General features: G+C 42.3%; 44 protein-coding genes and 1 other RNA gene (1 of these 45 running past the window's edge). 24 read left to right on the plus strand and 21 right to left on the minus strand.

From position 1 onward, the window contains the following. Window positions 1–191: 191 nt before the first annotated feature. The gene (gene purL, locus L3V37_RS16995) at window positions 192–4,085 is read right to left on the minus strand and encodes a phosphoribosylformylglycinamidine synthase (protein WP_237306685.1); all 3,894 of its coding nucleotides are present in this window, start codon (window positions 4,083–4,085) and stop codon (window positions 192–194) included. A gap of 299 nt (window positions 4,086–4,384) precedes the next feature. Here purL and mltF point away from each other — a divergent pair, with 299 nt between their 5' ends. Further along, window positions 4,385–5,962: a membrane-bound lytic murein transglycosylase MltF gene (gene mltF, locus L3V37_RS17000; protein ID WP_237306651.1), complete on the plus strand. Its 1,578-nt coding sequence runs from the start codon at window positions 4,385–4,387 to the stop codon at window positions 5,960–5,962. A gap of 588 nt (window positions 5,963–6,550) precedes the next feature. Here mltF and tadA read toward each other — a convergent pair. From tadA to L3V37_RS17030, 6 genes are all read right to left on the minus strand, one after another. Beyond that, window positions 6,551–7,099, minus strand: a complete 549-nt coding sequence (gene tadA, locus L3V37_RS17005; protein ID WP_031780849.1) for a tRNA adenosine(34) deaminase TadA — start codon at window positions 7,097–7,099, stop codon at window positions 6,551–6,553. A gap of 212 nt (window positions 7,100–7,311) precedes the next feature. Continuing rightward, on the minus strand, window positions 7,312–8,871 hold the full coding sequence (locus L3V37_RS17010; RefSeq protein WP_237306652.1) for an AbgT family transporter: 1,560 nt from the start codon (window positions 8,869–8,871) through the stop codon (window positions 7,312–7,314). Between the two features lie 397 nt (window positions 8,872–9,268). Further along, window positions 9,269–9,682 (minus strand): prepilin-type N-terminal cleavage/methylation domain-containing protein, encoded by a 414-nt coding sequence (locus L3V37_RS17015; protein ID WP_237306653.1) that lies wholly within the window; start codon window positions 9,680–9,682, stop codon window positions 9,269–9,271. Then, window positions 9,672–10,982 (minus strand): hypothetical protein, encoded by a 1,311-nt coding sequence (locus L3V37_RS17020; protein ID WP_237306654.1) that lies wholly within the window; start codon window positions 10,980–10,982, stop codon window positions 9,672–9,674. The genes L3V37_RS17015 and L3V37_RS17020 overlap by 11 nt, the downstream gene beginning before the upstream one ends. After that, on the minus strand, window positions 10,979–11,569 hold the full coding sequence (locus L3V37_RS17025) for a PilW family protein (protein ID WP_017635697.1): 591 nt from the start codon (window positions 11,567–11,569) through the stop codon (window positions 10,979–10,981). Before L3V37_RS17025 ends, L3V37_RS17020 begins: the two co-directional genes overlap by 4 nt. Further along, the gene (locus tag L3V37_RS17030; RefSeq protein WP_017635698.1) at window positions 11,550–12,056 is read right to left on the minus strand and encodes a GspH/FimT family pseudopilin; all 507 of its coding nucleotides are present in this window, start codon (window positions 12,054–12,056) and stop codon (window positions 11,550–11,552) included. The genes L3V37_RS17025 and L3V37_RS17030 overlap by 20 nt, the downstream gene beginning before the upstream one ends. A gap of 103 nt (window positions 12,057–12,159) precedes the next feature. On the opposite strand from L3V37_RS17030, the gene L3V37_RS17035 reads away from it, so the two are divergent. Next, complete coding sequence (locus L3V37_RS17035) at window positions 12,160–12,591, plus strand: type IV pilin protein (RefSeq protein ID WP_047102120.1); 432 nt, start codon at window positions 12,160–12,162, stop codon at window positions 12,589–12,591. 68 nt (window positions 12,592–12,659) lie between these two features. Here L3V37_RS17035 and dnaJ read toward each other — a convergent pair whose 3' ends face one another. From dnaJ to grpE, 4 genes are all read right to left on the minus strand, one after another. Next, window positions 12,660–13,808 carry a molecular chaperone DnaJ gene (gene dnaJ, locus L3V37_RS17040; RefSeq protein WP_237306655.1) on the minus strand — a complete coding sequence of 383 codons (1,149 nt, stop codon included), beginning with the start codon at window positions 13,806–13,808 and terminating at the stop codon, window positions 12,660–12,662. A gap of 204 nt (window positions 13,809–14,012) precedes the next feature. Then, complete coding sequence (gene dnaK, locus L3V37_RS17045; RefSeq protein WP_005381623.1) at window positions 14,013–15,926, minus strand: molecular chaperone DnaK; 1,914 nt, start codon at window positions 15,924–15,926, stop codon at window positions 14,013–14,015. Between the two features lie 347 nt (window positions 15,927–16,273). After that, the gene (locus L3V37_RS17050) at window positions 16,274–17,548 is read right to left on the minus strand and encodes a dicarboxylate/amino acid:cation symporter (RefSeq protein WP_005381625.1); all 1,275 of its coding nucleotides are present in this window, start codon (window positions 17,546–17,548) and stop codon (window positions 16,274–16,276) included. Between the two features lie 417 nt (window positions 17,549–17,965). Then, on the minus strand, window positions 17,966–18,562 hold the full coding sequence (gene grpE, locus L3V37_RS17055) for a nucleotide exchange factor GrpE (RefSeq protein WP_021034134.1): 597 nt from the start codon (window positions 18,560–18,562) through the stop codon (window positions 17,966–17,968). 146 nt (window positions 18,563–18,708) lie between these two features. Here grpE and nadK point away from each other — a divergent pair, with 146 nt between their 5' ends. From nadK to bamE, 5 genes are all read left to right on the plus strand, one after another. Then, window positions 18,709–19,593, plus strand: a complete 885-nt coding sequence (gene nadK / locus L3V37_RS17060) for an NAD(+) kinase (RefSeq protein ID WP_005381631.1) — start codon at window positions 18,709–18,711, stop codon at window positions 19,591–19,593. Window positions 19,594–19,858: 265 nt separating this feature from the next. Then, entirely contained in the window at window positions 19,859–21,049 is a 1,191-nt protein-coding gene (locus tag L3V37_RS17065; RefSeq protein ID WP_005383752.1) for a DUF3103 domain-containing protein, read from the plus strand. A gap of 166 nt (window positions 21,050–21,215) precedes the next feature. Then, window positions 21,216–22,880 carry a DNA repair protein RecN gene (recN, locus tag L3V37_RS17070; RefSeq protein WP_005383750.1) on the plus strand — a complete coding sequence of 555 codons (1,665 nt, stop codon included), beginning with the start codon at window positions 21,216–21,218 and terminating at the stop codon, window positions 22,878–22,880. Between the two features lie 21 nt (window positions 22,881–22,901). Then, window positions 22,902–23,384: a GNAT family N-acetyltransferase gene (locus tag L3V37_RS17075; RefSeq protein ID WP_154204810.1), complete on the plus strand. Its 483-nt coding sequence runs from the start codon at window positions 22,902–22,904 to the stop codon at window positions 23,382–23,384. Window positions 23,385–23,626: 242 nt separating this feature from the next. After that, window positions 23,627–23,986, plus strand: a complete 360-nt coding sequence (gene bamE, locus L3V37_RS17080; RefSeq protein ID WP_017820585.1) for an outer membrane protein assembly factor BamE — start codon at window positions 23,627–23,629, stop codon at window positions 23,984–23,986. A 101-nt stretch (window positions 23,987–24,087) separates the two neighbouring features. On the opposite strand, the gene L3V37_RS17085 is transcribed toward bamE, so the two are convergent. Beyond that, window positions 24,088–24,447: an RnfH family protein gene (locus tag L3V37_RS17085; RefSeq protein ID WP_025768875.1), complete on the minus strand. Its 360-nt coding sequence runs from the start codon at window positions 24,445–24,447 to the stop codon at window positions 24,088–24,090. Continuing rightward, on the minus strand, window positions 24,437–24,880 hold the full coding sequence (locus tag L3V37_RS17090; protein ID WP_005381641.1) for an SRPBCC family protein: 444 nt from the start codon (window positions 24,878–24,880) through the stop codon (window positions 24,437–24,439). Before L3V37_RS17090 ends, L3V37_RS17085 begins: the two co-directional genes overlap by 11 nt. Before the next feature lie 119 nt (window positions 24,881–24,999). Here L3V37_RS17090 and smpB point away from each other — a divergent pair, with 119 nt between their 5' ends. The 6 genes from smpB (at window position 25,000) to hsdR (ending at window position 33,177) form a co-directional block, all read left to right on the plus strand. Continuing rightward, window positions 25,000–25,485: an SsrA-binding protein SmpB gene (smpB, locus tag L3V37_RS17095; RefSeq protein ID WP_005381642.1), complete on the plus strand. Its 486-nt coding sequence runs from the start codon at window positions 25,000–25,002 to the stop codon at window positions 25,483–25,485. Between the two features lie 66 nt (window positions 25,486–25,551). After that, window positions 25,552–25,919: a transfer-messenger RNA gene (gene ssrA, locus L3V37_RS17100) on the plus strand. Between the two features lie 183 nt (window positions 25,920–26,102). After that, window positions 26,103–27,329, plus strand: a complete 1,227-nt coding sequence (locus L3V37_RS17105) for an integrase domain-containing protein (RefSeq protein WP_237306656.1) — start codon at window positions 26,103–26,105, stop codon at window positions 27,327–27,329. Window positions 27,330–27,727: 398 nt separating this feature from the next. Then, the gene (locus L3V37_RS17110) at window positions 27,728–28,006 is read left to right on the plus strand and encodes an AlpA family transcriptional regulator (RefSeq protein ID WP_000115789.1); all 279 of its coding nucleotides are present in this window, start codon (window positions 27,728–27,730) and stop codon (window positions 28,004–28,006) included. A 136-nt stretch (window positions 28,007–28,142) separates the two neighbouring features. Next, window positions 28,143–30,563 carry a DEAD/DEAH box helicase gene (locus L3V37_RS17115; protein ID WP_237306657.1) on the plus strand — a complete coding sequence of 807 codons (2,421 nt, stop codon included), beginning with the start codon at window positions 28,143–28,145 and terminating at the stop codon, window positions 30,561–30,563. A 169-nt stretch (window positions 30,564–30,732) separates the two neighbouring features. Next, window positions 30,733–33,177 (plus strand): EcoAI/FtnUII family type I restriction enzme subunit R, encoded by a 2,445-nt coding sequence (gene hsdR, locus L3V37_RS17120; RefSeq protein WP_262655681.1) that lies wholly within the window; start codon window positions 30,733–30,735, stop codon window positions 33,175–33,177. Between the two features lie 61 nt (window positions 33,178–33,238). On the opposite strand, the gene L3V37_RS17125 is transcribed toward hsdR, so the two are convergent. After that, on the minus strand, window positions 33,239–33,901 hold the full coding sequence (locus L3V37_RS17125; RefSeq protein WP_237306659.1) for a site-specific DNA-methyltransferase: 663 nt from the start codon (window positions 33,899–33,901) through the stop codon (window positions 33,239–33,241). A 685-nt stretch (window positions 33,902–34,586) separates the two neighbouring features. Continuing rightward, window positions 34,587–34,952, minus strand: a complete 366-nt coding sequence (locus L3V37_RS17130) for an elongation factor Ts (protein WP_237306660.1) — start codon at window positions 34,950–34,952, stop codon at window positions 34,587–34,589. Between the two features lie 75 nt (window positions 34,953–35,027). Between L3V37_RS17130 and L3V37_RS17135 the strand changes: the two genes are divergently transcribed. Continuing rightward, window positions 35,028–35,174: a hypothetical protein gene (locus L3V37_RS17135; protein WP_237306661.1), complete on the plus strand. Its 147-nt coding sequence runs from the start codon at window positions 35,028–35,030 to the stop codon at window positions 35,172–35,174. A 133-nt stretch (window positions 35,175–35,307) separates the two neighbouring features. Here the strand turns inward: L3V37_RS17135 and L3V37_RS17140 are convergent, their stop codons facing one another. Beyond that, window positions 35,308–35,706, minus strand: a complete 399-nt coding sequence (locus tag L3V37_RS17140) for a hypothetical protein (protein ID WP_237306662.1) — start codon at window positions 35,704–35,706, stop codon at window positions 35,308–35,310. A 165-nt stretch (window positions 35,707–35,871) separates the two neighbouring features. On the opposite strand from L3V37_RS17140, the gene L3V37_RS17145 reads away from it, so the two are divergent. From L3V37_RS17145 to L3V37_RS17155, 3 genes are read left to right on the plus strand one after another with little or no spacing between them, the layout of a single operon-like run. Further along, the gene (locus tag L3V37_RS17145; protein ID WP_237306663.1) at window positions 35,872–37,362 is read left to right on the plus strand and encodes an N-6 DNA methylase; all 1,491 of its coding nucleotides are present in this window, start codon (window positions 35,872–35,874) and stop codon (window positions 37,360–37,362) included. Then, complete coding sequence (locus L3V37_RS17150; RefSeq protein ID WP_237306664.1) at window positions 37,362–39,101, plus strand: restriction endonuclease subunit S; 1,740 nt, start codon at window positions 37,362–37,364, stop codon at window positions 39,099–39,101. Before L3V37_RS17145 ends, L3V37_RS17150 begins: the two co-directional genes overlap by 1 nt. 2 nt (window positions 39,102–39,103) lie before the next feature. Beyond that, window positions 39,104–40,099: a hypothetical protein gene (locus L3V37_RS17155; RefSeq protein WP_237306665.1), complete on the plus strand. Its 996-nt coding sequence runs from the start codon at window positions 39,104–39,106 to the stop codon at window positions 40,097–40,099. A 911-nt stretch (window positions 40,100–41,010) separates the two neighbouring features. Here the strand turns inward: L3V37_RS17155 and L3V37_RS17160 are convergent. The 3 genes from L3V37_RS17160 to L3V37_RS17170 form a co-directional block, all read right to left on the minus strand. After that, the gene (locus L3V37_RS17160; RefSeq protein ID WP_237306666.1) at window positions 41,011–41,982 is read right to left on the minus strand and encodes a hypothetical protein; all 972 of its coding nucleotides are present in this window, start codon (window positions 41,980–41,982) and stop codon (window positions 41,011–41,013) included. Window positions 41,983–42,183: 201 nt separating this feature from the next. Continuing rightward, window positions 42,184–42,774, minus strand: coding sequence for a recombinase family protein (locus L3V37_RS17165; protein WP_237306686.1), 591 nt, complete (start codon window positions 42,772–42,774; stop codon window positions 42,184–42,186). Window positions 42,775–43,404: 630 nt separating this feature from the next. Beyond that, window positions 43,405–43,692, minus strand: coding sequence for a hypothetical protein (locus L3V37_RS17170; RefSeq protein ID WP_237306667.1), 288 nt, complete (start codon window positions 43,690–43,692; stop codon window positions 43,405–43,407). A gap of 683 nt (window positions 43,693–44,375) precedes the next feature. Between L3V37_RS17170 and L3V37_RS17175 the strand changes: the two genes are divergently transcribed. Beyond that, entirely contained in the window at window positions 44,376–44,915 is a 540-nt protein-coding gene (locus L3V37_RS17175) for a type IV toxin-antitoxin system AbiEi family antitoxin (protein ID WP_130349332.1), read from the plus strand. A 297-nt stretch (window positions 44,916–45,212) separates the two neighbouring features. Here the strand turns inward: L3V37_RS17175 and L3V37_RS17180 are convergent, their stop codons facing one another. Both L3V37_RS17180 and L3V37_RS17185 read right to left on the minus strand, forming a co-directional pair. After that, window positions 45,213–48,260, minus strand: coding sequence for a DEAD/DEAH box helicase (locus L3V37_RS17180; RefSeq protein ID WP_222754712.1), 3,048 nt, complete (start codon window positions 48,258–48,260; stop codon window positions 45,213–45,215). Between the two features lie 424 nt (window positions 48,261–48,684). Continuing rightward, complete coding sequence (locus tag L3V37_RS17185) at window positions 48,685–51,282, minus strand: DEAD/DEAH box helicase (protein WP_237306668.1); 2,598 nt, start codon at window positions 51,280–51,282, stop codon at window positions 48,685–48,687. A gap of 173 nt (window positions 51,283–51,455) precedes the next feature. On the opposite strand from L3V37_RS17185, the gene L3V37_RS17190 reads away from it, so the two are divergent. From L3V37_RS17190 to L3V37_RS17215, 6 genes are all read left to right on the plus strand, one after another. Next, the gene (locus L3V37_RS17190) at window positions 51,456–51,842 is read left to right on the plus strand and encodes a transcriptional regulator (RefSeq protein WP_130349329.1); all 387 of its coding nucleotides are present in this window, start codon (window positions 51,456–51,458) and stop codon (window positions 51,840–51,842) included. 565 nt (window positions 51,843–52,407) lie between these two features. After that, window positions 52,408–53,199, plus strand: a complete 792-nt coding sequence (locus L3V37_RS17195) for a metallophosphoesterase (RefSeq protein ID WP_237283634.1) — start codon at window positions 52,408–52,410, stop codon at window positions 53,197–53,199. Window positions 53,200–53,487: 288 nt separating this feature from the next. Continuing rightward, entirely contained in the window at window positions 53,488–54,819 is a 1,332-nt protein-coding gene (locus L3V37_RS17200) for an ATP-binding protein (protein ID WP_237283633.1), read from the plus strand. A 114-nt stretch (window positions 54,820–54,933) separates the two neighbouring features. After that, entirely contained in the window at window positions 54,934–55,395 is a 462-nt protein-coding gene (locus L3V37_RS17205) for a helix-turn-helix transcriptional regulator (protein WP_237306669.1), read from the plus strand. A gap of 1,024 nt (window positions 55,396–56,419) precedes the next feature. Then, complete coding sequence (locus tag L3V37_RS17210) at window positions 56,420–56,971, plus strand: DUF6795 domain-containing protein (RefSeq protein WP_237306670.1); 552 nt, start codon at window positions 56,420–56,422, stop codon at window positions 56,969–56,971. A gap of 3 nt (window positions 56,972–56,974) precedes the next feature. Beyond that, window positions 56,975–57,671 carry the 5' portion of a lipase family protein gene (locus L3V37_RS17215; protein WP_237306671.1) on the plus strand. It continues 443 nt past the right edge of the window, so 697 of the gene's 1,140 nt are visible here — the first part of the coding sequence; the start codon lies at window positions 56,975–56,977; the stop codon falls past the right edge of the window.

Consider the following 57,671-nt stretch of genomic DNA (forward strand, 5'->3'; position numbering starts at 1 on the left):
ACCTCATCAACTACAGTGAGTTTAAAAGCGAGGGAGTAATCGCGCTGAGTTCTTTTAGTTGTTGATTTCATAACACTCTCCAATTTTGGGGGTGGAAAGTGTCAACCTTATTTAGGACGGCACAATAAGAAAAAAGAAAGCGCTGGTCTCTCAACCAACGCTTTACTTAAGCTAGATTAACCTGAGGTTAATTAACCGATATTCTTACGTGCATTTTGGAACATACGCATCCAAGCACCATTTTCACCCCAACCTTCCGGAGCCCAAGAGTTTGCAACTGTGCGGAATACGCGCTCTGGGTGAGGCATCATGATAGTTACGCGACCGTCTGCTGTTGTTAAACCGGTAATCGCGTTTGGCGAACCATTCGGGTTGTTCGGGTATTGTTGTGTTGGGTTACCGAGGTTATCCACGTAACGAACCGCAACCGTACCTGATGCCTCGATCGCTGCTAGGTGCTCTGCATCACGTACTTCTACACGCCCTTCTCCGTGGGAAACCGCGATTGGCATACGCGAACCAGCCATGCCATCAAAGAATACAGAATCAGATTTCTGAACTTCAACTAGACTAAAGCGCGCTTCAAAACGCTCAGATTCGTTGCGCACAAAACGTGGCCACAAGTCTGCACCTGGGATCAGCTCTTTCAGGTTTGATAGCATCTGACAACCGTTACATACACCTAAAGAGAACGTCTCTTCACGGTTGAAGAAGGCTTGGAACTGTTCACGAGCTTGTGCGTTAAACAGGATAGACTTAGCCCAACCTTCACCCGCACCTAGTACGTCGCCGTAAGAGAAGCCACCACAAGCTACTAAGCCATGGTATTCATCCAGTACCGCTTGGCCTGTTAGGATATCGCTCATATGGATGTCGGTTGCTTCAAAACCTGCGCGGTCAAACGCTGCTGCCATTTCGACGTGGGAGTTAACGCCCTGCTCACGTAGGATTGCCATCTTAGGTTTAGCACCTTTCGCAATGTACGGTGCTGCAACGTCTTCATTTACGTCGAAGCTGAGTTTAACGTTTAGACCCGGGTCAGAGTTGTCTTTCTTAGCTTCGTGCTCTTGGTCTGCACACGCTGGGTTATCACGTAGGCTTTGCATCTTATGCGTTGTTTCAGCCCAGATAACGCGTAGTTCGGTACGTGAACGTTCAAGCACAACTGCATCACCAGAAGTGATAACAAAGTCGTCTGAAGCTTCAACAGAACCAATCACATGTGAGCATGCCTCTAAGCCGTTTGCCGCCAGAGTAGATAGAACTGAATCTAGATCATCATTCTTAACTTGAACAACCGCACCTAGCTCTTCGTTAAATAGAACGGCCAGCGCATCGTCACCCAGCTCTGCGATGTTCGCTTTTACACCACAGTGACCCGCGAATGCCATCTCAGCCAGTGTAACAAACAGACCGCCGTCGCCTTTATCGTGGTAAGCCACTAGCTTGTCATCACGTACTAACGCTTGCATTGCATCAAAGAAGCCTTTTAGCTGCTCTGCATTATCTACGTCAGCAGGTTTGTCACCCAGCTGTTTGTATACTTGTGCCAATGCTGTCGCACCTAAGCGGTTTTTGCCGTTACCCAAGTCAACAAGAACTAGAGAAGTATTTCCTTTGTCAGTGCGTAGTTGTGGAGTCACGGTCTTACGTACGTCTTCCACACGACCAAATGCCGTGATAACTAGCGACAGTGGAGATGTGACTTCTTTGCTCTCGCCGTTTTCTTCCCACTTGGTTTTCATCGACATGGAGTCTTTACCAACTGGGATAGTCAAACCTAAAGCAGGACACAGTTCTTCACCCACCGCTTTCACTGCTTCGTAAAGACCCGCATCTTCACCTGGGTGACCCGCTGGAGACATCCAGTTCGCAGACAGTTTAATGTGTTTAATATCACCGATGTCTGTTGCCGCAATGTTCGTTAGTGACTCACCAACTGCTAGGCGAGCCGATGCACCAAAGTCTAGTAATGCCACTGGCGTGCGCTCACCCATCGACATTGCTTCGCCATGGTAAGTGTCGTAGCTTGCCGCTGTTACTGCGCAGTTTGCTACTGGTACCTGCCAAGGACCAACCATTTGATCACGAGCAACCAGACCCGTTACTGTTCGGTCACCGATAGTAATTAGGAATGTTTTTTCTGCAACAGCAGGAAGACGAAGTACGCGATCCACCGCTTCATTAAGCTCAATACCATCACGAACAATGGCAGGGCTTTCCACTTTTAGTGTGGTTGCGTCACGGTGCATCTTCGGTGGCTTACCAAGCAGGATATCCATTGGCATATCGATTGGCGTATTGTCGAAGTGAGAATCTTCTAACGTTAAATGACGCTCTTCTGTCGCCACACCCACCACTGCATATGGCGCGCGTTCACGCTTACAGATTGCGTCGAATGCTTCCATGTTTTCTGGCGCTACCGCTAGAACGTAACGTTCCTGTGATTCGTTACACCAGATTTCCAGTGGGCTCATGCCCGGCTCATCGTTTGGTACATCGCGTAATTGGAACTTACCGCCACGCTCACCGTCGTCGACGAGTTCAGGCAATGCGTTAGAGATACCGCCTGCACCCACATCGTGGATAAATGCGATTGGGTTGTCGTCGCCTAACTGCCAACAACGGTCGATCACTTCCTGACAGCGACGTTCCATCTCTGGGTTTTCACGCTGTACTGAAGCGAAGTCCAGATCTTCTGCTGACTGACCAGATGCCATGGAAGATGCCGCACCACCACCAAGACCGATGTTCATTGCCGGACCACCAAGAACGATTAGGCTCGCACCCACTGGAATCTCTTTCTTCTGCACGTGTTTATCGCGGATGTTACCCATACCACCAGCAATCATGATTGGTTTGTGGTAACCACGAATTTCTTCACCCGCATGAGAAGTGACTTTTTCTTCGTAAGTACGGAAGTAACCCAATAGATTTGGACGACCAAATTCGTTGTTGAAAGCCGCGCCGCCAAGAGGGCCTTCAAGCATGATGTCTAACGCATTCACAATACGACCCGGCTTGCCGAAGTCGGTTTCCCATGGCTGTTCAAAACCAGGAATACGTAAGTTAGAGGTTGTAAAACCAACCAGACCCGCTTTTGGCTTACCGCCGATACCCGTCGCTCCTTCGTCACGGATTTCACCGCCTGAGCCAGTCGATGCGCCCGGCCACGGAGAGATTGCCGTTGGGTGGTTGTGCGTTTCTACCTTCATCAAGATGTGCGTATCTTCATGGTGGTACGTGTATTGACGAGATTTAGGGTCAGGGAAGAAACGCCCCGCTTTAGAACCTGTCATAACGGCTGCGTTGTCTTTGTATGCAGACAGCACATAGTCAGGTGTCGTTTCAAAAGTGTTTTTGATCATTTTGAACAAAGACTTAGGTTGATCTACCCCGTCGATAGTCCAATCTGCGTTAAAAATTTTGTGGCGACAATGCTCTGAGTTCGCCTGAGCAAACATCATCAATTCAATGTCGTTTGGGTTACGCCCAAGCTTAGTAAAGTTCTCTACCAAGTAATCAATTTCATCTTCTGCGAGTGCCAAGCCAAGGGAAACGTTTGCCTCTTCAAGCGCAAGACGACCGCCAGCTAAGATATCAACATGTGCGACAGGCTTAGGCTCTGCAACAGTAAATAATGCTGATGCGGCTTCAAATTCTGTGAATACTGTTTCCATCATGCGGTCGTGAATTAACGCTTTAACAGCGTCAGCTTGAGCTTCTGATAGAACAACTGCAGATTCGACATAATAAGCCGTACCACGCTCTAGACGTTTCACTTTATCCAGACCACAGTTAACAGCGATATCGGTAGATTTAGAAGACCAAGGCGAGATAGTGCCAGGACGAGGCGTGACAAGAAGTAGAAGACCTTCAGGCTCATGCTCTTCGATGGTTGGGCCGTAAGTTAGTAACTTTTCAAGTTTTTCTAACTCTTGGTCATCAAGGTCTGACTTTAGATCGGCAAAGTGCATAAACTCGGCATAAATGCCAGTTACAGGCAGATCTTGTTCACGACAAAGTTCCAGTAGTTTATTAACACGAAACTCAGAAAGAGCTGGGGAGCCACGCAAAATTCTCATGTGCTTAGGTCTCTTATGCAATTGATTAAGGTGATATTGGAATAAATTCAGACACTTAAAATAAGCCCTGTCGAACCTATGCCGATTCCACCTCGTCATTGCGAGCGCATTATATAGTAATTGTTTTTGTGATGTAACACCAAAAGCAACCGTTTGCGTCATTTTTTTTGTCAAATTTGAATTACAACTAAAATGTCGATAAAACACACAATGTCACGTTATAAGTGTGTGATTCACTTTGCCCCATGAGCTCGCTTTGATATAAAGGCAAATAGAAATTTTCCAAGATGTACCTATTAATGCAAATAAGTCACTTCAACCGGCTCAAGCGCAGTGCTCTAATTTTAGTTTCTGTTCTTTTGCTCTCTGCTTGCCAGATTGAGTCGGAGCCCAAAAGTGAATTTGAAAAAATTCAAGAACGTGGTGTGCTTCGTGTTGGCACGCTAAACAATCAGCTTTCCTACTACATAGGTCCCGATGGTCCCGCAGGGTTGGATTACGAATTGGCGCGTCAGTTTGCGGAGCAGCTCGGCGTCAAACTCGAGATTAAACCAGCCTTTCGCCAGGCTGAGCTTTTTCCTGCTCTTAAGAAAGGAGATATCGATATCATCGCTACGGGTTTAAATCAAACGTCACAAGCAGTCAAACGATTTAGACCAGGCCCGGCCTATTATTATGTAAGCCAACAAGTGGTATATAAAAAAGGGCAACTTCGACCACGAGATATCGAACAACTCATTGAATACCAAGCCTCGAAAGACGACGAGTCCGACGAAGATACAAATGCAGGCGCTCAAACATTAAAGATCGTTGAACAATCGCAATATGTTCCGACCCTAACAGCGTTAAAGAAGCAGCATCCAGAACTGCAGTTTGAAATTGTTGGTGATGCTGACACGAGAGACTTACTCAAATACGTATCGACGGGTGAGTTACGTTTTACTGTGACTGATTCGGTGGAACTTTCCCTAGCTCAACGCCTTTACCCCGATCTTGCGCTCGCGTTTGAACTTACAGAAGATCAACCAGTGTCTTGGTTTACTCGACGTTCTGAAGACGAAAGTTTGTATGCGATGCTGATAGAGTTTTTCGGTAACATCAAACAATCAGGAGAACTGTCCACTCTCGAAGAAAAGTACATTGGTCATATTGAAGCATTTGACTACGTTGATACTCGCGCATTCATTCGAGCTCTGGATGACAAATTGCCTAAATGGGCACCTTTATTCCAAAAATACAGCGAAGAGTTCGACTGGCGATTAATTGCAGCATTGGCTTATCAAGAGTCACACTGGAAACCAACAGCAAAATCGCCAACGGGTGTTAGGGGGATGATGATGCTGACTCTGCCAACGGCGAAAAGCGTCGGGGTAACAAACCGTTTAGACCCTGAGCAATCTGTTCGTGGTGGTGTCGAGTACTTACGTCGCATTGTAGGTCGCGTGCCTGATAGCATCAACGAGCATGAAAAAATATGGTTTGCGTTAGCTTCATACAATATTGGTTACGGCCACATGATGGACGCACGACGACTCACCAAAGCACAAGGTGGCGATCCGAACTCTTGGGCCGATGTAAAAGATAGGCTGCCTTTACTGCGTCAGAAGCGCTATTACAGCCAAACTCGCTATGGGTACGCCAGAGGCGATGAAGCGCGTAATTACGTAGAAAATATTCGACGTTACTACCAATCCATCATTGGTCATGTCAGCCAACAGCCAGCGATTGATGAGAATAGCGATGACTTGCAAGTGATTCCGCCGCTCAACCCCGACATTTTGATATCGGGCGCAGTAGAGACCGTCGTAGAACAAGTCTCTGGCGCTTCTGACGTCACGGTTGAAGAAGACACCGAACAAGAAAGCATTGAAGAATAAACCCGCGGTAAACTAAAAAATGACGAGCCTATGAAGCTCGTCATTTTTATTGAGTCCTAACGAAAACTTATCTAGAATCCAATATTCTGAGTGACACTAACCACACTCAACCATTCCTTTGGTTGGTCGCCTTTTCTTCATCGTTAGTAAAACTGATTGCTTTGTAACAGATTACTTTACAACCACATGGTTTAGCTCACTTGATGAAGCGGCGCTTTCGGCTACACTCTGCCGAAATAACGTCACTCCTATTATTAAGCATCGTATTGAAATTGTTTGCTGGCTCTGTGCAATGCAGAAGTCAAATGAAGAACGTTTAAACCATACAATGTTTAGTGCGATTATCGAGCCTATTGCCAAGCATCGATGAGCCGCACTTTACTGGTAAAAGTCTTGTCTGCAGGAGGTTTTGAATATGAGAAGACGTAGAGTGCAGTCAAAGCGTTTAAGTAACACAGTAGCTGCTATCCGACGTAAACGTAAACTGACATGTATGAAAAAGAAAGTAAGTTCACGTAATCGTGTTTTTGTACATTTAGTCAATCACTAGTGCGTCCAAGCAAACATCTACCACGTTGTAGGTGTTTGCTAGCCCTCACTACTCCTACTACCTTGTTCGCTCTCTCCATTTTCTAATGCTTTTTGTGCTTGCTTCTTCGCTTTAATTTCCTTTCGGCGGCGCTTAAAAAACGCTTGTAGCTGAGTACGGCACTCATCTTCTAGCAGCCCCTTTTCAACTAAGGCGTAATGGTAAGCGGCTTGACTTTCAAACAAATTAAGCACTGTTCCTGCTGCTCCAGCTTTTAAATCTGGCGCTCCAAAAACAACCCGCTTAACGCGGCTATGCAATAAGGCTCCGGCACACATTGGGCATGGCTCAAGTGTTACATATAACGTCGTATCCAGAAGGCGGTAATTTTCTAGCTTTTGGCCTGCTTTACGCAGCGTTTGGATCTCAGCATGTGCGGTAGCGTCATTAGTACCAATAGAGCGATTCCACCCCTCAGCGATAATTTCACCATCTTTGACAAGCACTGCGCCAACAGGTACTTCCCCCTCAGCTTCTGCTTGCTCAGCAAGCTCCATCGCTCTGCGCATAAACAATTCATCTTGAGGGGAAAACGGATGGTTAGACAAAGGAGGCTCCAAAGAAACAAAAAACGATTGAAGTCAGGAATTTTATCACCAACTTCGGTTTCACTACAGCAACACATCACGGGACAAAGTCTGCAACTCCAAAAAACTAGTTACAAGACCTATCGATGTTCGTTTTACGAGAACAAAAAAACGCAGATCGAAGACCTGCGCTTTTTGGCTGCCAATTAGCGGCTTTCACACCCTACACGTTTTTACATTATGTAAGTGTAAGGAGCTTGAATGCCTAGCGGGATACCTACCATCCAATAAGCAACTAGGAAGATAGACCAACCGATCAGCATTGCGATCGAGAATGGCATCATTAGTGACGCAAGCGTACCGATACCAGCCGACTTCACATAACGCTGACAGTAAACCACTACAAGAGGGAAAAATACCATTAGAGGCGAAATGATGTTCGATACAGAGTCACCCACACGGTAAGCCGCCTGAGACAGCTCAGGCGAGATACCAACCGCCATTAGCATTGGCACTAGGATTGGACCAATTAAAGCCCATTTTGCCGATGCCGAACCAATAAGTAGGTTTACAGACGCGGTTAGAAGGATCATACCGATGATGGTCACTTCACCTGGTAGGTTCATCGCTTTTAAGCCTTCTGCGCCATACAACGCTAGCATCGTACCGATGTTTGACTGAGCAAATGCAGATAGGAACTGAGCACAGAAGAACGACATAACAATGTATGCGCCCATGGTTGACATAGTATCAGCCATCGCTTTGATAATGTCGTTGCTGGTCTTGAACGTTCCAGACACTTTACCGTAAACGTAACCAGGAATGATAAACAGAATAAAGATCAACGGCACGATAGACTTCATTATCGGTGCTGAGAAGGCAGTAATTTCACCTTCAGGCGAGCGAAGTGCTGATGTTTCTGGAATTAACGCTGCAACAAGTAAAGCAATACCCGCCATCATTGCCCAACCTGCATAACGGAATGCTTTTGATTCCAGTTCAGTAAATGAACCTAGGTTTGGCGCGGTTTCCGCATCCTCATCAATTGGCATTTTTGATAAACGAGGCTCGATGATTTTCTCTGTCACGTACCAACCAATCCCCACAATAATGATGGAGGATAGGCCAGTGAAGAAGATGTTCGCTAATGGGTTAACCACATATTCAGGATCAAGAACCTGCGCCGCGGTTTGCGTAAAGCCTGCTAGTAGTGGATCGATACCTGAAGGGATAAAGTTTGCAGAGAAGCCACCAGATACACCTGCAAATGCTGCCGCAATACCTGCTAAAGGGTGACGACCTGCCGCATGGAAGATAATACCGCCAAGAGGAATAACCAGAACATAGCCTGCATCTGCCGCAGTATGCGATACAATGGCAACCAAAATAAGCATTGGAGTAAGAAGCTTAGCTGGCGTGAAGTTCAGCATCTTTTTAAGACCCGTCGTAATAAAACCCGAAGAATCTGCAACACCCACACCTAGCATTGCGACAAGTACGATACCCAGTGGCGCAAAGCCAGTAAACGTCGTCACCATGTTAGCAAGGAAACTTGCTAGCGCTTCGCCCGTAAGTAAGTTGGTGATAGTAAGAGCTTCGCCCGTTCGAGGGTTTGGAAGATCGAATGATACATTCGACAAAAGTGCTGACGCCGCCCAAGTAATGATCAATGCCCAGAAGAACAAAATCGCAGGATCAGGAATTTTGTTACCTGTCCTCTCGATAAAGTTTAAAAAGCGCTCCATCCCGCTCGGCTTCGATGATGGTGCCTTATTTACAGCTTGGTTACTCATGGTAACTCCATAGTGAATGATGTTGGTGCCAAGGCCTATTTGAATAATTATAACGACCTACTATCCAACGAGTATTCTAGTAAACACTAATGGGGAAAGCACAAGGTTCTAGATTTTTTTTCATAATTGGAGACATATTTTGCAAAAAAACAAAACCAAAGATACAAGCCTGAAACATTATGGAAAAATCAACATATACATTTAGTAAACGAGCTGGTAAAAACAAAGGTTGCATAGAGCGATGAATAGATAGTTTTAAGAAAAGAAACTATACGTGATGAGAAGCAAGAAATAATTCTCTTCAATATAAAAAAGGGCTACGCGGACAGTGAACACCTTATCCAAAGAACTCCAATCGGTTTTGATTGAATCGGCATAAAACAGGAACCTAGACTATTTAATCAAATTCGCTATGTTTAGAGATCATGGTTTTCAGCTCTACCGATTGTATTTTACCGTGGCGATCTTGCCATAGAGCTTCCATATGTATCGTTTTAAGTGCGCCCGACAGAGTTGCCGTTGGCACAGACCAAGATAAAGTATACAAGGGGTGCTTAGTATCTTCCCCAGAGACAATATTTGTATCAAAATTAGCGGCGGGCATCGAGGGGACTGCAGAAAGAGCCCCACGCGTACGAAACCACTCTAATTTCTGCTCAGCAAGATTTAGCGCTTCAATGCTATGCATCGCATAATCTGCCCGCAGCTCAATGTAAGCTTGCAACTTAACCAATCCAAGAGCACCGACACCAATTAAAATAAAAGAAATCATTATTTCAATTAAACTAAAACCATGTTGTTTACTTGGCATTCCAACTTCCCTCTTGCCAACGAACATCATTTCTCCCTGTTGTAGGTCTTTTGCTGGAATCAAATAGTAACTCCATTGAGCCCGCAATTGAGGTTTTTAACCCATCAGTATCAAAACCATAACCACCCGTTGCGTGAAATGCCCCTGCATCAACATAAACAGTTTGTGTAAGATCAGTATATTGTTTACCAATGGTAAAATTAGTCGGTGAGCCATCAGCATTCGAGAACAAACTTTCCCAATAGCTTTTTAACTCATCAGGAGCAAACTGTGGTTTAGTTTTATCGACTAAATGAAAAAGCGAACCCTGAAATGTTGTTGAACCAGTATTGATAAAAATACCATCTTGAATAACTAACGTATATTTCTCATGGTTGCCTTGAAGTGCTAAATTCCCGTGAATGGCGCAGTCACCAGTAATCCAAACCTTATCTACTTCCTTAAAAGCATTTTCGATAGCTGATTTACACTGTGTCGCATTTGACAAATTGATTTTCCCAGCTTTCGGAAATGAAGCTTTGACTTTATCAATATTTTCCGGTGTTTTTTTGTAATCAAAAAAGGTTTGGAATGGATCGACTTCAGAGTCATAAACAAAATCGCCTTTTAGCTGCGGATCAGAAGTTTCAGGTTTATTAGTTTTCGTAATTGCATTCCCAGCTTTTACTGTAACATTGGTTGTCGTTGCAGCGGTACACCCTCCAGCAGGAGAAGCATCATATAAGCTATTCGCTCTTATTGATGCCGTATTATATTTTGATCCTGTGCTTCCGCCTTCCATGGTATAACTATACCGATAAGTCAGTGATATGCATTCATACAGATTATCAGAATTAAGATCACCTTTCGCATCTGGATGAACCTTTAAATCACCATAAGTAGTTAACTTGGATGTGGTTTGTATCGCTCCTTTTCCACGATTACTTAGTGTACTGAAAGTTTTATTGAGCTGGGCCCAACCATTGTGAGATATAGAATTAATACGATAGACTCCTGCCCCTATATCAGTAACGTTCAGCTGGCTAAGGTTTAATTCCCTCTTACATAAGGTATTTAAATTATTGTGATTAATTGGGATGAGCTCGTTCACTATGGATACATCATCTGTGACATAAGCAAATAGACACTCAAGCCCTCCTTCCGCTTCCCAGTGCTGTTGCCGAGAACTAACTTCATTCTGCGCACGCTTAATTTGATAAAATAGATTCTTATATGAGCCTAACGTCACAACCAAAGCGACAGAGAGCAGTATGGAAGTAATAAGTAACGTGGCCACTCCTTGTTGATGCTTACGTATCATTGCCAATTCCTTTGCTGAACTTGTAATAAAATGGCGTGAGAAATTGCCGGATCATTTTTTAATTCAGCGGCCATTGAAATAGAAATAAACGCACTCTCTATTGACGAACCTGATAGTAATGTTCGACTAACACCAAATTGAGTTACTTTAATTTGCTTAGGATCAAAAAGATCAAAACATCCACTAGCAGCAGACACGACACTTAAAGGTGATGGTGAATCATCCTGGCAATATTCCAACATATTATCCTTTAACCGATATATCGTATTACTCACAGAGCTTGCTGTGTTTCGATAAACATAACCGATTTTTTCGGATTGTTGATATAGAACGCTAGGAGAACCGGAAAGCATCATTGATTTTGTCGTAATACCATCAAACCCTGCTCGCTGAATATCCTCTTTCACTTGTTGAATTACACTACTCATCTGCTGAAGTAGCATTATTTCCTTGCTTCGCTGCACAGCTGTTTTTTGGTTAGAAAGAAACACTGCACCAACAATGCCCAAAGCGACAAGTCCTAACAACGCAGCAATCATAAACTCAACAAGTGTACTACCCTGCTGTTTAGCATTGTTCAAAGCCATATTTTGCCTTATTCATAGCGCACACTTTTACTCGCCCTGCTCCGTTATGAACAGTTACTTTTATCGGACTGGTATCCGCTTGAGATTTCTTCAGGTGAATACTTCCCGCATTTTTGGGATTCCCCATAACACGATCAAACTTGACGCTAGTTATATTACTCGACACCACCAGACCCCGATATAGATGACCTTGCAGCTCAGCAACAGTATTCATTGAAGTAATGTCAGTGACATTCGATACACTCGAGAGTGTGAGCTTCCAGCTTCCGGTGGATGAAGGCAAGCCTTGAATATGAACCCAAAAATCTTGATTTCTCATCACCGATTCCGATTTCGCTTGGATCAAAAAACCCTGTAATTCGTTGGCTAAATTCACTATTTTCATGTGTTGGCTAACTTTTGAAAAACTTGGGGCGACAAAAAGTAGTAGTACTGACAAGACAGCAACAGTAATAAGAAGCTCCAACAACGTAAACCCGCGAGGCATTTCCCAAATTCCTATGTAAACGGCAAAAGGGCCGTAATTCATCTTGCACAGATGCTATCACCTGCCAAAAATAGGCGGAAAAGTGAAAAGGAAACTACTCGTGATGATTCGAATTTCTCGTTGTAACGGCTACAAAAAAGGATTGAGAGGGATGACATTGATCGAATTACTGGTAGCTGTAGTGATTGTCGGGATCATTGCGGCTGTCGCCTACCCTTCTTACACCAATCATGTGCTCAAGTCTCATAGGACGGTTGCCTTGAGCGATCTTAGTCGAATTCAGCTAGAGCTAGAGACATCTTATGATGGTGGGTACGACTGGAGTCATATTATCTCTGGAGGCACATGCACTCTATGCGATTCAGACACAGATAGATTTTCTTTCAATATTGCGAGCTCTGCAAGTACGGCCTATACCATTACAGCAACAGCAAAATCGGCTCTGGGACAAGACGACGACGAGTGCTTGACTGGCGCTAAAACGATTACTTTAACGTCAACAAATGTCGAAGAACCAAGTGATTGCTGGAATTAGAAGAACACCGAGATGCAAAAAGGCCTGCATTTTAGCAGGCCTTTGTATTTGTGCTTTTCACTAACGTCTTAGCTGGTTAAATCATCAAAGAACTTTTTCACACCGTTGAAAAAGCCTTCTGATTTAGGCTTGTGCTTAGTTGCCGCTTCACCACCACAAGACTCTTCAAACTCTTTGAGCAGTTCTTTTTGGCGTGAGCTTAGGTTTACTGGTGTTTCAACAACCAACTTAACAATAAGATCACCAACACCGCCACCGCGAACGCCTTTCACACCTTTACCACGCATACGGAACATACGACCTGTTTGCGTTTCTGAAGGCACTTTTAGGCTTACGCGACCATCTAGGGTTGGTACTTCAACTTCACCACCTAGAGCTGCCATCGCAAAGCTTACTGGCACTTCACAGTATAGGTTGTTGCCATCACGCTCGAAGATATGGTGCTCTTTCACGTGCACTTGTACATACAAGTCGCCAGCAGGTGCTCCCATTTCTCCCGCTTCACCTTCGCCAGATAGACGAATACGGTCGCCAGTATCAACACCTGCAGGGATCTTAACATTAAGTGTTTTTGTTTTCTGCTTACGACCTTGACCATGACACTCATTACAAGGGTCTTTAATGATTTTACCTTTACCGTGACAGGTAGGACAGGTTTGCTGCACTGCGAAGAAGCCTTGGCGCATCTGTACTTGACCATGACCATGACAGGTACCACATGTTTCAGCAGATGAACCTTTCTTCGCGCCACTACCATCACAAGTATCACAGTGTACTAGTGTCGGTACTTCGATCTCTTTCGTTACACCACGAACTGCTTCTTCTAGCGTTAATTCCATGTTGTAACGTAGGTCAGCACCTCGCTGGGCACGGTGGCCACCACCGCCACGACGACCACCACCAAAGATGTCACCGAATACATCGCCAAAGATGTCGCCGAAATCAGCACCGCCGCCGCCAAAGCCGCCGCTACCGAAACCACCGCCGCCTTGTTCAAAAGCAGCATGACCGTATTGGTCGTACGCCGCTTTCTTTTGAGGGTCGGTCAGAACTTCGTACGCTTCTTTTACTTCTTTAAACTTGTCCGCCGCAGAATCATCACCCTGGTTTCGGTCTGGGTGGAATTTCATCGCTAGACGCTTATACGCCTTTTTGATATCGCGCTCTGAGGCATCACGGCTTACGCCTAATACTTCGTAAAAATCACGTTTTGACATGTTCTTCGTCACCAGTTAATTACTACAAACGGCATCGATTCACCGCTTGGTGTTTGTATCGTTCTAGGTAAGTGCACTTGTCTGCAACATACTTAACTAGAAAGACAGCGTTTACAAACAGACGGGCGTAAGAGTTGCCCCAAACGCCCGCAAACGAAGTCTTATCGACCCCAGATGGCTATGCAGCCATCTGGTTAAGAAATATTATTTCTTGTCGTCTTTAACTTCTTCGAACTCAGCATCTACAACGTCGTCTTCTTTAGACTGTGCACCTGCGTCAGCACCTTGTGCTTGCTGCGCTTGAGCTTGTTGTTGAGCGATTTCCATCAGCTTTTGAGAAGCAGTCATTAGTGCTTGAACTTTAGCATCGATAGCTTCTTTGTCTTCGCCTTTACGTGCTGTTTCTAGCTCAGAAATTGCTGCTTCAATCTTCTCTTTCTCTTCTGCAGGTAGAGCTTCACCAGCTTCTTCTACTTGCTTACGAGTACCGTGAATCATTTGGTCAGCTTGGTTACGTGCAGTCGCTAGCTCTTCGAACTTCTTGTCCGCTTCTTTGTTAGCTTCTGCTTCTTGAACCATTTTCTCGATGTCTTCATCGCTTAGACCGCCAGAAGCTTGGATAGTGATCTTCTGCTCTTTACCAGTCTGCTTGTCTTTCGCAGACACGTGTAGGATACCATCCGCATCAAGGTCAAAAGTAACCTCGATTTGTGGCATACCACGTGGTGCAGGCTGGATGCCTTCTAGGTTAAATTGGCCTAGAGACTTGTTGTACATCGCTTGCTTACGCTCACCTTGTAGAACGTGGATAGTTACCGCGCTCTGGTTGTCTTCCGCTGTAGAGAAAACTTGGTTCGCTTTAGTTGGGATAGTTGTGTTCTTCTCAACTAACTTAGTCATCACGCCACCCATTGTCTCGATACCTAGAGACAGTGGAGTTACGTCTAGTAGTAGTACGTCTTTAACGTCACCAGCAAGTACACCACCTTGAACTGCAGCACCCATTGCTACTGCTTCGTCAGGGTTTACGTCACGGCGCGCTTCTTTACCAAAGAACTCAGCAACTTTCGCTTGAACCATTGGCATACGAGTCTGACCACCAACTAGGATTACGTCAGTGATGTCGTTTACTGATAGGTCAGCGTCAGCTAGAGCTACTTTTAATGGCTCAAGAGAGCGTTGTACTAGGTCTTCAACTAGAGATTCTAGTTTTGCACGAGTCACTTTAATGTTCATGTGCTTAGGACCAGTTGCATCTGCAGTAACGTAAGGTAGGTTTACGTCTGTTTGAGAAGTAGAAGAAAGCTCGATTTTCGCTTTCTCTGCTGCTTCTTTAACACGCTGCATTGCTAGTGGGTCGTTCTTAAGGTTGATGCCTTGCTCTTTGTTGAACTCATCAACCAAGTAGTTGATTAGACGGTTATCAAAGTCTTCACCACCTAGGTGAGTATCACCGTTAGTTGCTAGAACTTCGAATGTTTTCTCGCCTTCAACTTCATCGATTTCGATGATTGAAATATCGAATGTACCACCACCAAGGTCGTATACCGCGATAGTGCGATCGCCGCCTTTCTTATCAAGACCGTAAGCTAGCGCAGCTGCCGTTGGTTCGTTGATGATACGTTTAACTTCTAGACCTGCGATACGGCCAGCATCTTTTGTCGCTTGACGCTGAGCATCGTTAAAGTAAGCAGGTACTGTGATAACTGCGCCAGTTACTTCCTCACCAAGGAAGTCTTCAGCAGTTTTCTTCATTTTCTTAAGAACTTCAGCAGAAACCTGAGGAGCTGCCATTTTTTGGCCTTTCGCTTCTACCCAAGCATCACCGTTGTCAGCCTTAACGATTTTGTAAGGCATGATTTCGATGTCACGCTGAACTTCTTCGTCTTCAAAACGACGACCGATTAGACGCTTAATTGCAAATAGCGTGTTTTCTGGGTTAGTTACTGCTTGACGTTTCGCTGGTTGACCTACTAGCGTCTCACCGTCAGTGTAAGCAATAACCGATGCAGTAGTACGTTCGCCCTCTGCGTTTTCAATTACACGTGGTTTGTCGCCGTCTAATACAGCAACACATGAGTTAGTAGTACCTAAGTCAATACCAATGATTTTACCCATCTGGCTATCTCCGAATAAATTCTATTTTCGTTTGGTTATAACCCCAATGTGGGGGGAGGAGAATCGGGTTTCAACCCTTGCTCACAAACAAAAATAATCAATGTTTGCTTCTCTATGCCACATAGATAAGGGCGGCAAAATGCTTTTCAAGGGCAGAATTAAAAAAAAGCGTCTTTTTTCGAAATTTATGTGTTTCTTTCTGATTAGTTGGGAACTCGTCACACTGCTGTAGCGCAACAAAACGTCATTTCCCAGATAAATTTATTTATGCCCGACTCTTCCTAAATAAAAAACGAGCTCATAAGAGCTCGCTTCAATATTAGGGTTAAAATAAATTATTCAAGGTATTAGGCGTTCGCTTGAGCAGGCTCAGCATCAACACCTTCTTCTTTACCTATCTCACCTTCTGTTTTTGCAACAATGGTGTTCACTGCCGTATCGCCGACAACGTTAGATGATGTACAGAACATATCATTGATACGGTCGACCGCTGCAATGATTGCTAAACCTTCAGGTGGTAAACCTAGCTGGTGAAGCAAAACGCCTACCATTACCACGCCACCCCCAGGAACGCCGCCCGCACCAATAGATAACAGAAGAATAGTTAAGCCAAGTGTGAAGATGTCTGCGGTGTTAATTGGCTGGCCAAAAGCGTTCGCAACAAACATCGTTGCTAGAGCAATATAGATAGACACACCAGACATATTCATCGTTGCGCCCAGTGGTACACCGAAGCCAGCAACCGATTTAGAGACCTGAAGCTTTTCTGTCAGTGTGCGCATCGTTACCGGGATAGTCGCGTTTGAGCTCGCGGTAGATAGAGAGAAAAGAATCTGCTCACGAGTTGCACGTAGGAAAGTCTTTGGAGAGGTTCCTGTCGCAATACTCACTGCCATTGGGTAGAAGAAGAAGATCCAGAACACCAACATCGCAACCACCAAAGCCACGTAACCGGCAACGGACATTAATGTATTGGCGTTTAGCGTTGCACCTAGTTGAATCATTAGTGCGAACACACCATATGGTGCAAGACTCATCACTAATCCAACCAATTTCATCATGATTTCATTTGCCATTTTGAATGTGCGAATAGCTGGGCCACCACGAGAATCCAAAGCTTGAATTGCAAGCCCCGTCAAAATTGCCATAAAGATGATTTGCAGCATGTCGCCGCTAGCAAACGCTTGTACAGGGTTGCTAGGAACAATGTTAACAACTAAAGAGAAAATGTCCGGCGTCTCTGTCGTTGTCAGTTGCACAGCCTCAGATACCGTTCCTGCTAGATTAGCGCCCGCTCCTGGCTGGAAGATCAAGCCGACAGTCAAAGCCGCCGTAATCGCAATGATGGTGTTAAGAATGTAAAGGGTAAAGGTTTTTCCACCAAGACGACCAAATGCACTGATGTCTTTCAAGTCAACAATGCCGCATACGATTGAAACGTAAACTAAAGGAACAACAAGTAATTTGATCAGTGAGACGAACATGCCGCCAACACCTTCTGCTGCTCCAAGTAGGTATGTATCAAAAATCGCAATACCGCTAAATAAGTACTGAATTGCTGTCCCCAGCACAAGGCCGGCAAACAAGCCTATAAAAATCTTACTAGAAAGCGATTTATCCATTATAAATCTCCGATATGTTGTGTTTGCTATTTACATTTTTGTAGTTATATATGCTTACTTTTAAAGCATTAGTCGCAAATCATACACACCGAAGTTACAAAATAAAGTGATAATTTACATTTTTGTTAACGAAATTGTTTTAGAAAAAATGACTATATTTACATTCCTATGCAGAACAAACATTCACACAACGAATGATTACAATCACTTATAGCCCTTCCCATTAATAAACACGCAGCGAGATGAGAGAAAATCTCCTATAGGAAAATAATTAACCAATAGGAAAAAATATGAAGGGGATCAAATTTTCATTTATCGATATACAACGAAGTTCGATGCAGTCATTTATGTTTAAAACAAAAAAGCGCCCATCAAAAATGATGGGCGCTTTTATACTTAAAAAACAGGTAGTTAAAGTTACTTAGCAACCATTACCATTGCCGGACGAATCACACGGCCGTTTAGTTCGTAACCTTTTTGCATAACAAACATAACAGTGTTTGATTCATGATCAGGGCTCTCCTGAATCGACATCGCTTGATGGAACTCTGGATTGAATGCTTCACCTTCAGGGTTGATTGCTTTCAAGCCAAATTTCGCTACAACGTCTACAAACGTTTTATGGGTTAGTTCAACGCCTTCTAGGAACGGCTTCACAGTTTCATTCTCTGTATCTGCCGCTTGAATTGCACGCTCTAGGTTATCAATAACAGGAAGCAGCTCTTCTGCAAACTTGTTCAACGCAAACTTACGTGCTTTATCGATCTCTTGCTCAGTGCGACGACGCATGTTTTCTACTTCAGCTTTAGAACGCAACACCGCATCTTGTTGCTCTTTTACTTTTGCCTCGCTAGACAATAGTGCCGCTTCTAGTTGAGCAATCTTAGCGTCTGTCTCATCACCAAGCTCTTCAAGCTCAGCTTCAACTTCTTGTGCTTCAGCTTCTACTTTTTCAGCCTCTTCGATGATTTGATCAAGCTCTTCTTCTGTAACTTTGTTTTCTTCGTTGCTCATGATATCTCCAGAATTCAACATAATGCCCTTAAAGCCATGCGCGTTTTTGCGGGCTTTAACCACATAAAAATTCGCATATTTAGGTGACTTGCCATTATTATGGGGATGAAGATTCCTGATTCAAGCCTCTTTAATGCGGAAATGCTATGAAAAATCCATGTAACGTGATCGCGATTATCGGAAAACCAAGAGATCAACAAGCAATTCAAACTCATAAAGAGTTGTACCAATGGTTGACCTCTGAGGGCTATAAAGTATTCATTGACGATCGCCTTGCCGCAATACTGGATGATATCCCACAGAGTCAGTTTGCTAGCTTAGTTGAACTAGGAAAAAATGCCGATCTAGCCATTGTGGTTGGTGGCGATGGCAACATGCTAGGTGCAGCAAGAATTTTATCCCGATTTGATGTACCAGTTATAGGCGTGAACCGTGGAAATCTGGGCTTCTTAACTGACTTGAACCCAGACGACTTCCAAGCGTCTCTGCAAGCGGTACTCGACGGTGAGTATATTGAAGAGGAGCGTTTTCTTTTAGAGGCGGAAGTACACCGCCACGGACAAATAAAGAGTCATAACGCTGCGCTAAACGAAGCCGTACTTCACCCAGGGCAAATTGCCCATATGATTGAATTTGAAGTGTACATAGATGAAAGCTTCGCCTTCTCTTTACGGGCCGACGGTTTGATTGTCTCCACTCCGACTGGCTCGACGGCATATTCACTTTCTGGCGGCGGCCCAATTCTTTCTCCTAGCTTGAATGCCATTTCACTCGTGCCAATGTTCCCGCATACATTGTCGAGTCGACCTTTGGTGGTTGATGGAAAACGTCGAATTAAATTGGTGGTATCACCAGAAAACCGTGGAACACAAGAAGTTAGCTGTGATGGACAAGTCTCACTTCCAGTTACCCCTGGCGACGAAATTCACATCTATCAAAGTCCAAATGTACTAAAGCTCATCCATCCAAAAGACTACAGCTACTATCACGTCTTACGGAATAAGCTTGGCTGGTCTAGTAAATTGTTCTAACACTTGTTACTCAGGGTAATAACTTCAATAAAAAAGCCAGCAGCTCAATTGCTACTGGCTTTTGGCTTTCTTAGACAAGAAATAGACACAAAGTAGTGAGGCGACACGATATTTGTCATCATTAAAGAGAAGCTTATAAATTTTGATCCTGTGGGCAAACTTTACACAAAAGATAGAAAAGCAAATTCAATGATCTATGTCCGGTGATATTCTCACCATGAATAGAGTATTAACTCTATTTCATACAATCAATAAAGGACATATTATGAAGAAAACCATCATTCTGTCTGTTCTCAGTACATTAGCACTTATTGGCTGCCAATCAGAGGAAACGCAAGTCAACAGTGTATCCAACGCAAAAGCGGAAGATATCACTAAGACGAAGCGTGCCCTAGCTCAACAATTGAGTGAGAACTATGCTGCCATTGAACCCATGTTGAGAAGAGATATTACTCCGCAACAGACTAACGTGTCTGTATCAGCATTTGTTAAGCAAAACCCTAACTCAGAGTTCAGCCGCCAGCTTGTACAAGCTGACACTCAAATTCGTAGCTGGAAAGGTATTTCTGAATACTCAGATCAGTTGTTAGAAGTTCGCTTGGCAAATGAAGCCATGATAACAGCATGGCAAAGTGGCGAGGTCGAGCCATTATTTGCGTTTGAACCAAGTGGTGATGATGAGAATTGGCAATACATCGAAGCATTTGATGTTTATGGCAACATCCATCAACTCGATGTTTACCAGCTCCCTGAGGTACCTGTACTTGTCGTTGATAACAATAGCTCTGCAGAGCTAAAAGCAGGCTTGCAAGCTATGCAAGCTGAGATGAAAAAACTCGGTCAACCAGCTTTAGTTCAACCATATATTGCTGATGAACAACGCCAAAATACACCGTTATTGTCAAGTAGCGCAGTGGGCGAAGCGGCTCCAATTCAAACCACGCAGTTGAAAAAGATCCGTCTAGCCGATGACAAAGAACCTTGGATCTCTGGCAAGGCAGAAATCTACGCTATCGTAACGGGCGTCAATCCAAGTCGTGATGAACCTACTCTCGATTTGGTGGAGCTTCCATACTTAGACTACGATAACCAAGATTACTATCCAAATCAGATCATTATTCACTGGTCTCGTTACCGCTGGGGTGCGGCAGACATTGTGCTCATGGAGCAAGATGACGGCACAGACTATAAACAATTGGCAAAACTCCTTGTTCAAGTTGCCGAAGAAGTATTGAAAGCGATTCCAGATCCAGAAGTTCAGGCTTACGCGATTATTCCGCAAATCACGAACAAGATCATCGACACTATCCCCGATGGTGTACTCACGAATGATGATGACTTCGTCGACGTTTACTACACTCTAATGCAAGATACTTCATACGTAGATCACCCAGGTGCAGGTGTGAATGCAGTCGTCACACTAGAACCACTAACGATTAACCCAACTCGTCCGTAACCTGTTCAATTTTAATGAGTCGTTGTAATCACATCGGCTCATTTTTCCCACTTCATCACAAAAAAACAGCCTACAAAGAAAATTTTCCTCACCTGACTTTACTGTATAAAGAAACAGTATATACTGTTCTCTTATACAGTATTGTTCAGTTATACAGGTAAATAAAATGCTGGCTCATCTAAGTGTTAATAATTTTGCGATTGTTAAGTCTTTACAACTCGAGCTTTCTAAGGGCATGACCACCATTACAGGTGAAACAGGCGCGGGTAAATCCATTGCTATCGATGCTTTAGGGCTCTGCTTAGGCGGACGAGCCGATGCCGGCATGGTGCGACAAGGTGAAGAGAAAACCGAAGTTAGCGCCGCTTTTTTATTGGACAACAACTTACATGCAACACGTTGGTTAGAAGATAACGATCTGCTAGATGGTAGTGAGTGTATTTTGCGTCGTATTATCACAAAAGAAGGCCGCTCAAGAGCCTTCATTAATGGCAGCCCTGTTCCACTATCACAACTCAAATCTCTAGGGCAGCTACTTATCAATATCCATGGGCAGCACGCTCATCATCAATTGATGAAAAGTGAGCACCAAATGGCCATGCTCGACCAATATGCTGGGCATTTAAACCTACTAAAAAGCACACGAAGTGCTTACCAGCATTGGCGTCAGGCAGACAATAACCTCAAGCAACTAAAAGAAAATAGCCAGCAAAACCAGGCGCAAAAACAATTGCTTGAATACCAAATCAAAGAACTAAATGAGTTATCGCTAGGTGAAGAAGAATTTGCAGAGCTCGAGCAAGAGCACAAACGACTATCCAACAGTGGTGAACTCGCCACTACCTGTCAGCAAGCCATCGAACTTATTTACGAAGGTGAAGAAGTCAATGCGCTTGGTATTTTGCAATCGGCCAATCACTCCCTAATTCAATTAGCCGAATTAGATGAAAAGCTATCTGAGCTACCTAACATGCTGTCAGAAGCGATGATTCAACTTGAAGAAACGAAGAATGAATTACGCAGCTACTTAGACGGCATCGATGTTGATCCAGCTCGTATGGCTTATGTAGAAGAACGTTTTTCTAAAGTGATGTCTGTAGCTCGTAAACACCACGTAATGCCAGAAGAACTCTACCAGCATCATCAAGATCTTCTGGCCCAAGTAGAAGCGTTAGATTGCTCCGATGAACGTTTAGATGAGCTTGCTCAAGAAGTAGAACACAAGTACCAAAGCTTTCTAACACAAGCAGAAAAACTGCACAAATCACGCAGCCGTTACGCAAAAGAACTGAACAAACTGATCACACAAAGCATGCACGAATTGAGCATGGAGAAAGCAGTATTCAGTATCGAAGTTAGCAATGACAACACGCACCCATCGCCGCTTGGCATGGACAGCGTGTGCTTCTTAGTATCGACCAACCCGGGACAACCATTACAACCTATAGCAAAAGTTGCGTCAGGCGGTGAGCTATCACGCATCTCTCTAGCGATCCAAGTGATCACCGCTCAGAAAGTAGATACACCAAGTTTAATCTTCGATGAAGTGGACGTAGGTATTAGTGGCCCAACAGCTGCCGTAGTGGGCAAAATGCTACGCAAGCTTGGCGAATCTACTCAAGTATTGTGTGTCACTCACCTCCCTCAAGTTGCCGGATGCGGCCATCAACAAATGTTTGTTGCTAAGCAAACCAAAGCAGGCCAAACCGAAACCCAAATGCACGCATTAGATGAACAACAACGTGTGGCAGAATTAGCTCGCTTACTTGGTGGTAGTCAAATAACCGACTCAACGTTGGCAAACGCAAAAGAACTGCTTATCGCCGCTTAATAAATCGACAAGGGATGAGATATGGATATCAGAGCAATACACAAAACCAACTGCTTAGATCTCATCCCTATTTTTATTGAGTTAGAACATTACTACTTCAAAGAAAAAGCTTCATCAAAACACGATCTGGTCCATTATCTAAAGAGCCAAGTCTTTTCTGAACATTCTGGTGTTAATATCATTGCGGTTTACGATAATGATGACGTCGTAGGCTTTGCATCTTATACCGTCATGCTCCCTGCCCCAAAACTCTCAGGACAGATGTACTTAAAAGATCTGTTCGTATCTTCGAAGGTTCGAGGAAAAGGGGTTGGTCTCAAGTTAATGAAGTATCTGGCATCTTTGGCGATCAAGTGTGGATGCCAAAGGTTGGACTGGACAGCTGAAAGTAGTAACCCTACCGCAGGTCAGTTTTACCGCTCAATTGGTGCAACACTAATTCATGAAAAAGAGTATTATCGTTTTTCAGGTGATGCATTACGCGAATTCGCCAAAACCGACTAACGAGTCACTAGGCTTGGCTCACCGCTGAAAGCGTCCATCACCCTACCTCCGATTGAAATGTGCTCTTCGTCACCTAACTAATACGTCATGTGGTGACATTTACCGCCTAATATCGGTGAATAAATGCAACTCAACTCAAAATTCGTTGTCAGATTGTCTACCATACGACGCATAGCTTTTTACATCTGCGTCGAGCTTGTTTATTATCAGCGCAGTATTTTAAAGGTTACTAAGAAATTATTATGCAATTAAAGAAGTGGTTAGTTGCCGTACCATTAGCAATGACATTGCTGACAGGATGTTCGGTATTGGAAAGACTGGTTTATCGTATTGATATCAACCAAGGCAACTATGTAGAACAAAGTGCGGTTGATAAATTAAAGTTTGGGATGACTAAAGCACAGGTTCGCTTCGTATTAGGGTCGCCAATGCTTATTGAAAACGGCTATCCAAACACTTGGTATTACATCTATCATCATACTCCTGGCCATGGCGAACCAGTACAGAAAGATCTGATTGTAAACTTTAATGACCAAGGCACACTCGCAGACATCAGTGGTGACTTTCCAAAAAGTGACGCATTTTACGAGCAAATTCAGTAAACTGACTTTTGCAAAAAAACCTCCCGTTTGGGAGGTTTTTTATTATATAGAAATCATGTTAGTCAAACTTTGAGTAACTCACATGAGCTATTGGGTTAATATTAATCCTGCTTATTTTTACGTACAGAACTAGGCTTGCCACCGGTGACTGGGTCTGCACTCCCCTCGGTTTTAGCCTGCTCCGCCCGCTTACGGCGAATCTCTTTCGGATCGGCGAGTAACGGACGATAAATCTCTATTCGATCTCGATCTCGAACAGTCGCATCTAACTTCACGTTACGACTAAACACACCCACTTTGTTCTTGGACAAATCAATTTCAGGGTACAACTCCAATACACCGGATTGTCGAATGATCTCTTCTACCGTTGCGTGATTATTTACCACTAAGTTAAATACACGCTGTTCATGAGGAAGAGCATAGACAACCTCAACGTGAATCATATCTGACTCAATACTCATAACACTCGTAGACCTGTTTTGCGCGTTTAGTAAATGCATTTACCATATTACTAGTAAGCTCGTTAAAAATCTTACCGAAGGCCATCTCAATCATTTTACTCGAGAATTCAAACTCAAGCTTTAGTTCAACCTTGCAAGCTTGCTCATCTAACGCGGTAAAAATCCAACCACCACGCAACGTCTTAAACGGGCCATCCACCAAGTTCATCATAATTGCCTGACCGGGGATCAACTCATTTGAAGTCGTAAACGTTTTGCTGATTCCAGCCTTCGCCACATCGACAGAAGCCACCATACCATTCCCCGAAGACTCAATGATTCTAGAGCCCGAGCAACCAGGCAGAAATTCAGGGTATTTAGCAACATCATTAACCAGATTGAACATCTGTTCGGCGCTAAAAGACACAAGCGCAGAACGGCTGACTTGCTTCATACATACTCCTATCGATACATGTACAGATTTAAAGCTACTCGCCAATTTTACTTTTATTCCACGATTGCGCAAATAAAAGGATTTCCTATCCGATATCCAACCCGTATAATGACGCTATTATGGCAAAGAAAAAAACGAAACAAAAAGCGGGTAGCAATACTATCGCGCTGAATAAAAAAGCTCGCCACGAGTATTTCATCGATGATGAAATCGAAGCTGGCTTGGAGCTCCAAGGTTGGGAAGTGAAAGCCCTTCGCCAAGGTAAAGCCAATATTTCTGAAAGTTACGTATTTATGCGTGACGGTGAAGCCTTTGTGAGTGGCATGACAATCACTCCTTTAAATCAGGCATCGACACACGTTGTGGCGAACCCTACACGTGTGCGTAAACTACTAATGAGTCGTCGTGAGCTGGATAACCTATTCGGACGTGTAAACCGTGAAGGTATGACATTAACGGCCCTCTCACTGTACTGGTCTCGCTCTTGGGTGAAACTAAAAATTGGCGTAGCAAAAGGTAAAAAGCTGCACGATAAACGTACGGATCTAAAAGAAAAAGACTGGGCAAGAGAAAAAGCACGCGTAATGAAGAGCGCGCTGCGTTAATCTTGACCACTTAAACGCATAGTACTGGACAGCCAATGCTTTTCTGTTACTATGCGAATATTACCTGGGGCTGATTTAGGATTCGACGGGAATTCAGAAGTCTGAGGTGCATGCCGAGGTGCGGTAGGCCTCGTTAACAAACCGCAAAAAAATAGTCGCAAACGACGAAAACTACGCACTAGCAGCTTAATAACCTGCTAAGAGCTCTCTCGCCCTAGCTTCCGCACGTAAGACGGGGAATAACGAGGGATCAAACCCAAACGCGCTAGCCCGGATTCTCCCGCCTGAGAGATGAACGGCGAATTTTAATTCAGGCTAGTCATTCATTAGCGTGTCGGTTCGCAGGTGGATGGCGAAATTAAAGATCGACTAAGCATGTAGTACCAATGATGAACGGTTTTCGGACGCGGGTTCAACTCCCGCCAGCTCCACCAATCACTAGTAACGGGACGTCTCAGGACGTCCCGTTTTCTTTTCTAAACCCTTGTTCTATCTAGCTTTAAGTGGTTCAGGGCGTCTCATCAAGATTCACTTAATCTCAGTCATTTAGTAACATTCTGCGTAACACTAACCAATAACAACACAAATTGGTGTTACATCAGAAAGGAACCATTAAAATGGCTAAGCAAATCAAGCCTTTATCACCAACTCAAGTAACCAAAGCTAAGCCCTTAGAGAAAGAATATTCGCTTGCCGATGGCAACGGTCTGTACTTACGTATAAAGCCCAATGGCGCAAAACTTTGGATTTTCAACTACATCCACCCAACAACTAAAAAACGTAAGAACATCAGCCTTGGTGCATTTCCCGACATAACTCTCGCGTCCGCGAGAGAAAAAACAAGAGAGATGCGCCAACAGGTCGCTGAAGGTATTGATCCAAAAACTCACAGGGATAACCAACTCATTACCGCACAGATAGCTCAGTCATCAACTCTTAAATCAGTTGCCGAAGAATGGTTTGAAGTAAAAAAGCATGACGTTTCGGAAGACTATGCCAACGATATCTGGCGATCTCTGGAACTACATATCTTTCCCAACCTCGGTAACATGCCGATAAGTGAGCTAACTGCCCCAATTGTGATTCAAGTTTTACGACCAGTAGAAGCAAAGGGCGCATTAGAGACAGTTAAACGAGTATGTCAGCGAATAAATGAAGTGATGAACTACGCAGTGAATTGCGGAAAGATTCAGTCCAACCCATTATTCGGGATAAAGCATGCATTTAAAAAGTCGAAAGCTGATCACATGAGTACTATCAGCCCAGACGAACTTCATACTCTTATGCAAGCGATGTCCTTAGCCAATATTAAGCTTGCTACCCGCTGCGCTTTTGAATTCCAACTCCACACACTCACCCGTCCTGTTGAGTGTGCCGCTGCTGAATGGAGTGAAATTGATTTCGAAAACAAACTTTGGGTCATTGGCAAAGAGAAAATGAAAATGAAGCGCGACCACAAAATCCCTCTTTCAGATGCTTCTATTCAGCTTTTAAACTTTATGAAGCCCATCTCCTACGGACAACGCTATGTCTTCCCCAGTTCAAAGTCAGTTGACCAGCACATGAACAGTCAGAGCGTCAACGCAGCTCTAAAACGTGCAGGAATGAAAGGAAAGCTGGTAAGTCACGGTATGCGTTCCATCGGCAGTACAGCGCTCAACGAACAGGGCTTCAACAAAGATGCTATTGAGCTGTGTCTAGCACACGTAGACAAGAACACGATTCGTGACATCTACAACAATGCTGAATATCTGGAAGAGCGACGAAAAATCATGGATTGGTGGAGTAATTTCATACTTGATGCTTCTAAAAACACCAACACAATAGCAAAACCATCAAAATAAGTGATACGAGTCACATTTTAAATAAGATGCGGGTGTTTTTGTATTGACGATGAGAATCACCCGCATTATTTTAAATCGCGTCTAAATATTTAATTTTTACATAGGAAACAGACATTTAAAGTCCGCTCCGCGGCAACAGCCTTATGCTCGTTAAACTTCGGTTTAACTATTTTTTATTGTTTTAGCACTAACTTAATTTTCTGAGTCTTTTTTTAAGACTTCTTTATTTTATTACATACACAACACCTTCCCTCCTGTTGCGAAGGGTGAGGCTGTTACCAACATAAAGGTTTCAGTCCTAGGTTATTATTGCTTTGCTGAAGTTAAATTTCAGTGGATCAGTGTAAGTATTAGAATATGAAGGCGGTGCTAGACATGAATTAACATAGGTTATCGTTATGTCTGTAAATACAACTCCTCTTCTAAAAATCGTACGTAAATCTGACGTTCTACAACGCGTACCCTTCTCAAGAGCGACTCTCCACCGCAAAATTAACGATGGAACATTCCCACCTTCAATTCCCCTTGGTGCAAACTCTGTTGGTTTCTTGTCTCATGAGGTCGATGCCATTATCGCAGCCATGGCACTAGGCAAAGATCTACAGCAAACCGTTTCTCATCTTGTTGAGCAAAGACAGTCTCTTTTCGACAACAGTCTCTATGCACTAGCCGCATAACTAAAACTCTCACTAAGCACAAATAAATCAATTGTTTACTGCATGCTTTAGCATGCTGGTAAAAGTGCAGAGTTCTTTAGTTATATATATTACTTAGAAACTTTGCACTTTTACGTTCTACTAGGAATAAGAATAAATGAACGTTATCGCGCAATCTCAAGCTTCAGAACATACACTGGTTCGTTCAACAGAGTCCTGCTCAGTCGCTATTCTTAGCGGCGAGTCTCTAAGCTTCGATCATGACAAGTACAGGGTCGTTGCTGTTCGCAACGACAAAAACAACCTGGCTGAAGTTATCCGCTATTACCGTGATGCTGGCTTCAATAGCATCAAGTTAATCATTGATTCAAAAAAGCTCCCTGATCAAGCTGTAGATTTCATGATGATTAATTATCGCCACGCTAGGTGTGATCTTTATGATTTAGCGTCAAAGCGACTCTACTGTCTGAAAGACTACAACGATACAATCCAGTATCTATCTCTTTGCTATCAGTTGACGAATTGCGGCATGCGGGGTGACGAAATCATTGACTGGCTAGCTAAAAAACTAGTCCGTACAATTCCTCTGATCTGTTCCGATGCTAAATCATGCTTGAGAACTTACCGTTTCTATCTCCACAAAGACAATAATTTCCTAAGCAAAGTTTTAGATTGCCTTGAACTAAAGCTACACCACTATCATTCGTCAGTTCAAGATTTTATGAAGCTTAGAACGCCGACGAAAACAATCCGTACTTCAACTCTCGACTGTCCAGAAGTGTGTGAAGCGCTAGCCAATGAGCGAACCCTTGCGATTAAATCTGCAACAGGGACTGGTAAAACGAAACACGTCTTTGGCCCTATTACTCAGCTAGCTGAGCAAAACAATAAATCCGTGGTATATCTTTCTCACCTGATGGCTTTAGTAGAACAATACTGCATTCAAAATCATGCGGTCAGCTATACCACTCAAAACTTAACGCAGCTTGAACAGTCGAAAGCGATGGGATTAGTCGTCAATAGTGTGTGGAAAGCACATATCCAAGCATATTGCCACAATGCTGATACCTTGATTATTGATGAGTTTGAGAAAGTAATTTCAACTGTCGTGTGTTCGGAGCATTCACTACAAATGCCAAAACAACGCGTCTTTCATTGCTTGTCTGAGATTATTCGCTCCATTCCACAAGTCATTGTGGGCGATGCTGATCTTTCCGATATTAGTTTAGGCTTTTTGAAGGATTTACGAGGTGACGTGACTTTAATCCAGTGCGACAAAAACCCATATCTGGGAATTGAAGCAGTTATCACAGATAAAAATCAGTATCTTTATAGTCAGGATGATCTCAAGTCAAAATTGTTGGAGGACAAGGTGTTTCTCTTTGACTCGCTAGTGACACTTCGAGGAGTAGTTAAACAACTTGGTTATGAGGACAAACAAGGTTTAGATAGTGAGACTGCGGCTCTAAACGACGGTGTGCTAGTCATTCACGGGGAGAATAAAGGAATGGACGCACAACGTGCTTTTCTGGCTAACCCGAATGAAGAAATCTCCAAATACAAAGCGATTATCGCTTCTCCCTGTCTAGGGTCAGGCTTCTCAATCGTCAAAAACTTTGCCAATAGAGTCGTCGTATTCTGTGACAAAACACTAAATCCATTTGAACTAGTTAACTTCGCACGTCGATTCCGTAAAGCAAAGGAGATTTGGTTCACCGTAGATGCCCATCAAGACTTCTTCTGCCGCCCGACAAGGGCAAGAGTCTACAATGCGAATATTCACTCAGCGCCAACAGACCACCTAGAGATTGCATTCTGTAACGTGAAATCACAGTTCACCACACCTCTGGGGCTACATCTATGGATCACATTGAAGGAACTCGGCTTTCATGTTGATTCGCTACCATCCTCAGTGTACTCACAGAGCTGTGGGTCTAAAACGAACAAGCAATATTTAAAAGCTTACAGAGAGGCGTTGGTCAACGCCATTATGCAAGCTGTCGATTTAACCCAGCATGACGTGAAGCGGCTTATGATGGCTGATAAGCGCACAGCCAGTGACAACGCAGCCATCTCGAAGCATACAATCAAAAACTACTATCACCTGACTGAAGTCACAAAAGAAGATATCGAGTTTCATTTCCTGTTTTCCAAGAACAGAAAGCTCTTCGACAAGTTGTTTTCTGTTCCAGCGCCAAACGAAGATGACAGCAAAAACTCAAAATATCGCCGCTTGGCGAATTTAATCAGCGAGAGTCTGTTCAAAGGGCACCAGTTCAGTGCTCAATCATCTTCTATCATGATCCATAGGGAGCAGATTTTAGGGTTTGTTAATCTGATGATCGAAAATCGGGACTTAGTCAATTGGACCCTGCACAAAGATACTCACATCCCCCTATCACTCAACACCAACAGCACGACAAATAAAAAGATGCTGTATTTTGGGCAACTCATGAAGTCTCTGGGTTTTGAAATCGGTAGATTTAGCGGAACAACAAATAAAGCGAAAATCTCTCTGACTCAAAGGGCGCGTAGCTACACTAGATCAAGTACCGAGTCTCTAGATATCGTTGCTTAGCTGACTTCCCGTTATGCTCTATTGCATAACGGGATAGCTATTTCCACGAATGGCCTCTGGTATTTCATACATACCGTTACCCACTTCACTGATAAGTCAGTATCTTTTCTGCTTTTATGCATCCTTTGGTATAGTCATGAAATGCATTTGTACTGAGCTGGCTAATCGCATGGAATCGACAATCAATAAATCAAAGCTATCTGAAACCGACATCATCACGAAATTCATTCTTCCTGCTATCAAAGGTGCGGGATGGGATGATATGTCGCAGATTCGCCAAGAAGTAAAACTACGTGATGGTAAAGTCATTGTTCGTGGTCAGGCAGCGGCGAGGAAAAAGGTAAAATCTGCGGACATCGTCCTTTACCATAAACCGAGCATGCCTCTAGCCGTTGTCGAAGCAAAAGCGAATAAGCATGAAATCGGCAAAGGTATGCAACAAGGACTAGACTACGCCAGCTTACTTGAAGTCCCTTTTATCTTTGCCTCAAATGGTGACGGTTTTATCTTCCACGACAAAACCAACCCAGCTCAACTCGAAACCGAAATTCGACTTGAAGACTTCCCAACACCTCAGCAACTATGGGACAAATACTGCGTTTGGAAAGGTTACAAAACCGAGCACCTTCCAGTCATTACTCAAGATTACCATGATGATGGTAGCGGTAAGTCTCCGCGCTACTATCAGCTACAAGCGATAAACAAAACCGTAGAAGCGGTAGCCGCAGGACAAAACCGTGTGCTACTGGTTATGGCAACGGGGACGGGCAAAACTTACACTGCATTCCAGATTATTTGGCGACTATGGAAGTCCCGAGCCAAAAAACGCATCCTGTTTTTAGCGGACAGAAACATTCTGGTCGATCAAACTAAGACCAACGACTTCCAGCCGTTTGGCACCGCTATGACCAAAGTCACTGGTCGAACAGTCGATCCCGCTTACGAAATCCACCTAGCTCTGTATCAAGCTCTTACAGGGTCAGAAGAGCACCAAAAAGCATACAAACAAGTCGATCCTGATTTCTTTGACCTTATTGTTGTTGACGAGTGTCACCGTGGCAGTGCCGCTGAGGACAGCGCATGGCGTGAGATTCTTGAGTATTTCGGTTCAGCGACTCAAATAGGGCTAACCGCGACACCGAAAGAAACCGATATCGTGTCTAACACCGAGTACTTTCACGATGCCATATATACCTACTCTCTAAAGCAAGGTATTGAAGACGGTTTCTTAGCCCCTTACAAAGTTGTGCGTGTAGATATCGATGTAGATTTACAAGGTTGGCGACCAACCAAAGGACAAGTCGATAAACATGGTGAAGTCATCGAAGACAGGATCTATAACCAGAAAGACTTCGACAGAACTATGGTCATTGATGAACGAACAGAACTGGTTGCACAGACCATCACCAGCTATCTCAAGCGCACCGACCCCATGGCAAAGACCATTGTGTTCTGTAATGACATTGACCATGCAGAGCGTATGCGTCGAGCACTAATCAACTGCAACCCTGAGCAAGTTGCTAAGAATGAAAAGTACGTAATGAAAATTACAGGTGATGATGAAATCGGCAAAGCTCAGCTTGATAACTTCATCAACCCCAAAAAGGCTTACCCTGTTATCGCGACCACCTCAGAACTCATGACAACAGGTGTCGATGCAAAAACTTGTAAACTGGTTGTTCTTGACCAGGGCATTAAGTCGATGACCAAGTTTAAGCAGATCATCGGTCGTGGTACTCGTATTGATGATCGTTACGGAAAGCTATGGTTTACCATTCTCGACTTCAAAAAGGCGACTGAACTGTTCGCTGATGAGCGCTTTGATGGTGTCCCTGAGCGAGTTAAAGAGACAAAACCAGAAGACTTCGACACCGATGATGGACTCGATGAGATCATCGATGGTGAGGATGAACTTGAACAGGATGATCCATTTGAAGGGGAAGATATCGACCCTGAAAGCATTCATGAACCAGAGGCTTCATACGACTCAGGTTCATCTCCTTCTGACGGTAGTAATTCCGATGATGATTGGCAGGATGAAAACCGAGTTAGAAAGTTCCATGTCAACGGTGTAACGGTGAAAGCCATTGCCGAACGTGTTCAATACTACGATTCCGACGGTAAACTCGTAACCGAGTCGTTCAAAGACTATACCCGCAAAACGATGGCAAAACAGTTCACCTCAATGGATGACTTTGTTAAGCGCTGGCAAGATGCCGATAAAAAGCAAGCAATCATCGATGAACTGGCAGAGGAAGGCATCATCTGGGAAGCATTAGAGCTGGAAGTCGGCAAAGATCTCGACCCATTCGACATGATTTGTCATGTCGTATATGACCAACCAGCACTCACCAGAAAAGAACGCGCTGACAACGTCAAAAAGCGCAACTACTTCACTAAGTACGGTGAAACAGCGCAGCAGGTGTTGAGCAACTTACTGGACAAGTACGCAGACGAAGGCGTTCAAGAGATTGAGAATATTCATGTACTCAAAGTTAAGCCTTTTGACGAGATGGGACGCCCTGCTGAAATCGTCAAAAAGTGCTTTGGTGGTAAAGAGCAATACTTAGAAGCGATTTCTGAATTGGAAGCTGAGATTTATCAATCAGCCTAATCACCACTACCCCGCATTGCTACTCGGCTACCTTCAGGTAGCCGTTAACTGTATTCGCCTTTTAAGTTCCAAAATCCATACGCTGGCGGATGTGTTCATGGGCAGACGGGGAAATATCGTTCCCTTTAAACCGACGATTCAAGTTTTTAGCTGCAACCAAGGTCGAGCCTGAGCCAAAAAACGGATCAACAACTAGCTCGCCTTCTCTGCTACTTTGAGCGACCAGAACTTGCAAGAGACTTACTGGCTTTTCAGTTGGATACCCTCTATAGACTCGTTTATGGGTCAGTATGTCAGGTATACCCAAATCATTGAGCTTCCTCTTACCCTTTTCAAAAAACAGTATGTATTCATGTCGAGCACGGTAGTGGTAGCCCATACCAATACTCACTTTGTCCCATACAATAGGTTTCCAGAATTTGAAGCCGACTTTCTCCGCTATCGGCTTAATGACAAACATCGTTTCTTGATCACAGAATAGGTAGAAGTGGGAGTGGTTCTTGAGCACACGATAGACCTCACTGAGTAACGCTTCAAATCTATCGTTAGGGAAGATCTTAAACCATTGATTGCTTGACGCTTTGCTCACCTTAAGCCGAGTGGTTGTCCCAATTTTTCGGTGTTTTTCTAAAGACTCATAGGGAGGGTCGGTAATTAATAGATCAACGCTCGCAGCATCGAGCGTTGACAACCATTTTACTGCATCTTCTTGAAATAAGTTCATCAGAGTCCTATTCGATAAGACTACTGCATGTTTTCCCATTCATATAGGTTTGAGACTGCACTCCTTTATCCAGGTGACGACAATCTATACAGTAGCTTTGGTATCCTTCAGGGTTTCGAGCAGTCACTCTAGCAGGTGTTTTACCAAAGGACGATGGATATGGATGAAAAACGTGCTCTCCTCCATTTGCATCAGAACAATGTGGACAAGACTTAAATTTTTGGCCTGTATGGGGATCTCTTTTGTGTATCATCCCTACGTTCAAACGTATGTTGCAACAATGGCACTTCATGGACAGCTCCTCTTTAGCATCACAGATAGAAGATATGATACTAACTGCATTTCAAAAGTACCGTGAGGTAAGCAACAAAGTTCGTTTTAGTGTGCGTAACAGGTTGGCTTTCTAGTCCTTACAAATAAGCATTCTCTTACTTTCTTCAATAGCAATAAGACCCCAATCTAAATTCTCATTCATTACGATTAGTCGTGTATCAGGCAAAACGCTCATTGCTTCATCTATAGCCAACTTTAATGACTCGAAGTCGAGACTCATTGCTCGGAGATCTGTCCTCTCTTTACCGACAACATCATACCAATGCCCCTTGTACATCCTGCCCTCCTCTTAATAACGATAATTTATTAGTAAAAGTCAGAAAAAATAATTCTACGTCAAACGCATCCGTCTTTAACGGCTCTTATCTTCATCCAGCCAACTGGATATCTCTGCTAAACCTGCAAGCGAATCCTCATTCAAGCATCTATGGTTAACGTATTTTGGAACCACGACATGCAACCCCAATGCAACAAAATCTGGGTGATCCGAAATGATTTTCACGTACTGTTCAAGCCGACTCTCTGGTGTTGATTCTCTTTGCAAATGCTTCTTGAGAGCCTCTCTGAACTTACGAATTTCGTCAGGGGAAGCATCTTCTATATCTTCATATTCAGAACACTGAAGTCCTTCGTAAAGAACATCTGCCAGTTGCTTATGGCTCCAACCTAACGCATCCAACATGGTTCGAATTTGCTGTTGTTTTTGGGCTGTCCCCATTTGTCCCTACCCTACTAGTTACTATGCAATGGTCTCAGCGGAGACAAGCATTCAATTAACGAAAAGGAAAATATTATGACTAAAAACAAAACACCAATGACCACTGAAGCCGCTGCTCGCATTCAATCACATGAAGCGAAGAATAATGGCGGAAAAGTCGAAAAAGGCACTTTTACAGGCCGTGCCCAACGAGCTGCCGCCCACAACCAAAAAACAAGGTAAGTAAGGAGATAAACATGAGCAAAGAAAATCCTAACTACCCAAGCAAAACTGGCGAGCCTTCTGGCAAAGGTCGTGGTAATACACCTAAACGCTAGCAATATTTTGAGGCAGTCATCACTGCCTCATTTCCTATCTATGAACACCCTTTGGCGTTCAACTTAAAATTGCTTAAAAACAACTGTTGATCCGATTTATAGTCTGAATACGGTACAGACTTTTCCGTTTCTGCAAGAGCGCATAAACACGTTTCTCGCTTACTTTCATACCAACTTACCGACACCATATTCTTTGCTGAGTTTATGCAGGTATCAACGATGGCATACTCCACTTCGAGTGGGTAACGCTCTTCATCTAAAGCAGCGTTAACCTTGTATCCACCGATCGCGCCAACGAACAAAGCGGTACTCGCGGACACAAGTTTACGTTTGCTGAACTTGAAACCTTTGAAGCTCTTCTCACACTTTTTACAAGCAATATTTTCCGCAAACTCGATATCATTGTCGGTCTGACAATGTGGGCATTCTATTTTCATGAAACCTAGACAACCTACTGATCAATTTATTAATTTAATATTCACTTGATTATTGTTTATTGAGCCACAAATAACCACCCTTTTGCATATGCACTAATTCACGTTTTTCATGTCAATTCTGCTATAATCTGCCCCAATTTTTCAGTCAGTTAGTAGTAGAACTCCATGTCAATCAGTTCAGTTATCAAGTCTATTCAAGACATCATGCGTAAAGATGCGGGTGTTGATGGTGACGCGCAGCGTCTAGGCCAGATGTCGTGGCTTTTGTTCCTTAAAGTGTTTGATGCTCAAGAAGAAGAGCTAGAGTTCGAGTTAGACGATTACCGCGAACCCATCCCAGCCAAGTACCTATGGCGTAACTGGGCGGCAGATAACCAAGGCATTACAGGTGATGAGCTGCTGGAATTCATCAATGATGACCTATTCCCGACGTTAAAAAACCTAACCGCACCGAAAGACACCAACCCACGTGGTTTTGTAGTGAAAGAAGCCTTTAGTGACGCTTTCAACTATATGAAAAATGGCACACTGCTGCGCCAAGTGATTAACAAGCTCAACGAGATCGACTTTACTGATTCTAAAGAACGTCACCTGTTTGGTGATATCTACGAACAGATCCTACGCGACCTACAAAGTGCAGGTAATGCGGGTGAGTTCTACACCCCTCGCGCGGTGACTCGTTTTATCGTCAATCGTCTTGACCCTAAACTAGGCGAGCAAATTATGGATCCCGCCTGCGGCACGGGTGGATTCCTGGCTTGCTCGTTCGATCACGTCAAAGAGAACTACGTGACAAGCGCAGCCGACCACCAAACGCTGCAAAAGCAAATCCATGGTGTAGAGAAGAAACAACTGCCACATTTGCTGTGTATCACCAATATGATGCTCCACGGCATCGAAGTCCCTGTACAGATCAAGCACGGCAACACGCTTAACAAGCCGCTTTCAAACTGGGATAGCAATATCAATGTGATTGCGACTAACCCACCGTTTGGCGGCACAGAAGAAGACGGGATTGAAAAGAACTTCCCTGCCGAAATGCAAACCCGCGAAACCGCCGATTTGTTCTTGCAGCTTATTGTCGAAGTATTGGATAAAGATGGTCGCGCAGGTGTAGTGTTGCCTGATGGCACCTTGTTTGGTGAAGGTGTAAAAACCAAAATCAAAAAGATGCTGACGGAAGTGTGTAACCTGCACACGATTGTTCGCTTACCTAATGGCGTGTTCAATCCATACACAGGTATTAAGACCAACATTCTGTTCTTTACCAAAGGCCAACCGACCAAACAAGTGTGGTTCTATGAGCACCCTTACCCAGAAGGCGTGAAGAACTACAGCAAAACCAAACCGATGAAGTTTGAAGAGTTCCAGCAAGAGATCGATTGGTGGGGTAACGAGGCCGATGGATTCGCTAGCCGTATCGAGACCAAGCAAGCTTGGAAGGTATCGATTGAAGATATTATCGAACGCAACTTCAACCTTGATATTAAAAACCCATATCAGGACGAAGTAGTCAGCCATGACCCTGAAGAGTTGCTGGCGAGCTATCAACAACAGCAACAAGACATCAAAGCACTACGTGACCAACTGAAAGGCATTCTCGGAGATGCGCTTAGCTCTACCATTCAAGGTAAAAAGCAAGGTGGAGAGCAATAATGGCTGTAGAGAACCTAATTACCGAGCATATTGATATTTGGACTTCGGCAGTAAAGACCAAATCGACCTCTGGTCGTGGCAGCAGCAAAAAGCTAGAGCTTTATGGTGTTAAGAAGCTACGTGAGCTAATTCTGGAGTTAGCTGTGCGAGGTAAGCTTGTTCCTCAAGATCCTAATGACGAGCCTGCTTCAGTGTTGCTTGAACGCATTGCGGCAGAGAAAGCAGAGTTAGTGAAAGAAAAAATAATCAGAAAGTCAAAATCTCTACCTGTAGTTTCTAAAAAAGAACAACCATTCGTATTGCCTAAAGGTTGGGTATGGGAAAGGTTAGGGAGCATTGGTATTGGAGCTACAGGGAAAACACCAAGCACCAAGCAGTCAATTTTTTTCGAAGGCTCGATACCTTTTATTGGGCCTGGTCAGATTAATCAGAATGGGGAAATTTTAGCACCTGAAAAGTTCTTGAGTTGTGAAGGTTTGTTAAATAGTACCGAAGCAATTGAGGGTGACATTTTGATGGTCTGTATTGGAGGCTCGATTGGTAAGGCTGCAATAGCACGTCAAACAGTTGGTTTTAATCAGCAAATCAATGCGATAAGAGCGTTACAAATGCCATCGGCTTATCTCTATACCTCCTTATCAACAGATTCGTTCCTTCAGGAACTACTCAAAAAAGCTACAGGGTCTGCTACACCAATTATTAATAGAAGAAAATGGGAAGAGCTATTAGTACCTATTGCTCCTCTTGAGGAACAATACCGTATCGTCGCCAAAGTAAATGAGCTAATGACGCTCTGTGACCAGCTTGAGCAACAAACCGAAGCCAGTATTGAAGCACATCAGGTGCTGGTAACAACTTTGTTGGACACGCTCACCAACTCTGCCGATGCTAACGAGTTGATGCAAAACTGGACGCGAATCAGTGAGCATTTCGATACCTTATTCACCACCGAAGAGAGTATCGACCAACTTAAGCAAACTATTCTGCAACTGGCGGTGATGGGTAAACTAGTTCCACAAGACCCAAGTGATGAACCTGCTGCTGAGTTACTGAAAAGAATAGCGGAAGAAAAAGCACAGTTAGTCAAAGAGAAAAAAATCAAAAAGCAAAAGGCTCTACCGCCGATTAGTGAGGATGAAAAGCCGTTTGAACTGCCGAGTGGATGGGTGTGGTGTAGGCTTCAAGATATAACGAGCAAAATAACTGACGGTGATCATAAAACACCACCAAGGATTGAAACTGGCTATACTCTCTTATCTGCCAAAAATGTTCGCGATGGTTTTATTGACTTTTCAACTACTGATTTTATCTCTGAAGAGGACTATATGAAATCACGTGAGCGCTGTCTTCCTGAACATAATGATCTACTTATTGTGTCGGTCGGCGGTACTATTGGACGAAGTAGTTTAGTCCCCAAAAAATCTGATTTCGCTCTGGTTCGTAGCGTGGCATTGATAAAACCATTGAAATTTAATTCTGAATATTTAAAGCATGCAATGGACTCAAAACTATTGCAGGACTCTATTCATAACAACAAAAGAGGTGGTGCTCAACCATGCCTCTACTTATCGGAGATTAGTAAATTTCCATTCACTATGCCCCCATTAGAAGAACAAAATAGAATTGTATTAAAAATAAATCAGCTACTTGCAATATGTGAAAGTCTAAAACTACAGATCCAAGAAAGCCAAGTAACTCAGTTTCATCTGACTGACGCGATTGTCGAACAAGCAGTATAACCATGAGCCTATACAATATCGCCAATAAAAACCTCACCGCACTGACACCAACCACTTTTGCAGCCGAAGGGCTGCAAGAACGGCACGATTTACAAGAAGCGCTGAAAGGCTGTATTGATGCCATCGCACCTGATTGTTTGGTGATATCAGAAGAGTTTTCAGACTGGGAAGACAGCCGTCGCCGTATTGACCTGTTAGCCATCGATAAAAATGCCAACTTAGTGGTCATTGAGCTTAAGCGGGATGAAATCGGTGCGCATATGGAACTTCAAGCTCTACGCTATGCCGCAATGATCTCTACCATGACGTTCGATAAAGCGTGTGACTACTATGCCCAATACCTGAAGAAAGAAGGCCAAGAGATTGAGGCCCGTGAAGCCATTCTAGAGTTTGTCGATCTTGATGAAAACAGCTTGGATGACTTTGGTAACGATGTTCGAATCGTTTTAGCCTCAGCAGATTTCGGTAAAGAACTCACCACTTCTGTATTGTGGCTGCGTGACAAAGGCATCGATATCAGTTGTGTGCGCCTCACGCCCTATCGCTACAAAGAAGATGTACTGATCAATGCCGAACAGATCATCCCTGTACCCGAGGTAGAAGAGTACCAGGTGAAGTTCCGCGAGAAGCGTGCCGAGCAGCGCACAAGCGTTCAAAAAGGCGAAAAAGATTACTCAGAGTATCGCTATAACGGTCATACCTATAAAAAGCGTCACCTAGCCCTAGCGTTAGTCACTGACTGGATCGAGAAGCATCAGCCACAAAGCTTGAATGATGTACTCAACGCATTTAACGAGCCAGTAAGACGACGCATTGCCATCCTAGCGGATGATATACCTCAAGGTAGAATTCGCCGTTTCCACAGCGATGAGGACGCGCTGATTACGCTGCCTAACGACGAGGTGATAGCCATCACCAACCAGTGGAGCCTAAGCAATATCACTCGATTGATTCTCTTTGCAGAGCAAAGTGGCATGGTTGTAGAAAAAGCAGACTGATTCTGTTAGTCAAAATTCCAAGTATCAAGCTTTGAGTAGAACATCGTTCTCCTCGAAGCATTTTTTATTTGTTAATCAAATACGCAATCTTTAGGTTTTGATAATTTAAGCGAGAACAGTGTTCTCGCAGTATCAATAGCCAGCTCACCAATACCGTTTGCGACACTCGCGACTCAGAGAACATTGTTCTAAGTTGAGAATCTCACTGCTATAGGATCTATAAAATCAGGGGTTGAATAAAGCCTTGAGTCAATACAACTTTGTGCTAAATAAGCTCATAGTATAATCATATTAATTACGAGCCACCCAATTAAAAATTTAAAAATATAGTTTTTTATTATACATAAAAAACTTTTGAGTCAAGTTGAAAAAACTCTTGATTAAGAAAAAACAATCTTCTATATTAAATCACGTAACAAGAAGCAGAGCTTCTATCTAGAAAGTGGCTTAAAGATATATTTAAACTAATATTACTTAACTTCAAAAGTAAAAGTAATTTCTTCCACCTCACTGGTGGCTTAAAGAAAAATTAGTTTTAATACAAGTAAATGTATCACTATTTTATCCACTAATAGATGGTTACACTTCCGCGCCAACTGGCGGTTAAGCGTTGGATAAAAAGGTCGAATTTATTTCGGCCTTTTTTATTATTAATTGTAATACTGTTATCAGAACTTTAAATTAATTCTATTTTTAGAAGATTATCCCTTTAGTTTTAATGATTAACTCTGTAAGCCTAGCTTATTAAAAGTAAGATCCCCCTACTTATCATTCGGAACATTGTTCTTCCACATAGTTTTTTATTGATTAATCAAATACCTAATCTTTACTATTTTAATATTGGGATAAGAACACTGTTCCAAGTACAGTTCAGTACACTATCGAGATGGTCGCTCATATCAAAACAGGTGTTACTTAAAAGCTAGCGTGAGATAAGGCAATACATACGCTTTGAGCTTAGACTCTATCTGTTCCACTGTTTTTAGTTGATCTGGTAGAACATTGTTCATAGGAGTTTCAACATCTATAACAGTGACCAATCCACTCGCTCGTGGTACCGTTTTTTTCGTTACCACTACCAGTGCTTCGGCTTCACTTTCAACGGCATCGAGTGCACTTAATAGAGCGTCACATTGAGATATTTGCGGTGTGTAACGAATCAGAAATCGGGTAAGGTTTATTGGGCTTACGAACACTTCCCGAGCTAGCTCTGCTGTTTCGTGGTAAAAGTATCGTTCGACTACATCTCCAGTTGCTACCTTCCAACCTTGTTGAATGGCCGCAGTCGTTATCGGCATCCAAAATTTAGAGAAATTCTCTCTTTGTGCTCTAGGCGCATTGCGTGTCAGATCGCCAATCACTGGGTGAGCAGGAACAAATCCCATGTTCATAAAACCATCTCGTAGTTCTTTGATAATTGGATTGGAGTCTTCGCATAACAAAGGGTAAATATCACGCCACAAATAATGCGGCCTCTCTATCGGCGATAGATACTTAGAGTGACTCATAACTTGGTATGAAGGCGGCAGTAACTCAGAGCGAATATAAATCACGTGATCAACAGGCAGTTGTAGATATCGCTCCAATTGAAAGAGGTTGCCACTCTCAACATTACCGATCGTTTCGGCTGCATCGAGTTTATTCTCACAGAGAGCAATTGAACCATCATCCAATATCAGACGCATGTCTGGTCGGCATCCTGGATAGATAACTTGTGTTTCGACCTTGCTGATCAACCTGCTATCTTGGTCTCCAAATATCAACCTAACAAATGCTCGATTGAAACGTTCTGAAGACCTCAACGCAGCAGCGAAGAATTCAGTTAAGTGATCCTCTTTTGCTACCGTTAGTTTTTGAGTATTGATGAATAAGCCCACAAGCATCCCTTTCTATCAGCGTCGTTTCCTAGCAGAAAGGTTATCCGATTTTCCAGTCAGAACAATGTTCTTGTATCAAATATCAGCGTGATATCTTAGTAGCCTTGCTCTAAGCAAGAACAAGGTTCTTGCAATATCGTTAAAACCTCTTAGCTAATAACTACTACTGGTAGATCTCCGCCTCTCGGTATCATGGAACATTGTTCTTCATTGAATACTTTCAGTTAACCGCTTGTTCCAATGCCGCTTGACCGTGGGGACGGAGATGCCAAGAGCATTTGCTGTCTTAGATTGACTCAGCCCTCTTGCCCTGCATTCTTGGACTTTTTGAGTTGTACTGATAGCTTCTGGTCGGCCAATCCGCTTACCCTCAGATTTAGCCCTAGCCTGCCCTTCCAACGTCCGTTCCCGAATACGGTTTCGCTCAAACTCAGCAAATGCTGAGAACATTTGTAGCATCAATCGTCCCTCTGCTGAGCTTAGATCAGCGGTCGGCAGATCAAGAGATATTGGCGTAACGCCCTTCTCTAACAGCATACTGATCGTATGCTGAACATCGATGTTATCTCTTCCAAGTCGATCAAGCTTTAGTACCACCAGTTTGTCCCCAGGCTCTAGTTTATGCTCAATCAACATTTTGAACTCACGTCGTTCTGTTGCAGGCACACTACCAGAAACTGTTTCATGTACAATTCGGTGTTCTTGAATATCGTAGCCAGCATTTCTGATAGCTAAGATCTGATTTGACACAGTTTGCTCACTAGTCGATACACGACAATAAGCTAATGTCCGTCCCATACTATCCACTACTCACTCCTTTTGGCATCACAATTGGTATCATCAATCGATTAGGTGTCATAAAAATCCGAACACTACTTTATGAGACCGTAAACACTTCATTCCCGTCTGGTATCAGAAAACGGATGCTTGTTGATACTACAGATATGTTTACATCTCGCTAAAGTTGACTACTTAAGTCGATAATTTTGACAAAGTAACTTTGCCTTAAGAAAACCTAGAAAATAAATGAATATCCGTGAGTAACAAACATTACTCTAAATTTAATTCATCTATAATAAAAACAAAGTTACTATTAATTTTCCTTGGCAATAAAATTAACACATAAAAAATAAATTTTATTTTATTAATTTTTCATGTTATAACTATTATAACTGTTATAACTATTATAAAGTTATGACTTACTATAACGCTTGAACTTTAAAAAACGAAGTTCATCGGATAAATTCATCAAAATTTGGGGAAAATTCTTCTGCCACTACTGGCACTTTCAATGCCTGCATTGACACATTGATTGCCAATATTGGCAAATTCTCTTGCCAACATCTTTAATTACGGAATTTCCAAGGCTTTTATCACTTGCCTAACACAATTCAATAGGCTTTAACGTTGTGCAAAAAAAGAACTGCATTAGAATACGTTGAATATCTCATTTTTTCTTGACTTATAACGATTACAACCATACAAACCAGGCACTCGGCATTCTTTTTTTTCTTTAATAGATTGTATTTTTGAACGAACTTGGGGAACACTGTTATTTTCATCTAAATTAATAGAATTTGCTCTACGCAATGCTTCTTCATCGGAAATGTCGTTATAAACGACTTGAAATCTATTCAACTTAGTTTCACGTTCTTCTTTTGTAGATAGATAACTCATTTCACGATTACGTTTAGAATAAACCAAAACTTGAGACATATCGACAACCCTTTTGATATATATAGATAAATTCAATGACTATTATATTTATCAAGTAATATTATCTTTGTAAAGGACCTTTAATCACTATTTTAAAAATCACATTAACATTTAATTATTAAATAAAAACCGTTTGGTTTTTTAATTATTAAATTAGAAAAATAATAATTAGTTAAGCTTCTACCTAAAAATGAAAATGATCAGATTCTGGGCTATTAGTGATGCGATTTCTCTCCTCAAAGAACCACATATTCATCACCATGAATTCTCGGTTAGGATCCTAACCGAGAAAGAACATCGGATTCTAGCTACGATTAGTACTGCTATTTCCCCTAGCCTCATAGAAACCATATTCATCCCCATAAATTCCGAGTTAGGATCCTAACCGAGAATGAACATCGCATCTGACGATTAGTGCTGCCATTTCCCCACCTCATAGTAACCATATTCATCCCCATAAATTCCGAGTTAGGATCCTAACCGAGAATGAACATCGCATCTGACGATTAGTGTTGCCATTTCCTCACCTCAAAGCAACCACATTCATCACTACGTATTCCACGTTAGGATCCTAACTCGGAAAAACCAATCAGGGATCATGAAAGGTATTAGCGATCACCACTTGTTACCTTCAATCACAAGTGGACAAAAATATATGTCATACTTACTTTTTGTGACCACTTATGAGTATTGAAGTGAGAATCGAGACTGCAGTAGAACGACTGCATAAGTTTGACAGGCAAGGTATACACGTTTATCGGAAGAGTGATCTCAGAAGGTTATTTTTTGATGATTCACTTACTGCATTCCAGCAAAGCTTGCCCCGTTTGGTAGAAGCTGGTGTACTAGAACGGGCGTGTAACGGTGTTTATGTATTCTCATACAGCCGTCATAAGGGCGGTTATACCATTGAATACATTGCTAAATGCTTGCGACGAGGAGAGTACAACTACATCTCTCTAGAATCGGCGGTTTCAGAATACAGTGTCATTTCTCAAGTGATGATAGATAGAATTACGATCATGACGACTGGACGCAAGGGAGAGTTTAGGACCCCTTACGGCGTTATAGAGTTCACACATACGAAGCGTGATGCTATTGATATTATCAACAATACTATAACTTCAGATCGCCCCCTGCGAATTGCGAAAAAAGAAGCTGCGATTCGAGATTTGAAAAGGGTTGGCAGAAACACGCACTTGATTGTAACGGATCACGATTAGGCAGATGCTGGCACTCCCAAAAACCACACAACTCACTTTTGGACAAAAGTGAGTTACTACCACCAACTTGTTTCTAGGTTTCAGATAACTTCTCGTATATCAAAAAACCAAATTCGGATCAGTCCTCGGTGCAAATCAGGGAGTGAAGAGGATTATCTTTGGGTGCAATTTCACTCTTTTACTACAGCTAAAACCAAACGTCCGTTACCAAGAGTCTGCCTGTTAAAATAATATTTTGTAAAATCTCTAGGCAATTTGGCCACCTATCATCATTTATTCCTTAGCTCTTGCCTTAAACTATGGTGAAACAAAAACTTTCAACTCAACATCATTATCATGCGCAGTCGCTAGCCAACTATTTAATAATTGAAAAGCTTGTAAGGTTTCGCCATTTGCCTCTGAGCCTAACTTTAATTGTTGCTCAAAATGGGCAGCCGAAAAGCTATTGGCAGCAACAATCCAAATTTCCTTTTTTACTGCTGTTGAGCGTCTTCTCATTGCAACGGTATCCCACAGCTCATTTAGTTTTTCTAATCTTTCTTGCTCGTTTTGAGCCGTAAAAATAACCCCTTGGAAAACTCTAATTCTTTCAGCGATATTTTGAGCAGATTCAGGAGTAGGCCAAGCCGTATGAAGCCTATTCCAATTTGAAGGCTTCAGTTCAGTATCTCCACTAATTAGCATTTCAATATTTTTTATGGCTTGCGCCCCTACTTCAGCAAGTGCTCCTGCTGATGAACGCGGGTTTATTGCACTGCCACATTTAACATGAACAAATGCTAACTTGTTTTTTGACGATACAATAAAGTCAGCAGGTTCGGTTCCCATATCCGTGTTAATCAGCAAGTCTGCATCAGGTATGTAGGGAGCAAATGGACCTAGTTCGCTTTTTGTTGGGTTAGCCAAGCCATTAGCTTTTAATTGATCCACTAAATAGAAAACCGAATCACTACTAAAGCCTCCATCGACAACCTGATGAGCACCATCTTTATATCCTTTCTCATCTAAGTTTGCGCCAACAAGAGACTCTAGCCCGATAACAACATTGGCAAGGTTGGAAGCACCTAAATCAAAACTATCAGCCACTGGAAGCGTTAATTGATAGAACTTACAATTTGAATAACTTATCCCATTAGCTAAAAGAGCTTTATGTAAGTGCTCGTTGAGAAAATCAGTTATGTCTTGCTGTTCTCCACCTTCAAGTAAATATGTTATTTCCGTTTCTGGTGCAATTTCTAGATAGGGTTCTTCTTGATTAAAGTTGACTAAGATTTTACTTTCCTCAACACCATCAACAAGCAAAGTTCCGTTGTCATAAATTAAATACAAAAACGAATTGTCGAGTGTATATTGTTCCCCTGCTATAAAAATACTTATCGGAAACTCAAACTCTGTAAAATCAAAAATCAAACTGCAAGCTTCAAAATTTTCATCAACAGATATTGGCTTTGCATATGAATGCACTAAGGCGTTCTTTATATTAATATTTGCAGATATGACGTTATCTATATCTGTAAGCCAATCATTCAGATCACCCAAAGTAAACGATGACTCTTTTTGATCTGAGATTCGCCCAGAATCTGCACCTACATAATAACTACCTTTCTTTTTATTGAGTTGGTCATAGATATCACAACGCATTGTGGCTAACCGATACGAAGCATTAGCTTGCATGTCAGCCATTTGATCTAAGTTTCGTCCTTTTACCGCAATGCTTTCAGGACGTTTTCTAGCAGAACTAATCGATTTACTACTCGCTTCTTTCGTTGAGGCTGATTCACCTAATGACATTACCTTAAGCAATTTATCGAGAGACACAGCAGAGCCGAGTTTCAAATCTTTCTCACCATTAAACCTGCGTCCTCGGCTATCATAAATTGCAACAACGTTATTTGAGAGCTGTTTATACAATGTTATTTCTAATGAAGGCTCAAAGAAAAACTGGTCTGTTAAAAACCGAGACTTATTGAACGCGATTGAGATAACACCATGAATACCAGATTCTGTAGAAAAGACTCTCGCGAGTTCACCAGCATTGTTGCAGCGCCAGTATAGATGGTCTGATAAAAGCTGAATACTGAAGCCTTGCGACTGATTTAAAAAACAAATTGATGCCGTAGGGATATTAAGAGAGCGCTCAGGTTCAAACGTATTAAGGTCAAACTTACTAACAAAGCGGTTGCCGTAATAACTAACATCAGGAAATGCTTCTAAGTAACGCTCAATCAACTTATTACTGTCTAGTGATGCTATGAATCTTTTAACTGAATCAGCACTATCTAGTGAACGATCAAATTTTCTGTAGTTCTGCCACATTTGGCTATTTGCATCGTTTTCAATCTCCAAAATCTTAGGCTCAATATCACCGTGTAGACGAACTACTCTTCCGATGGTTTGAACTAGTTCCCGACCACTATTAACTGCATAGGCTAAAACCAATAACTTCGCTTCTGGAATATCGACACCTTCATCTAGTTTCCGCTGGTGAATAATGACTTGGTAATCAGAACCTTTAAGGTTCGCTGGCACGGAAACTTTTACATTATCTCGTTCATCTTTAGTAAATTGTTCATGTATTGCTAATACCGAAAAGTCATCGTTTAGCAAATCGTAATAGCTTTTAATATCTTCGAACTTTTCACATTTGATAATGCACTTTGTGCCATCATTAGCGTCTAAGAAGTCAGTGATTTTCCCACTTAATTCATCTAAAGTAATTGACTCAAAAGTTGGTTCTTTTAAAACACCATCTGCAAGTGCTCTTTCAAAGGTATAAATATAGCTAGCGTCTTCGGTAACGTCGAATTGATACAAGTCATTCCTGTACGGGGTCGCTGTTATAACGACTTTATGAGCATCAATACCGCGTACCAATGTGCTCCATACGGGAGAAGGTTCAGCGTGCCCCTCATCAATAATAATAAGATCAACATCTTTCTTTAACCGCTCAAGCTGAGTACTATCGAAAGTTTGTAGTTTCTGGAAGGTGGAAACATAAACGCCGTTTTTAGAGGTATCATTTACATCACTATAAACAGCCTTGCGCTTGATAACCTCACCTTCAACACGATCACTAAAGAACTTCCCATCTATTTCTTTAAAGAGTTGATCACATACAGCACGTCGATGACATAAAACCAGCACCCGCTTTTGGGTTGCTTTGTGAGAGACAATACTAATTACACCCGACTTACCTGCACCCGTTGGCAAGCTAATAAGGCAAGAGTTCGCATATTCATTTAACGGCTTTTTTAAGTAACTTAACGCCGTTTGAATACTTTCTTGCTGGCAGTGTCTCAGACTTTGCCACAAATCTTCATTAACGATGAAACCACTTACATTCATTTAAACGTCCATGTTATTCTTGATTTGAGTCAACAGCTAAAGTTCGCCAGCAAAAGCTTACAAAAAAGGCCTACTTTACAGTTAACACTTAACTCTAGGGAATCCCCAGATAATTTCTCATACAATCAATATGTAGACGCGCATAGTGCTGTTTGATCTAATCAATTGCGCTAGGAAAAACTAGAACAAAACCATGCGCAACATTACCATACTGCATCAAGCGCCACTGATTTTTGCCCACTTTAGCATTACTAAAACTAAGTATGTTGTCTGGTATCTCAAACTTGTTATGGGGCACCAGTGTGCTAGCAGTGATCGTCCTGGCACGCCTCTCTCTGGATAGAAACGAGCTAGAGTACAAAATCTAGCCCATTCTATTAATATTAGTGCTAACAACTACAGACAAAATATGAACAAACATTGACTAAACAACTACTTCAAGTATCTTCGAAGCATTTTGACTCATAAGCATTTTTTTGATGCTTTCTACATCAAGTTGTTCAGTTATCAAGATATCAGCAGCTTCAGATCTCCACACCAAGTCACCTGGCTCCTGAAAGGAAGTCCTTAGCCTTCTGATTACATCTAAGACCTTTCTAGACCAATCTTTAAAATCACTTAAGCTCCAATACATGACTTCTGCCAAATGAGGATGCCCACCACTTTTCACTTTTGTTACTGGAGACAGTAATATTGGAATGATTTCTACCTTATCTGAACTACATGAATCAACGTTCGATCTTATCCAGTTGGGATGAGTTGCTACTTGCCTTGCCTTAGTCGCATTTAATGTATCACTTTCAGCATTGGCGTGGTCTTCAAACACAAAACACAAATCAGCTAACTGCCACCATGGGTCAGGGGACGCATCGACCTCGACTTTATGAGCATCAAACCCAATGTGCTCACCTAGCAACCTATGTGCTTCTTCAAACTCTCTGTCAGAGTTCAAACCTTCCCTAATTTGTTTTTCCCTTTGAGACAACTTTCTATCATGCATACACCCAAAAGAATGTAATAATGACTCTATATTCTCAACTTGCTTCATAATTAACAAGTTCTTAGCTTCATCGGCTGCCCCTTCGACAGTATTTGTATATCGACTTAAACCAACTAGCCAAGGGATGTCTTTTGCCGCTTTTTTCGCTCGTACAAAGTGCTCTCGCGCTTTAATTTGCGCGTCAGAATACCCATGTTCATTAGCAAGGTATGCAGCTGAACCAGCCAAGTATTCCCACAAAGCTCTATAACCTCGCAAATTTCCCGAAGCTAGAGTACCCAGTATTCTTTCCGCTTGGTTCAATGCTTCTTCGTAATCATATGACCAAAGAGCTTTAACATATTCGATTTCCGAAGGGACGCTACTTGCCAACTCAGCAATTCCAGGGAAGTTGGTTTTCGATTTAGAAGCTCTGAGTTCAACGATTTCACCGTTTACTTCTTCCCAATCCTCACCATTCTCAATAAAAATTGAAAAGTTTTCGACTAGGTCGCCAAAAGTGCTATCTATCGATTGCTCGACACCGAACTCTAACTCAGCTTGAAGTTCTGGATGAAAGTAATGTCGGCGAGCAGGATCAGCCAAAAAGTCTACAAGTTCAGACCCATTCACAACAACTGCTGAGTAATCTTCCAATGATCGGGTGCATCGACCAATAGCCTGAATCACTCTAGTTTGTATTCTCTCATTGAAGAGAACGTTAGCACCAATCCTGGACATCAAGAACTGCTCTTGCAAGTTTACAGTTTTCGGCAGCCCTTCAATAACTAATAAGCGACATTCATCTCCTGGAAAATCAATACCATCATATCGATTAGCAACGACAGCTGTTGCACTTTTACTGCTAATAAAAATACTCTTTGAGTCTTCTATATCACTAGCTTCAAAGACTTTTAGCGTGGTTTGGTCATTAACGGTGTCTTTTATCACCTTTGCTTGTACTTCACTTGGTACTAAGACCAAACTGCGTTCAGTTTTCTTGAGTAATTCCAAATCAAACTTCAAACAATCATCTTCAGCTAAAGAAAGTGATGGAAAAATAAAAAACCGACGACCAACACCTTGAGTATCCCAGCCTTCAGGAGTAGCTAGTCGATAAATATTTTTTCGTCCTAAGAGCCTCTCTAGGTCACCTCCTTCACCTAATGTCGCTGACATAAATATACGTTGTTTAGCATTATCAAATGCAGGGTGAACCCAGGTCGGCGCAATCAAAGGGCGAAGCAAGAACCCCTTAGACGACATATATAGATGGCACGCATGAACATTTGCCCTAAGCATTGACCAGGAGTATTTTAGCTTCGTGCCGTCCGTGTGCTCATCCAGAACATCTACCAAATCATCCTTGATTTTATGTAGGATAGGCGTTGGTAACTTATCAACCCAACCCTGATCATAAGGGCTTTCCCAACTACCAGCTAACCTTGAATAGCTTGTACCATCTAAATAAGGCCGAACTAGCGAACATAAAGCTTCGTGAACAACTTTGTGGTCATCATTAAACCTTTCAACCTCTAATGACCATAGCTTTGAAACATAGTTTTCTGCCGCATGTGCATCATCAACAATTATGATATCAGGGTCTTCAAAAAATGGATTAGTGTTGAAAACGCTACTGTATGTTGTAACAGCAACTGCCATTCCCTGCTTGTATTTTGCGACAGAACTAGGATCATAATTTGCCTTTTTGCCAGTAAAGCCTAAAACGGACAACCCATACTTGGTTTCTGCTTGTTCGACAACTTGATTTACTAATTGTTTAGTTGGGCAGAGATAGACAATTTTCTCGTTATTCTTTCGACGACGCCATTCAGCGATTAATAAACCTACTAATGTTTTTCCGCTGCCTGTTGGTAACTGTAAAGCGACATCACGGTGATTTTCAGCTTCTTCTGCATATCTTTGCATCATCAACTGCTGATGAGGAAGAACATCTGGATATTTGCGTCGAGGTAGCTCCCTAAATAACTGGTCAGGGCTTAACGAGGCTACATGACGCGCCCCACGCTTTTTAAAAGCCATAACTATTCCTTTTATGTTCTGAAATCTTTAATCTTTAATCTTACACTTAGTATGCCCTAAGTGGATATGCACACGATCACTAAAACAATGAAAGGATATCTATCCACTTTTCCTTTCAGAACAGCATCGTATACACTAGGATTCTATTACTTCGTTCTGAGAAGGATAGACTCATGAAAGCTCGCATTGGGGTTACATCGGAAGATCTCATTCGTAGGCACATGATTAATTTGGCCGCAGGCAACATTAATCATAGCAAGCATCTCCCCACATTTTGGTTCACGTCACTAAATGAAGCTTCAAAGCTACTATGTAATGAGAATATCGAACTAATGCTTCTGATCAGTAGAGAAAAGCCTGAAAGCCTAGCTGAGCTTGCGGAGATTAGCGACCATCATATCCGCGAACTCTCACGAACACTCGACGACTTATCATCAAAAGGATTCATCCAGTTCGAGGAAAAAGGCAGCGCTTGCCGCCCTATTGCTGTATTTACTGACTTTGAGATTATTCTCGGCAAAGAATTAGAGAATACACTGCAAGAAAGCTATTGTGCATGATGTCCATCACTCGTTACTGCGGCGCATGCCGCTTAAAAAGCACAGCTTTATGCTGTGCAGCCTCAAATAGGGGTTATTCTTAATACTTTCCGTCTAGGTCAACCTGCTCGTCACCAATGATCTCTTCCAGCTGCTCTGTGAGGGCTTCAGTTACTTCAAACTACCTTGCCTGTGTTGGTAGAGATATCGTAATCGAGCAAGTCAATAATCCCATTTAGCGCAACGTCACTATCATTTAAGTCGGCTTGCTCATAAAAATGCCTTAATCATGATAGTACAATTACACTCTCGCCAGCTTCAGAGAGGTTGCCTCATCAAAACACCTTTACCAAAAACAGTAAAAAACAAATAATTTCATACAGTTAAAGACAACTAAGATTTAGACACTAAAAGTTAGTGTCTAAATCTTAGTGCCGAAAAATTAAACAACACGTCCAATAATTACCGTGTACAGAAGTACCCTTCAAGTAACTTGAGTAGAAGTGCTTAGCGTATATGCTCACTTCTCTAAGCCAAATAACCGATGTACCATCGGATAGTCAATCAATCTTAAGGTTATAATAGTTTGAAGTTTTACGTTGTTTCTGACCTACACCTGGACACTCACGGAATACGCCGCGACTTTTGGCATGACTTCGATAAAGAAGCCACATTGGTCGTTGCTGGTGACACAGCGAACGGCCTCTCATGCATGGCGTATGTGAAGAATGTACTTTGCCGCCACTTTAAGACTGTGATAATGATTGCAGGAAACCATGAATGGTATAGCAATAAGAGTAAATCCTACCGCCATAGAAGTACGTCCGTTGGGTGCAAATCTAGTGCTAACTCTGACGTTCTCAAAGATTCTAGTGGTTCCGTACTAGCCAAGCTTAAGGCTCATAGTGATACAACTGAAAACCTGTTCTTTTTGAATAATGAGTCAGTTGATTTAGATGGATATAGCATTTATGGGGGAACTCTTTGGTTTCCTATTCACACATACTCGTCTACACTGATTGATGCGTACTCAGAACTGATGAATGATACAAAGTACATCAGCCATCAAATGATTGAAGAGCAGCACAAAGCATTCATTAACAACTTTCCAGAGAAAGTTGATATAGCAATATCTCACCACCTTCCATCTAAAGAAGCTTTTGCTTTCGAGCAAAATGCCAGCAGCGATTATGCTCCGTATTATCATGCAGGGTTGAGTAATGAGTTGATCTCAAGAGCTAGGTATTGGGTGGCAGGGCATCAACATGATGCTGTAGAGAAAGTCATTGCTGGCGGTAAGACCACATTTATTTGTAACCCCAAGGGTTCTGTCTGCTTAACCAGTGGAATACTTACTAATAAAGCTTATTACCTATAAGAGCTAGACAGCAAGAAACTTCGGCATCTGAAAGTCCGTTAGGGCTTTCTCGCTGCGATAATTGAGCACCTTGCCAAGCAACCAATCAGAAATGATGCATAGATTCATCACCTCCCTTCACAATCCCAACACTATCATTCGCACAAATACACACATAACACTTTTACGCGCATAAAAGTGTTATTTAATACATTTTTATGCGCATTTAAATGTTAATGCTTGCATTTTATTGCGCATTTTTGTGTAATAAACAATCGACCAGATAAGCACTTTAACTGAGGTGGCTAGATGAAACGAACACTACTTGAAAACCTACTCACCTGGAAAGACAAGCCGACAAGGAAGCCTTTGCTGATTGACGGTGCTAGACAAACTGGTAAAACATTCCTATTGCAGGAACTATTAGGAAGTACATTCGAAAATGTCCTAAGAATCGATTTTCTAGAAAGCCCTGAGTTAATGGAAGCCTTTTCAGGCTCTCTAAACCCTGATGACATCATCACCAACATTGAACTCTTAACAGGAGAAATCTTCGAACCATCGACAGATCTCCTTATTTTAGATGAAATTGGTGAATGTCCAAGAGCGGTCACCTCTCTTAAGTACTTTGCAGAAAAGGCTCCCAAAGCTTATGTTGCGGCCAGTGGTTCAAATATCGGATTGCTCACGTCCTTTCCCGTTGGAAAAGTTGAGCAGCACAACTTAAGGCCACTGACTTTCAGGGAGTTCTTGTGGGCATCTGGAGAAAAAGTACTTCAAAAAGCATTTGACCAAAAGCTGAACTCTTCAGCGGCTCATACAAAATTAATCGAACTACTGACCGATTATTATTTTGTTGGCGGCATGCCTGAAGCCGTAAACTCATGGTTCGAAAACTCAGAACTCAGTATTATTGAACGCATTGAAGCCGTATCTGAAGTCCATAGGAACTTAATTGAGGGCTACATGCGTGATTTCGGAAAGTACTCTGGAAAAGTGGACGCACAGCTAATCGAATCTGTATTTCGAAGCATTCCCGCTCAACTATCTTCGGTATTCGACGACTCCGTTAAACGGTTTAAATTCAAGGGAGTTCACGAACGCAAGTCTCGCTATGCTGAATATGAAAGTGCGATCACATGGCTTCACAAGTGTCGGCTTGCTTTAAAAAACCATCCTATTGAAGGACAGCCTCGTTCTCCTTTAGCTGCTTATCAGAAGGAAAATACAGTTAAACTATTTCTCTTTGATGTAGGGCTATTGAACCATATGCTCGGGACTGGTTACCGTGAAATCAAACAGCAAGGCTATGAATACAAGGGATATGTCGCTGAAAACTATGTTCAACAGGAAATCGCTGCGCTAGGCATTGAACCAAGTTTCTCTTGGGGAGACGCAAGAGCAGAGATAGAGTTCATTATCGCTGATGACCTAGGTCGTATCGTACCTGTAGAAGTAAAAAGCGGTAAGCGAACCCGTGCGAAATCATTGCAATCCTACATCGAGAAGTGCAAGCCCTACAAGACAATCAAACTTACAGGCACTCAAGGCTCTCCAGCAACAGAGAAAGAGCACATCGTTATGCCGCTTTACTACACCGAATACTTACTTGATCACCTCAGAGATCTAGATAAAAGCTAAGTGAGTAAGAAAATACTCATTAACATCTAAGAATCAATGTTATGAGTAATTTTTTACTCATAACATTAATAACTAATTCATAAGCTTTAGAGGATCTGATGAAGCGAGGCTGCTATGCATAAAAGTGATCCAGAAAAAAGAGAGGCTGTAGAAGAAGTCATAGCTCGTTTAAGGGCCAATCGAGATGCACCTCACGAGATATCAGAGAGATATGTCGTTAATACATCGCCCAAAACTTCAATAAATCAGAGAGTCTCAAAAATCGCCCCCTCCACTCGTCCATCAGAACGCAAAACCGAGGCAAGCAAAACCATCAAGCAACTCTTGCTTGGTAAACTTACGCAAGGTCAAGCGTTGAAATATTTACGTATTAATATACTGGGACTCAAACAGGATGTGTTCGCAAAACTCGTCGGTGTTTCAAGAAAAACACTCTCAGATATAGAGAATGATCGGGGCAGCTACAATACAGAGATTCTCAACAAGGTATTCAAACCATTTGGCTTAAAAGTCGGACTACTCCCTTCTTCTCCCGATGCGTTAAAATCGCTATTAATGGATGGTGAGGATGGGTAAAATGCTCAGTATCAGCCCTATTTATTTAGATTGAATTGCTATAACAAGCTAGTATTTTTAAATGATTTAGGAATACATGGACGCGGGTTCAGTTCCTTTTTAAGCAGGAAATTGATGTAACATTTGATGCAACACCAAATTGGTAACATCGATATAAGCCACTGAATTTACGAAGATTGAGAAATCTTTTCAACTCCCGCCAGCCCACCAAACATTTGGAAAAGGCCACCCTCGGGTGGCCTTTTTTGTATCAACAACCCACTATCCACATTGTCTTCTTTTCTCACGCACTCATGCTACCTGATAACTTTTCACGAGCATTACTGCATAACTCTGAACGTACGCCGATTTAAAAACTCGTTGAGTATTAAGTAACAGACGATACGCTCATAAATACACCACCAAAACTACACGGAAGTTCAGAAGAACTCATCCAAGGACAAAAGTGTGTCTATATGCTCTTCGATTTAAAGTGTTCTAAGTTTTTGAGTTATCAACAACTACGAGTGCTAAATCTAAGTTATAGAATTATGATGGGTTAAAGTAGAACAATTTGGGTTTATCACTAACCATCAAAAGATACTAAATAAGCCTTTTCTTTTGCTCTTGGTTATCACAATTGGCGGAAAAATAAATTATCAAGTCAATCTAGCATTACGATGTAAAGCAATAAAAATACCTCTTGACCAAGCGAATAATTAACTGTTTTCAATACGATTTCATTGTCTGAAACCTAGTATTTATAGAGTTTTTATCATTCGGTAGCTCTCGTTTATTTTGCTTTCACATTACCTGATGAAAGCCTAAAAAATCCAATACAATATAACTACCTAAGATTAGCGCAGACTGAGTGTTCCAGATTTAAACTTTATTAATTCTAATAAAAATCGGTCAAATAGATAAACATAAATCTAAAAATGTAATTTTCAAATTCACAAGTTACAGAGCAATGCAATATGAATCACATAGTTAAAATTAAATATTGTAAAAATACACAATACATATAGATTTATAGATTTTTAAAATGAAAAAAGTCGATGTGAGAAATTACTTATTTGGATTTATTACAATCATATTGTTGAGCATTAATATGAGTTTTGGAGAGAGTATATTGAATAACGATAAAGTTAACCAATACACACCACAAATCAATGGTGTGATAACAAAAAAAGGGAAGCCGATTAATAACCAAAAGGTTAGTCTTAGTATTGGTTTAAGCGCTTCAGGAAAATCAATAGACTTATCAACATTTACTGACAGCAATGGTCGGTTTGAATTTTCTCCTGTGTATGAGAACAAAGAGAGCGTTAAGATCCCGCTTATTGAACATTATGTAACTATTGTTTTAACCACAGAACTAGATATTGATGAAAGCGTTATTATTTGGGAAGGTTCGTTCGATGGCTATGAAATAGAGGATTACGTAAAAAACAATATGGCTAATCTAGTCTGTGATGCAGCAAACCCTCTTAAGTACTTTGCTTTTTCAATTGATGATGACGAAAACGATGACTACTACGTAAATAGTCAATGTGATTTATTTGGATATATTGACTCTGACTTATATGGAAATTAAAGAATGCAATCACTCTCACCAAAACTATCATCTAGAATCGCAGAAATCCCTTATTCTGTATTCGCAACTAATGTTCGTAACGTTAGTGGTTATATAGCAAAGTTTTTTACATTTGATCTAAGGAATGATGTCAAAAAAGGAACGACAAGTGGCTTTATGGGATTTGGTGGAATGACATCAGATTTTGTAGCGATAGGTCGAGGTAAGGGCGAGTTTGCCGATACTTTGGTATTTTCCTTCCGTGGCACTCAAGTAAACATCGGCGACATTATGACCGATGGAAACATTGGGATATCAGGTACCTCATCCGGTTACAGGGTACATGCAGGTTTTGTAAATCTCTTCAATACGATAAAGCCACAACTTGCAGCATACATCGCTGGTTATTCGAAAAAGAACATGAAAGCACCGAAGGCAATACACTGTGTAGGTCATAGTTTAGGTGGTGCTCTTGCTTCATTAGCGGCAGATTGGGTGAAGAGTCAGTACGGCTATAGTGTACACCTATATACTTTTGGCGCACCAAAAGTTGGCTTTAAACCATACGCAAGAAGGGAGTTAGATTCTTCCTATCGCTGCACTCATGGCGCAGATCCAGTTCCTATGTCTCCTCTTTGGCCATTTACTCACGGTGGTATTGAGTATCGGCTAGATGGAAGTTCTGGCATCTACTTCTGCGCTCATGGACTAGGAAAAAAAT

The organism is Vibrio sp. D54, assembly GCF_021728075.1.
GTDB classification, from domain to species: Bacteria; Pseudomonadota; Gammaproteobacteria; order Enterobacterales; family Vibrionaceae; genus Vibrio; species Vibrio alginolyticus.

Coding starts and splice junctions, on each gene's coding strand:
- mltF (WP_237306651.1), top strand. CDS start 4,385: ATGCAAATAAGTCACTTCAACCGGCTCAAGCGCAGTGCTCTAATTTTA.
- L3V37_RS17015 (WP_237306653.1), bottom strand. CDS start 9,682: ATGCCAAGTAAACAACATGGTTTTAGTTTAATTGAAATAATGATTTCT.
- L3V37_RS17170 (WP_237306667.1), bottom strand. CDS start 43,692: ATGTCTCAAGTTTTGGTTTATTCTAAACGTAATCGTGAAATGAGTTAT.
- hsdR (WP_262655681.1), top strand. CDS start 30,733: ATGGAATCGACAATCAATAAATCAAAGCTATCTGAAACCGACATCATC.
- L3V37_RS17130 (WP_237306660.1), bottom strand. CDS start 34,952: ATGGGGACAGCCCAAAAACAACAGCAAATTCGAACCATGTTGGATGCG.
- purL (WP_237306685.1), bottom strand. CDS start 4,085: ATGAGAATTTTGCGTGGCTCCCCAGCTCTTTCTGAGTTTCGTGTTAAT.
- L3V37_RS17205 (WP_237306669.1), top strand. CDS start 54,934: ATGCATAAAAGTGATCCAGAAAAAAGAGAGGCTGTAGAAGAAGTCATA.
- L3V37_RS17145 (WP_237306663.1), top strand. CDS start 35,872: ATGTCAATCAGTTCAGTTATCAAGTCTATTCAAGACATCATGCGTAAA.
- L3V37_RS17185 (WP_237306668.1), bottom strand. CDS start 51,282: ATGGCTTTTAAAAAGCGTGGGGCGCGTCATGTAGCCTCGTTAAGCCCT.
- L3V37_RS17115 (WP_237306657.1), top strand. CDS start 28,143: ATGAACGTTATCGCGCAATCTCAAGCTTCAGAACATACACTGGTTCGT.
- smpB (WP_005381642.1), top strand. CDS start 25,000: ATGGCAAAGAAAAAAACGAAACAAAAAGCGGGTAGCAATACTATCGCG.
- L3V37_RS17135 (WP_237306661.1), top strand. CDS start 35,028: ATGACTAAAAACAAAACACCAATGACCACTGAAGCCGCTGCTCGCATT.
- nadK (WP_005381631.1), top strand. CDS start 18,709: ATGAAAAATCCATGTAACGTGATCGCGATTATCGGAAAACCAAGAGAT.
- bamE (WP_017820585.1), top strand. CDS start 23,627: ATGCAATTAAAGAAGTGGTTAGTTGCCGTACCATTAGCAATGACATTG.
- L3V37_RS17150 (WP_237306664.1), top strand. CDS start 37,362: ATGGCTGTAGAGAACCTAATTACCGAGCATATTGATATTTGGACTTCG.
- L3V37_RS17210 (WP_237306670.1), top strand. CDS start 56,420: ATGAAAAAAGTCGATGTGAGAAATTACTTATTTGGATTTATTACAATC.
- L3V37_RS17155 (WP_237306665.1), top strand. CDS start 39,104: ATGAGCCTATACAATATCGCCAATAAAAACCTCACCGCACTGACACCA.
- L3V37_RS17190 (WP_130349329.1), top strand. CDS start 51,456: ATGAAAGCTCGCATTGGGGTTACATCGGAAGATCTCATTCGTAGGCAC.
- L3V37_RS17065 (WP_005383752.1), top strand. CDS start 19,859: ATGAAGAAAACCATCATTCTGTCTGTTCTCAGTACATTAGCACTTATT.
- L3V37_RS17180 (WP_222754712.1), bottom strand. CDS start 48,260: ATGAATGTAAGTGGTTTCATCGTTAATGAAGATTTGTGGCAAAGTCTG.
- L3V37_RS17010 (WP_237306652.1), bottom strand. CDS start 8,871: ATGAGTAACCAAGCTGTAAATAAGGCACCATCATCGAAGCCGAGCGGG.
- L3V37_RS17030 (WP_017635698.1), bottom strand. CDS start 12,056: ATGCCTCGCGGGTTTACGTTGTTGGAGCTTCTTATTACTGTTGCTGTC.
- L3V37_RS17075 (WP_154204810.1), top strand. CDS start 22,902: ATGGATATCAGAGCAATACACAAAACCAACTGCTTAGATCTCATCCCT.
- L3V37_RS17090 (WP_005381641.1), bottom strand. CDS start 24,880: ATGAAGCAAGTCAGCCGTTCTGCGCTTGTGTCTTTTAGCGCCGAACAG.
- L3V37_RS17110 (WP_000115789.1), top strand. CDS start 27,728: ATGTCTGTAAATACAACTCCTCTTCTAAAAATCGTACGTAAATCTGAC.
- recN (WP_005383750.1), top strand. CDS start 21,216: ATGCTGGCTCATCTAAGTGTTAATAATTTTGCGATTGTTAAGTCTTTA.
- L3V37_RS17125 (WP_237306659.1), bottom strand. CDS start 33,901: ATGAACTTATTTCAAGAAGATGCAGTAAAATGGTTGTCAACGCTCGAT.
- L3V37_RS17050 (WP_005381625.1), bottom strand. CDS start 17,548: ATGGATAAATCGCTTTCTAGTAAGATTTTTATAGGCTTGTTTGCCGGC.
- L3V37_RS17035 (WP_047102120.1), top strand. CDS start 12,160: ATGATTCGAATTTCTCGTTGTAACGGCTACAAAAAAGGATTGAGAGGG.
- L3V37_RS17085 (WP_025768875.1), bottom strand. CDS start 24,447: ATGAGTATTGAGTCAGATATGATTCACGTTGAGGTTGTCTATGCTCTT.
- L3V37_RS17165 (WP_237306686.1), bottom strand. CDS start 42,774: ATGGGACGGACATTAGCTTATTGTCGTGTATCGACTAGTGAGCAAACT.
- dnaJ (WP_237306655.1), bottom strand. CDS start 13,808: ATGTCAAAACGTGATTTTTACGAAGTATTAGGCGTAAGCCGTGATGCC.
- L3V37_RS17200 (WP_237283633.1), top strand. CDS start 53,488: ATGAAACGAACACTACTTGAAAACCTACTCACCTGGAAAGACAAGCCG.
- L3V37_RS17105 (WP_237306656.1), top strand. CDS start 26,103: ATGGCTAAGCAAATCAAGCCTTTATCACCAACTCAAGTAACCAAAGCT.
- L3V37_RS17025 (WP_017635697.1), bottom strand. CDS start 11,569: ATGGCTTTGAACAATGCTAAACAGCAGGGTAGTACACTTGTTGAGTTT.
- L3V37_RS17175 (WP_130349332.1), top strand. CDS start 44,376: ATGAGTATTGAAGTGAGAATCGAGACTGCAGTAGAACGACTGCATAAG.
- L3V37_RS17160 (WP_237306666.1), bottom strand. CDS start 41,982: ATGCTTGTGGGCTTATTCATCAATACTCAAAAACTAACGGTAGCAAAA.
- dnaK (WP_005381623.1), bottom strand. CDS start 15,926: ATGGGTAAAATCATTGGTATTGACTTAGGTACTACTAACTCATGTGTT.
- grpE (WP_021034134.1), bottom strand. CDS start 18,562: ATGAGCAACGAAGAAAACAAAGTTACAGAAGAAGAGCTTGATCAAATC.
- L3V37_RS17020 (WP_237306654.1), bottom strand. CDS start 10,982: ATGATACGTAAGCATCAACAAGGAGTGGCCACGTTACTTATTACTTCC.
- L3V37_RS17140 (WP_237306662.1), bottom strand. CDS start 35,706: ATGAAAATAGAATGCCCACATTGTCAGACCGACAATGATATCGAGTTT.